At 72.3% G+C, this 52,530-nt stretch carries 21 protein-coding genes and 1 pseudogene (1 of these 22 running past the window's edge); 20 read left to right on the forward strand and 2 right to left on the reverse strand.

Translation table 11 applies throughout. The features are described from left to right. From ACZ6KY_RS26610 to ACZ6KY_RS26645, 8 genes are all read left to right on the forward strand, one after another. A protein-coding gene (locus ACZ6KY_RS26610) for an amino acid adenylation domain-containing protein (protein WP_469312804.1) crosses the window boundary here: on the forward strand, positions 1–3,789 show its final stretch. Its footprint begins 3,984 nt before the window's first position; the window shows 3,789 of its 7,773 coding nt (coding positions 3,985–7,773); the start codon falls outside the window, past its left edge; it ends in the stop codon at positions 3,787–3,789. 4 nt (positions 3,790–3,793) lie between these two features. Continuing rightward, positions 3,794–11,566 carry an amino acid adenylation domain-containing protein gene (locus ACZ6KY_RS26615; protein WP_469312805.1) on the forward strand — a complete coding sequence of 2,591 codons (7,773 nt, stop codon included), beginning with the start codon at positions 3,794–3,796 and terminating at the stop codon, positions 11,564–11,566. Positions 11,567–11,571: 5 nt separating this feature from the next. Further along, positions 11,572–16,557 carry a non-ribosomal peptide synthetase gene (locus ACZ6KY_RS26620; protein WP_469312806.1) on the forward strand — a complete coding sequence of 1,662 codons (4,986 nt, stop codon included), beginning with the start codon at positions 11,572–11,574 and terminating at the stop codon, positions 16,555–16,557. Positions 16,558–16,616: 59 nt separating this feature from the next. After that, positions 16,617–17,336 (forward strand): thioesterase II family protein, encoded by a 720-nt coding sequence (locus tag ACZ6KY_RS26625; RefSeq protein WP_469312807.1) that lies wholly within the window; start codon positions 16,617–16,619, stop codon positions 17,334–17,336. Positions 17,337–17,555: 219 nt separating this feature from the next. Then, positions 17,556–18,530 (forward strand): ATP-binding cassette domain-containing protein, encoded by a 975-nt coding sequence (locus ACZ6KY_RS26630; protein WP_469312808.1) that lies wholly within the window; start codon positions 17,556–17,558, stop codon positions 18,528–18,530. Further along, positions 18,527–19,288, forward strand: coding sequence for an ABC transporter permease (locus tag ACZ6KY_RS26635; protein ID WP_469312809.1), 762 nt, complete (start codon positions 18,527–18,529; stop codon positions 19,286–19,288). Before ACZ6KY_RS26630 ends, ACZ6KY_RS26635 begins: the two co-directional genes overlap by 4 nt. Positions 19,289–19,462: 174 nt before the next feature. Beyond that, on the forward strand, positions 19,463–20,044 hold the full coding sequence (locus ACZ6KY_RS26640; protein WP_469312810.1) for a DUF6817 domain-containing protein: 582 nt from the start codon (positions 19,463–19,465) through the stop codon (positions 20,042–20,044). 103 nt (positions 20,045–20,147) lie between these two features. Continuing rightward, positions 20,148–20,492: a pantetheine-phosphate adenylyltransferase gene (locus ACZ6KY_RS26645; protein ID WP_469312861.1), complete on the forward strand. Its 345-nt coding sequence runs from the start codon at positions 20,148–20,150 to the stop codon at positions 20,490–20,492. A 19-nt stretch (positions 20,493–20,511) separates the two neighbouring features. Here the strand turns inward: ACZ6KY_RS26645 and ACZ6KY_RS26650 are convergent, their stop codons facing one another. After that, on the reverse strand, positions 20,512–21,897 hold the full coding sequence (locus ACZ6KY_RS26650) for an aminotransferase-like domain-containing protein (RefSeq protein WP_469312811.1): 1,386 nt from the start codon (positions 21,895–21,897) through the stop codon (positions 20,512–20,514). A 585-nt stretch (positions 21,898–22,482) separates the two neighbouring features. Here ACZ6KY_RS26650 and ACZ6KY_RS26655 point away from each other — a divergent pair. Then, positions 22,483–23,409, forward strand: a complete 927-nt coding sequence (locus ACZ6KY_RS26655) for a phytanoyl-CoA dioxygenase family protein (RefSeq protein WP_469312812.1) — start codon at positions 22,483–22,485, stop codon at positions 23,407–23,409. 204 nt (positions 23,410–23,613) lie between these two features. Here the strand turns inward: ACZ6KY_RS26655 and ACZ6KY_RS26660 are convergent, their stop codons facing one another. Next, on the reverse strand, positions 23,614–24,450 hold the full coding sequence (locus tag ACZ6KY_RS26660) for a putative nonproteinogenic amino acid hydroxylase (RefSeq protein ID WP_469312813.1): 837 nt from the start codon (positions 24,448–24,450) through the stop codon (positions 23,614–23,616). A 333-nt stretch (positions 24,451–24,783) separates the two neighbouring features. On the opposite strand from ACZ6KY_RS26660, the gene ACZ6KY_RS26665 reads away from it, so the two are divergent. The 11 genes and pseudogenes from ACZ6KY_RS26665 to ACZ6KY_RS26715 all read left to right on the forward strand — a co-directional run bounded on the left by ACZ6KY_RS26665 (position 24,784) and on the right by ACZ6KY_RS26715 (position 52,434). Further along, positions 24,784–25,098 carry a phosphopantetheine-binding protein gene (locus tag ACZ6KY_RS26665; RefSeq protein WP_469312814.1) on the forward strand — a complete coding sequence of 105 codons (315 nt, stop codon included), beginning with the start codon at positions 24,784–24,786 and terminating at the stop codon, positions 25,096–25,098. Next, positions 25,095–26,345: a cytochrome P450 gene (locus ACZ6KY_RS26670; RefSeq protein ID WP_469312815.1), complete on the forward strand. Its 1,251-nt coding sequence runs from the start codon at positions 25,095–25,097 to the stop codon at positions 26,343–26,345. Before ACZ6KY_RS26665 ends, ACZ6KY_RS26670 begins: the two co-directional genes overlap by 4 nt. Further along, positions 26,342–27,076, forward strand: a complete 735-nt coding sequence (locus tag ACZ6KY_RS26675; protein WP_469312816.1) for a thioesterase II family protein — start codon at positions 26,342–26,344, stop codon at positions 27,074–27,076. The genes ACZ6KY_RS26670 and ACZ6KY_RS26675 overlap by 4 nt, the downstream gene beginning before the upstream one ends. A gap of 109 nt (positions 27,077–27,185) precedes the next feature. Then, a complete protein-coding gene (locus tag ACZ6KY_RS26680) occupies positions 27,186–30,287 on the forward strand; it encodes a type I polyketide synthase (RefSeq protein WP_469312817.1) in 3,102 nt (1,033 codons plus the stop codon). A gap of 59 nt (positions 30,288–30,346) precedes the next feature. Next, positions 30,347–35,914 (forward strand): annotated as a pseudogene (locus tag ACZ6KY_RS26685) (type I polyketide synthase); the annotation flags it as partial. 9 nt (positions 35,915–35,923) lie between these two features. Then, positions 35,924–42,481 carry a type I polyketide synthase gene (locus ACZ6KY_RS26690; protein WP_469312818.1) on the forward strand — a complete coding sequence of 2,186 codons (6,558 nt, stop codon included), beginning with the start codon at positions 35,924–35,926 and terminating at the stop codon, positions 42,479–42,481. Between the two features lie 9 nt (positions 42,482–42,490). Continuing rightward, complete coding sequence (locus ACZ6KY_RS26695) at positions 42,491–45,634, forward strand: type I polyketide synthase (protein WP_469312819.1); 3,144 nt, start codon at positions 42,491–42,493, stop codon at positions 45,632–45,634. A 233-nt stretch (positions 45,635–45,867) separates the two neighbouring features. Continuing rightward, complete coding sequence (locus tag ACZ6KY_RS26700) at positions 45,868–49,086, forward strand: non-ribosomal peptide synthetase (protein WP_469312820.1); 3,219 nt, start codon at positions 45,868–45,870, stop codon at positions 49,084–49,086. Positions 49,087–49,206: 120 nt separating this feature from the next. Further along, on the forward strand, positions 49,207–50,562 hold the full coding sequence (gene ccrA / locus ACZ6KY_RS26705) for a crotonyl-CoA carboxylase/reductase (protein ID WP_469312821.1): 1,356 nt from the start codon (positions 49,207–49,209) through the stop codon (positions 50,560–50,562). Position 50,563: 1 nt separating this feature from the next. Beyond that, the gene (locus ACZ6KY_RS26710; protein WP_469312822.1) at positions 50,564–51,553 is read left to right on the forward strand and encodes a 3-oxoacyl-ACP synthase III family protein; all 990 of its coding nucleotides are present in this window, start codon (positions 50,564–50,566) and stop codon (positions 51,551–51,553) included. Further along, complete coding sequence (locus tag ACZ6KY_RS26715) at positions 51,550–52,434, forward strand: 3-hydroxybutyryl-CoA dehydrogenase (protein WP_469312823.1); 885 nt, start codon at positions 51,550–51,552, stop codon at positions 52,432–52,434. The genes ACZ6KY_RS26710 and ACZ6KY_RS26715 overlap by 4 nt, the downstream gene beginning before the upstream one ends. The last annotated feature ends 96 nt before the right edge of the window (positions 52,435–52,530 follow it).

Below are 52,530 nucleotides of genomic sequence, written 5' to 3' on the forward strand. Positions count from 1 at the left end.
GCCGTCGACCGCTGGCGCACCACCGACGCCCCGACGCTGGTCCGCCTGGAGGGGCACGGCCGCGAGGAGGACGCCGTCCCCGGCGCCGACCTGTCCCGTACCGTCGGCTGGTTCACCACCATGTACCCCGCCCGCGTCGACGTCAGGACGGTGGACCTGGAGAGCGTGCTGGCCGGCGGCCCCGCCGCCGCGAAGGCGATCAAGCTGGTCAAGGAGCAGTTGCGCGAGGTCCCCGACAAGGGCCTGGGCTACGGGCTGCTGCGCCACCTCAACCCCGAGACCGCCGAACAGCTCGCCGGCCTCGCGGTGCCGCAGATCGGGTTCAACTACCTCGGCCGGATCTCCGAGGCGGACGTGCCCGAGCACCTGCGCAACCACGGGTGGGGGCCGACGTCCTGGTCCGCCGAGCTGATCGCCGAGCCCGACCCGGACCTGCCCGCGCTGTCCGCGCTGGAGGTCAACTCCGTCGCCACGGAAACCGCCGACGGCATCCGTCTGCAGGCCGCGTTCATGTTCCCCACCGGGGTGCTCTCCCGCGAGCAGACCTCGGAGCTGGCCGAGCTGTGGGTGCAGGTGCTGCACGGCATGGCCTCCTACGCCGCGACCGGGGACATCGGCGGGCTCACCCCCTCCGACGCCCCGCTGGTCACGGTCGGCCAGGGCGACATCGAGACATGGGAGCAGCGCTACGGCCGGCTGGTGGAGGTGTGGCCGCAGGCCCCGGGACAGTCCGGTATCCAGTTCCAGGCGGCGCTCGCCGACGGCGCCTTCGACGTCTACCACATGCAGTTCGTGCTGCACCTGTCCGGCCACGTCGACCCCGACCGCATGCGGGCCGCCGGACAGGCCCTGCTCGAGCGCTACCCCAACCTGCGCTCCGCGTTCCTGACCACCGCCGACGGCGAGCCGGTGCAGGTCGTCGCCGAGCACGTCGTCCTGCCGTGGCGGCACCTGGACCTGACCGGACACAGCGAGGCCGAGCGGAACGCGGCCCTGGACGCGGCCCTGGCCGCCGACCGCGCGGACCAGCTCGACCCCGCCCGGCCGCCGTTGCTGCGCCTGGCCCAGCTCACCTGCGGGCCCCGGCAGGCCAAGGTCGTCCTGACCGCGCACCACACCCTGTTCGACGGCTGGTCCTCACCGCTGGTGATCACCGACCTGGTCCGGCTGTACGCCGGGACCACGGACCTCGCGCCGGTCCGCTCCTACGGCGACTACCTGGCCTGGCTGACCCGGCAGGACAAGGAGGCGTCCGCCGCCCGCTGGAAGGCCGAGCTCGACCAGTTCGACGAGCCGACCCTGGTGGCCGCGGGCCTCACCTCGAAGGGGGAGGCGTCCTCCCTCGGGCGGGTCGAGGTGCCGCTGTCCATCGACAAGGGCCGCGAGCTGGCCCGGCGCGCCGCACAGCTCGGCGTCACCTTGAACACGCTGCTGCAGGGCGCGTGGGCGGTGCTGATCTCGAAGCTGACCGGGCAGCACGACGTGGTGTTCGGTGCCGCCGTCAACGGCCGCCCCGCCGATGTGACCGGCAGCGACGAGATGGTCGGCCTGTTCATCAACTCCCTTCCCACCAGGGCCCGTTGTGCGCCCGCGACCAGCCTGGGCGAGGTCATCACCGATCTGCAGAACCGGCAGGTCGCCCTGCTCGACCACCACTACTACGGCCTGGCCGACATCCAGCGCGGCACCGGCCTGCCCTCCCTGTTCGACACGATCGTGGTGTTCGAGAACTACCCCGTCGACCGCGAGGGCATCATCGACGCGAACGCCTCCGCCGGCTTCACGATCGACGCCATCCGCCCGTTCGCGGGCTCGCACTACCCCCTCACCCTCAACTCCTCCGACCCCTACCTGCGCCTGTCCCTCGACTACCAGAAGAACCTCTACGACCACCAGGCGGCCGAGACCATCGCCGCCCGGCTCGTGCGCGTGCTGGAGCAGGTGCTCGAGGACCCGTCGGTGCCCCTCGGCGCCGTGGAGGTGCTGGCCGACGACGAACGCGACCTGCTGGTGCGGCAGATCAACGACACCGCCCACCCCGTCGCCCCCGACACCCTGCCGGACGCGTTCGAGGCCCGGGCCGCCCGCGACCCCGACCGCCTCGCCCTGATCGGCGAGGACGAACGGCTGACCTACGCCGAGTTCAACCGGCGTGCCAACCGCCTCGCCCACTGGCTGATCGAACAGGGCGCCGGCCCCGAACAGCTCGTCGCGGTGAGGATCCCGCGCTCGGTGGACCTGATGGTGGCGATCTACGCCGTGGTCAAGGCCGGCGCCGCCTACGTGCCGATCGACACCGAACTGCCCGAGGACCGGGTACGGCACGTCCTGGACAGCGCGCGGCCGCTGCTGGTCCTCGACGAGACCCTCCCGGACGTCTCCGGCCGCCCCGAGACGAACCCCGAGCGCACCCTGTCGCCGGACAACGCCGCCTACGCCATCTTCACCTCCGGCTCCACCGGCGGCCCCAAGGGCGTGCCGGTGGCACACCGGGCGATCATGAACCGGCTCAAGTGGGGACTCGCGCACTTCGACGTCACGCCCGAGGACCGGGTGCTGCTGAGCACGACGGCCAGCTTCGACGTGTCGGTGCCGGAGCTGTTCGCACCGCTGCAGGCCGGCGCCGCCGTCGTCATCGCCCGCCCCGACGGACGCCGCGACCCCGCCTACCTGGCGGAGCTGATGCGCCGCGAACAGGTCACCGGCGCCGACTTCGTGCCCTCCCTGCTGGAGGCGTTCGTCGCCGAACCCGCCGCCAAGGACTGCACCAGCCTGCGCTGGATCGAGGTCGCCGGCGAGGCGTTTTTGCCCGCACTGGCCCAGCGGTTCACCGAACTGCTGCCGAACTGCACCGCCAACAACCTCTACGGGCCCACCGAGGCGGCCGTCGAGGTCACCGCCCACCAGTACGTGCCCGGCACCGACCGGCTGCCGATCGGCACACCGGTGTGGAACACCCAGGTGTACGTGCTGGACGCGGCACTGCGCCCGGTGGCGGCCGGGGTCACCGGGGAGCTGTACCTCGCCGGCGACCAGCTCGCCCGCGGCTACCTCGGGCAGACCGCTCTGACCGCGGGCCGCTTCGTGGCCTGCCCCTTCGGCGCACCGGGCACCCGCATGTACCGCACCGGGGACGTCGTGCGCTGGAGCGAGGACGGCCAGGTGGAGTACATCGGCCGCTCCGACTTCCAGGTCAAGCTCCGCGGCTTCCGCATCGAGCTCGGCGAGATCGAGCAGGCCCTCGCCTCGCACCCGGACATCGACGGCGCGGTCGCCCTGGTGCGCGAGGACCGCCCCGGCGACCAGCGGCTGGTCGCCTACGTGGCGGCGGCCGGCGGCACGGACCCGGCCGGCCTGGACCTGGCGGCCCTGACCGACCTGGCCAAGGAGCGGCTGCCGGAGTACATGGTCCCCACCGCGCTCGTGCCGCTCGCCGAGTTCCCCAAGACACCCAGCGGGAAGCTCGACCGGGGCGCCCTGCCCGCACCGGACCGCGCCGAGACCGCCACCGGGCGGGGGCCGCGCAACCACAACGAGGAAGTCCTGTGCCGCCTGTTCGCCGAACTCCTCGGAGCGGACGAGGTCGGCATCGACGTCGACTTCTTCGACAACGGCGGGCATTCGCTGCTGGCTACCCGGCTGGTCGGCCGCATACGCAACGAGCTCGGCGTCGACGTGAAGGTCACGACCGTCTTCCGCGGCCCCACCGTCGCCGAACTGGCGGCCCGGATCGAGAAGTCGGCCAAGTCGAACCGCCTCCAGCTTCGCCAGATGAACGTTGAGGAGTAGCTCGATGATCCCGTTGTCCTTCGCCCAGCGCCGGCTGTGGTTCCTCCACCGTCTCGAAGGGCCGTCCGCGACGTACAACATCCCGTTCGTGCTGCGCCTGGAGGGGCCGCTGGACACGGCGGCCCTGGCCGCGGCGGTGAGAGACGTCGCCACCCGGCACGAGAGCCTGCGCACCCTGCTCGTCGAGAACGAGGACGGCACCCCGGAGCAGCGCATCCTGGGCCCCGAGGAGGCCGACCTCGCCTTCCGGGTGGTCGACGTGGCCGCCGACGCGGTGGACGAGGCGATGCGCCGCTTCGTGGGCGAAGGCTTCGAACTGGATGCGGACCTGCCGCTGCGCACCCGCGTCTTCCGCCTCTCCGCGCACGAGCACGTGCTGGTGTTCGTCTTCCACCACGTCGCCGCGGACGGCGCGTCGATGGCCCCGTTCCTGCGCGACCTGCTGGCCGCGTACGCCGCCCGCGGGCGCGGCCAGGCCCCCGACTGGCAGCCGCTCGCGGTGCAGTACAAGGACTACACCGTGTGGCAGCGCCAGATGCTGGGCGACGAGGACGACCCCGACAGCGTCGCCTTCGAGCAACTCGACTACTGGCGTCGCGAGCTGTCCGGAGTACCGCAGCCGGTGCAGCTGCCGCTGGACCGCCCGCGGCCCACCTCGGCCGGCCACCGCGGCGGCCATGTCGACCTCGAACTCGAACCCGACGTGGTCACCGGGATCGGCCGCCTGGCCGCCGAGCACGGCGCCACCGCACCGATGGTCGCCCAGGCCGCGCTCGCGGTGCTGCTGCACCACCTCGGCGCCGGCAACGACCTCACCATCGGCAGCCCCATCGAAGGGCGCCCCGACGAGCAACTGGAAGACCTGATCGGGTTCTTCGCCAACACCTGGGTGCTGCGCGTCGACCTCTCCCGCAACCCGACGTTCGGCGATCTGCTGGACCAGGTCCGCGACCGGGCGCTCGGCGCCTACGACAACCAGGACGTCCCCTTCGAGCACCTGGTCGAGCTGCTCAACCCCGACCGCACCACCGCCTACCAGCCGCTGTTCCAGGTGATGCTGGCCTGGCAGTTCGCCTGGTCCCCCCTCGAGGTGCCCGGCATCGAGGCCACCCCCGTCCCGCTGGGCACCGACACCGCCAAGTTCGACCTGTTCTTCAACATCGTCCCCGACCCCTCGGGCCGCGCCTACGGGCGCCTGGAGTACGCGACGGAACTGTTCGACCACGCCACCGCCCGGAGTCTGGTCGACCGCTACGTCCGCGTGCTGCGCCAGGTCGTCGCCGACCCCGGCACGCGCCTGGGCCGGGTGGAGATCCTCAGCACGGCCGAACAGGACCGGCTGACCCGGCTGAACGACACGACCCTGCCCGTGCCGGACGCGACGGTGGCGGACCTGGTCGCCGCCCAGGCGGCACGGACACCGGACGCGACCGCGGTGGTCTGCGGACCGGCGCAACTGTCGTACCGCGAACTGGAGACCCGCGCCGGCCGGCTGGCCGCCGTGCTGCGCGAGCACGGTGTCGGGCCGGACGTCCTGGTCGCCGTGGCACTGCCCCGCTCCGCGGACCTGGCCGTAGCCCTCCTCGCCGTCCTCAAGGCCGGCGGCGCCTACCTGCCCGTCGACCCGAACTACCCGGCCGCGCGCGTCGGCCTGCTGCTCACCACCGCCGATCCGGCCCTGGTCGTGACCGACCACGCGACGGCGCCCACCCTCGCCGACACCGCGCGGCGCGTCCTGCACCTCGACGGCCTGAGCCTGGAGGGGCCCGCCGTCCAGGCACCGGACGCCGGCACCGGCCCGGACCATCTCGCCTACGTGATGTTCACGTCCGGCTCGACCGGCACCCCCAAGGGCGTCGCCGTCACCCACGCCGCCGTGGTCAACGGAGTGCGGGACCTGGCCCGGCGCACCCACGTCGAGGCCGGCTCACGGATGCTCGCCGCGACCTCGGTGAACTTCGACGTCTCCGTGTTCGAGATCTTCACCGCGCTGACCTGCGGCGCGAGCGTCGAGATCGTCCGCGACGTCCTCGAACTCGCCGAACGCGACGCCTGGTCGGGCACCACCATCAGCGCCGTGCCGACCGTGTTCGCCGCACTGCTCGACCAGGTCGCCACCGACAACGCCCCCGGCCTGCGCCTCGACGTCGAAACCGTGATCTTCGCCGGCGAGGCGCTCTCCGCGGACCTGGTCCGCACGGTGCGCCGGATCCTGCCCGGCACCCGCGTCATCAACGCCTACGGCCAGACCGAGAGCTTCTACGCCTCCACCCACACCGTCCCGCGGCAGGACAGCGACACCGGCGCGATACCGGTCGGCACCCCGCTGGCCAACATGCGCGCCCACGTCCTGGGACCCGGACTCGCCCCGGCCCCACAGGGCGTGACCGGCGAACTGTACGTCGCCGGCCCGGTCGCCCGCGGATACCACCACAACAGCGCCGCCACCGCGGAACGCTTCGTGGCCTGCCCCTTCGGTGCGCCCGGCACGCGGATGTACCGCACCGGCGACCTGGCCCGGTGGGACGCCGAGGGCCGGCTCAGGTACGCCGGACGCGCCGACGACCAGGTCAAGGTGAACGGCATCCGCGTCGAACCCACCGAGATCGAGACCGTCCTGGCCCAGCACCCCGCCGTCGCCCAGGCCGTCGTCACGGTATGCGCCGACCACACCGGCACCAAGCGGCTCATCGGCTACGTGGCCCAGGCCGGCGCCGGTGCCACAGGCGGCGACACGGACATCAACGCCAGTGTCTCGGTGGCCGAGCTGCGCCGGTTCGCGGCCAAGCGGCTGCCCGACTACATGGTCCCCGCCCAGCTGATGGTCCTCGAGAGGCTGCCGCTGACCGCCAACGGCAAACTGGACCGGGCGGCCCTGCCCGAGCCGCAGTTCACCGGCACCGAGTACCGCGCGCCACGCACCGAGGCCGAGCGGGTGCTGGCCGAGGTCTACGCCGACGTCCTGGGCGCCGGGCAGGTGGGCGTCGACGACGACTTCTTCACCGGCGGCGGCGACAGCATCCGCTCCATCCAGGTCGTGGCACGCGCCAAGACCCGCGGCGTCGTCGTCACCACACGGGAGATCTTCGAGCACCGCACCGTCGCCCGGCTCGCCGAGCTGGTCGAGGGCCGGGCCGACGAGGAGCGCGTGACCCTGGCCGAGCTGCCGGGCGGCGGCGTGGGCTGGGCCCCGCTGCCGCCGACCGCGGCCCACGTCCTCGCCCTGGGCGGCCCCGTCGGCCGGTTCTGCATGTCCGCGCTGCTGACCCTGCCCGAGGACATCGGCCGCACCGGCCTCACCGCGACCCTGCAGGCCCTCCTGGACCGGCACGACGTGCTGCGCTCCCACCTGGACCGGGCCGAGAAGGGCCTGCGCATGCGGGAGGCGGGCACCGTGGACGCCGCCGCGCTGGTGCGCGAGGTCCCCTACGACGCCGCCACCGTGCAGGCCGAGCTGGACGCGGCCGCGGACCGCCTGGACCCGGACGCCGGCGTGATGGCCCAGTTCGTGCGGTTCACCTGCGCCACCGAGGCCGACCGGCTGCTGATCGTGCTGCACCACCTGGTCGTCGACGGGGTGTCCTGGCGGATCCTGCTGCCCGACCTGGTGGCCGCCTGGCAGCGGGTCAAAACCGGCCTGGAACCCCTGCCGGCACCCGCGGGCACCTCACTGCGGCGCTGGACGCACGCGCTCGCCGAGCAGGCCGCCACCGCCGGGCGCATCGCCGAACTGCCGCTGTGGCAGGACATCCTCGCCGGTGACGAACCGGTCCTGGGCACCCGCCCGCTGGACCCCGCACGCGATGTCACCTCCACCGTCGACACCGTCCGCGTCCAGCTGCCGGCCGATGTCACCGCCACCCTCCTCGACACCGTGCCCGCCCTCTTCCGCGGCGGCGCCGACGACGGCCTCCTGGCCGGCCTCGCCCTGGCCCTGGCCCGCTGGCGCCGCACCCGCGGCGTGCCCGCCGCCCCGGCCCTCGTCCGGCTCGAGGGCCACGGCCGCGAGGACCACCTCGTGCCCGGCGCCGACCTGTCCGCCACCGTCGGCTGGTTCACCGCCATGTACCCGGTCGCCCTGGACGTGACCGGCATCGACCTGGCCGACGCGTTCGCCGGCGGCCCCGCCGCCGGCCGGGCCGTCAAGGCCCTCAAGGAACAGCTGCGGGCCGTCCCCGACCACGGCATGGGATACGGCCTGCTGCGCCACCTCAACGCGAAGACCGCGCCCGCGCTGGCCCGCCTGCGCCGCCCGCAGATCGGCTTCAACTACCTCGGCAGGGCCTCCGGCGCGGACATCCCCGAGGAACTGCGGGGCCTGGGCTGGGCACCCGACACCACCCACCGCGACCTGATCGCCGCACCGGACGCGGACATGCCGGTCCTGTCCGCGCTGGAGATCAACGCGGTGGCCACCGACACCGGCGACGGCGACGAACTGACCGCCTACTTCGGCTTCCCCACCGGCGTCCTGTCCCGCGAGGACGTCACCGAACTGGCCGCACTGTGGACCCAGGCGCTGACCGCGCTGGCCCGCCACGCCACCACCCCCGACGCGGGCGGCCTCACCCCCAGCGACGCACCCCTGGTCACGGTGGGCCAGGCGGAGATCGACGCCTGGGAGGCCCGCTTCGGCAAGCTCGCCAAGATCTGGCCGACGACCTCCGCCCAGTCCGGGATCCTCTTCCAGGCCAAGCTCGCCGGGGCGTCGTTCGACCCGTACCACATCCAGCTGGTGTTCCACCTGTCCGGCAAGGTCGACCCGCAGCGGATGCACCGCGCAGGTCAGGCACTCCTGGACCGCCACCCCGTCCTGCGCGCCGCGTTCGTCGACCGGGCCGACGGCGACCTCGTCCAGGTGATCCCGGAGTCGGTGACGCTGCCCTGGCAGCACCTCGACCTGACCGCCCTCGACGAGCCGCAACGCGACGAGACGTTCGAGCGGTTCCTCACCGAGGACCAGAAGGCCTACTTCGACCCGGACACCCCGCCGCTGATGCGCCTGGCCCTGGCCGTCCTCGACCCCGACCGGCCCGAACTCGTCCTGACCGCCCACCACACCCTCTACGACGGCTGGTCCACACCGCTGCTGATGCAGGACCTGCTGCTGCTGTACGCCGCCGACGGCGACGCCTCCGCACTGCCCGCCAGCCGCGACTACGGCGACTTCCTGTCCTGGCTCACCCGCCAGGACCCCGAAGAGGCGGCGCGGGCGTGGGCGGCCGAACTCGACGGGATCGGCGAGCCGGCCCTGCTCGCCCCCGACGCCGCCGACACGGACGACGGGGTCCGCGACCAGGTCGAGGTCGCGCTGCCGGTCGAGGAGGCACACGAACTGGTACGCCGCTCCTCCGAGCTGGGCATCACCGTCAACACCCTGGTGCAGGGCGCCTGGGCGCTGCTGCTGGGCCAGCTCACCGGCCGCCAGGACGTGGTGTTCGGCGCGACCGTCTCCGGACGCCCGCCCGCGGTGACGGACGTGGAGTCGATGGTCGGCATGTTCATCAACACCCTTCCCGTACGGGTGACCCACGCGCCCGGCGACACCGTCGGCGAGGTCCTGGACCGCCTCCAGCGCCGCCAGGCCGGCCTGGCGGAGCACCACCACCACGGGCTCGCCGAGATCCAGAAGTCCGCCGGGGTACGGTCCCTGTTCGACACGCTGGTCGTCTTCGAGTCCTACCCGGTCGACCGGGAGGGCCTGGAGGACGCCAGCGACGCCGCGGACGGGATCACCTTCACCGGCCTGCGCCCGTCCGCCGGCAACCACTACGCGCTGTGCCTGACGGCGGCGGCCGACCCGCATCTGCAGCTCGTCATCCAGTACGCGCCGGGCGTCTTCGACCGGGACACGGTGGAGACGTACGCGGCCCGCCTGGTGCGCCTTTTGCGGCAGCTGGCGGCCGACCCCGCGCTGAGGATCGCGCGGATCGACGCGCTCCAGGAGGGCGAACGCGAGCGGATGCTGGCCCCCTTCGACGCCGACGCCGCCCGCGCCCGCCACGTCACGCTCACCGAACTGGTCGAGGCGCAGACGGCCCGGATCCCGGACAAGGTCGCCGTGGCCGCCCGGGGCGAGTCGCTGACGTACGCCGAACTGGACGCCCGCGCCGAGGCGCTCGCGGCCGAACTGGCCCGGCACGGGGTGGGCCCGGAGACCGTCGTCGGCGTGGTCCTGCCGCGCACCGTGAACATGGTCGTGGCCCTGCTGGGCGTGCTCAAGGCGGGCGGCGCCTATCTGCCCGTCGACCCCGCCTACGCCGCCGCCCGCCTCCCGCACGTGCTGCCCACCGCCCGGCCCCACCTGGTCCTGACCGACACCGGCACCCGCGGCCTCGTCCCCGCCACCGACATCCCCGTCCTGATCCTCGACGACATCGACCTCTTGGCCCCGCCCGCGGACGCCCCGCGGGCCGGGACGCGGCCGAAGGCCGGTCCGGACAGCCTCGCCTACGTCATCTACACCTCCGGTTCCACCGGCGTGCCCAAGGGCGTGGGCGTCACCCAGTCCACCGTCGTCAACGCCGTGGACACGATGGTCGCGCAGGCCGGGGCCGAGGCCGGACGGCGCATCCTCGTCGCCGCCTCCTTCGGCTTCGACGTCGCCACCTTCGAGACCTTCGCCGCCCTCACCCGGGGCGGCACCGCCGAGATCGTGCGCGACGTGCTGGAGCTGGCCGAACGCGACAGCTGGGACGTCGACGTCATCTGCTCGGTGCCCTCCGCCTTCGCCGAACTCGTCGACCAGCTCGCCGACCGCATCGACCCCACGGCACTGAACATCTCCGGGGAGGTGCTGACCCCGGTCCTGGCGGAGCGGGTGCGCACCCGCTGGCCCAAGGCCCGCGTCATCAACAGCTACGGCCCCAGCGAGACGTTCTACGCCACCGGCTTCCTCCTGGACCCCGACGAGCCCTACACGCAGGGGGTGCCCATCGGGCGTCCCTTCCCCGGCGTACGGGCCTACATCCTCAGCCCCGGACTTGGCCTGCTGCCCGCGGGCACCCCGGGCGAGCTGTACCTGGCGGGAGCCGGCCGCGGCTACCACCGCCAGGCGGCCCTGACCGCGGACCGCTTCGTCCCCGACCCCTACGGGCCCGCCGGCTCGCGGATGTACCGCACCGGCGACCTGGCCCGCTTCACCCCGGGCGGCGAGCTGCAGCACCTGGGCCGCATCGACACCCAGGTCAAGATCCGCGGCTACCGCGTGGAACCCGCCGAGGTCGAGGCCGCCCTGACCACCCATCCGCGCATCGCCCAGGTCGCCGTCGTGACCCAGCAGCCCGGCGACACCACCCCCTACCTGGCCGCCTACCTCGTCCCCGTGGACGGCGCGAGCGTGCCGGACGCGGCCGAGATCCAGGAGCACCTGGCCGACCGGCTGCCCGAGTACATGGTGCCCGCCGCCTACGTGCCGCTGGAGCGACTGCCCCTGTCACCCAACGGCAAGCTCGACCTCAAGGCCCTGCCCGCCCCCGACCTCACCTCCCACACCCCCTTCAGGGCACCCACCACCCCACGCGAGGAGGCGCTGGCCAGGCTGTTCGCCGAGGTGCTCGGACTGGAGAAGGTCGGCGTCGACGACGGCTTCTTCGAACTCGGCGGGCACTCCCTGCTCGCCACCCGGCTGATCACCCGGGCCCGCTCCGAGATCGGGATGGAGATACCCATCCGGAAGATCTTCGACCTGCCGACGGTCGCGGCGCTCGCCGCATGGTCGGAGGAATCGGCCGTACCCCTTCGCCCCGCTCTGCGCAGGATGATCCCAGAGGAGTAGAACCCGTGATTCCGCTTTCTTTCGCACAGCGCCGCATGTGGCTCACGCACCAGCTGGAGGGCGGGGCGGAGACCTACAACATCTCCCCGGCCTTCCGGCTGAAGGGGCCGCTGGACGAGGCCGCCCTCGCCCAGGCGATCCAGGACGTGGTCGCCCGGCACGAGACCCTGCGCACCACCTACGTACTGGACGACAACGACGAACCCCACCAGCGGATCCTGCCGGCGGCGCAGGCACCGGTGGAGGTGCCGGTGGTCGAGGTGGCACCCGGGGGCCTGGACGCCGCGGTCGACACGTTCATCGCGCACCGCTTCGACCTGATGGCCGACATCCCCTTCCAGGTGCGCCTGTTCCGCTGCTCGCCCGAGGAACACGTCCTGGTCCTGCTCATCCACCACATCGCCTCCGACGGCGTCTCCGGCGGCCCGCTGGCCCGCGACCTGACCACCGCCTACACCGCCCGCCTGGCCGGCCGGGCGCCCGAGTACGAGCCGCTGGCCGTGACCTACAAGGACTACGCGCTGTGGCAGCGCGAACTCCTCGGCGACGTCACCGACCCCGGCTCGCTGGCCGCGGCCCAGGCCAACCACTGGCGCAAGGAACTGGCCTCAGTGCCCCAGCCGCTCAGCCTGCCGCTGGACCGCCCGCGGCCCGCCACCCGGGACTCCAAGGGCGACTCGCTCCCGCTCGTGGTGCGGCCACAGGCCGCGGCCAAACTGCAGAAACTCGCCGACGAGCGCGGCATGACCATGTCGATGGTCGTCCAGGCCGCGCTCGGCGTGCTGCTGGGCAAGCTCAGCGGCGGCGAGGACGTCACCATCGGCAACCCGATCGCCGGACGCACCGACGAGGGCCTGGCCGATCTGGTCGGCCTGTTCGTCAACACCCAGGTGCTGCGCGTCGACCTCTCGGGCAACCCCTCCTTCACCGACCTGCTCCCACAGGTGCGCGACAAGGCGCTGGCCGCCTACGAGCACCAGGACGTCCCCTTCGAGACCCTGGTCGAACTGCTCAACCCCGAGCGCTCCACCTCCTACCAGCCCCTGTTCCAGGTGATGTTCGCCTGGCAGAGCTTCGAGAAGGCCGACTTCGAACTGCCCGGACTCAAGGTCGAGTTCGAGCAGTACCTCACCAACACCTCCCTGGCCGACCTGTTCTTCAGCCTGGCCTACGACACCACCGGCGCACTGCGCGGCGACCTCATGTACGCCACCCAGCTCTTCGACCGCGACACCGCCGAGGCCCTCGCCGACCGGTTCGTACGCGTCCTGGAGCAGGTGGCCGCCGCGCCCAGGGCCCCGATCAGCTCGATCGAGGTGCTGGGCGAGGACGAACGCGACCGCCTGGTACGGCAGGTCAACGACACCGCGCACCCGGTCGCCCGGACCACCCTGCCCGACGCGTTCGAGGCCCAGGCCGCCCGCACCCCCGACCGCGTCGCGGTCATCGGCGAGCACGAAACCCTCACCTACGCCGAGTTCAACCGCCGCGCCAACCAGCTCGCACACTGGCTCATCGAACAGGGCGCCGGCCCCGAACAGCTCGTCGCCGTCAAGATCCCGCGCTCGGTGGACCTGCTCGTCGCGGTCTACGGCGTGGTCAAGGCCGGCGCCGCCTACGTACCCCTGGACACCGAGCTGCCCGCCGAGCGCGTACGGCACGTCCTGGCGAGCGCGAAGCCGCTGCTGCTGCTCGAGGACACCCTGCCCGACGTGTCGGGGCATCCGGAGTCGGACCCCGTACGGGACCTGTCGCCGGACAACGCCGCCTACGTCATCTTCACCTCCGGCTCCACCGGCGGCCCCAAGGGCGTCCCGGTGGCCCACCGTTCGATCACGAACCGGATCGAATGGGGCCTGGAACACTTCCGGGTCACGGTCGAGGACCGGATGCTGATGAGCACCTCCGCCAGCTTCGACGCCTCGGTGCCGGAGATGTTCTCCAACCTGCAGACGGGCGCCTCCGTCGTCGTGGCCAGCGCCGAAGGCCGCCGCGACCCCGCCTACCTCGCCGAGCTGATCCAGCGCGAGCACGTGACCGCCGCGTTCTTCGTGCCCTCCCTGCTCTCCGCCTTCGTCACCGAACCCTCCGCCGCGAACTGCACCAGCCTGCGCTGGATCGAGGTCGCCGCCGAAGCCTTCCCGCCCGCCCTCGCCAACCGCTTCACCGACCTGCTCCCCGGCTGCTCGGCCAACAACCTCTACGGCCCCACCGAAGCCACCGTCGAGATCACCGGCTGGCAGCACGTGCCCGGCGCGGACCGCGTCCCGATCGGCACCCCCATCTGGAACAACCAGGTCTACATCCTCGACGCGGCACTGCGCCCGGTCGCCCCCGGCGTCGCCGGCGAGCTCTACCTCGCCGGCACCTGCCTGGCCCGCGGCTACCTCGGCCAGAGCGCCCTGACCTCCGAGCGGTTCGTGGCCTGCCCGTTCGGCCCGGCCGGCGCGCGCATGTACCGCTCCGGGGACCTGGTGAAGTGGAACAAGGACGGCCAGGTCGAATACCTCGGCCGCACCGACTCCCAGGTCAAGGTCCGCGGCTTCCGCATCGAACTCGGCGAGATCGACCACGTCCTGAGCGGACACCCCTCGGTCGCGCAGGCCGCCGTCGTGGTCCGCGAGGACCAGAAGGGCGACCAGCGCCTGGTCGCCTACATCGAACCCGACCCCGACGCCGCCGTCGCCGACACCGCCACCCAGGTCGAGGAATGGCGCCGACTCCACGACGACGCCCACACCGACTTCGCGGACGAGACCTGGGGCGAGGACTTCCAGCCCTGGAAGAACGTCTACGGCGGCGAGCCGATCCCCGCGGAACAGCTGAGCCAGTGGCAGGACGCCGCGGCCGCCCACATCCTGCGGTACGCACCGCGCCGCATCCTGGAGATCGGCGCCGGCTCCGGCCTGCTCCTCGCCAGGATCGTCGGCGAGGTCGACTCGTACTGGGGCACCGACCTCTGCGCCGCCGCGATCGACCGGCTCCGCCACCAGGCCGAGGCGGCCGGCCACGGCGACCGGGTCCACCTCCGCACCCAGGCCGCCGACGACCTCTCCCAGCTGCCCCAGGGCACCTTCGACACCGTCGTCCTCGACTCCGTCATCCAGTACTTCCCGAGCGCCGAATACCTCGACCAGGTGCTCACCCAGGCCCTTGACCTGCTCGCACCCGGCGGCCGGATCATCGTCGGCGACATCCGCAACGCCGCCACCCAGCGGATCCTGGCGACGGCGGAGCAGCGCGCACAACAGCCCTACGCCTCCCACGAGGAGATCCGGGCGGCGGTGGAACAGGCACTGCTCGCCGAGCGGGAACTGCTCATCGCCCCCGAATGGTTCGCCGAGTGGGCGGCACGCCACAACGCAGGCACCGACATCCGGCTCAAGGCCGGGCAGGCGCACAACGCGCTGACCCGCCACCGCTACGAGACCGTCCTGCACAAGGAGAGGGCCGACGCCCTCGACCTGACCGATGTGCCCGCGCTGGTGTGGGGCGGCGAGGTGTCCGGCCTGGACGGACTGGCCACACAGGTGGAGCGGGCGGGCGGCCCGCTGCGGGTGACCGGCATACCCAACGCGCGCCTGGTGGAGGAGGCCGCCGCGGCCACCTTCGCCGGTGTCGTCGCCGAGGACGCCCCCACCGGCAGGCCGCTCGACCCCGAGGACGTCGCCGCCTGGGCGCGCCGGCAGGGCCTGGACGCCGTGCTCACCTGGTCGGGCGAGGCCGTCCACACCTTCGACGCGGTGCTGCTGCCTGGGCCGCGGACCGTCACCGGAGGGTTCGTGCCCAGCGCGGTGGCCGGACGCGTCCGCGCCAACGCACCCGCGCTGGCCAAGGCGATCGGCCCGCTGCTGGCCGAACTGCCCGCCTACCTGGGCGCGCGGCTGCCCGACTACATGGTCCCGGCCGCGATGGTGCCGCTGTCACGGCTTCCGCTGAACCCGGCCGGCAAGATCGACCGGGGGGCACTGCCCGCGGAACACACCACCACCGTGAGCAAGGGCGAGCCGCGCAACTCCCACGAGCAGGACCTGTGCTCCTTCTTCAGCGAGCTGCTCAAACTGGAGCGGGTCGGCATCGACGACGACTTCTTCGCACTCGGCGGGCACTCCCTGCTCGCCACCCGCCTCAGCGCCCGCATCCGCAAGCGCTTCGGCGTCGACATGCCCCTGCGGACGATCATCCAGTACCCGACCGTGGCCGAACTCGCGGCGCTGCTGCTCATCGGCGGCGTCCCCGGCGACCACGACGACTCCTTCAACGTCGTGCTGCCGCTGAACCGGGACCCCGGCACGGGCAAGGAGCCGGTGTGGTTCTTCCACGGCGGCGGCGGCCTCGGCTGGGCGTTCTTCACCTTCGCACCCCACGTGCCCGACCGGCCGGCCTACTCCCTGCAGTCCCGCGGCTCCAACGGCAAGGAACCGATGGCCCATTCGGTCGAGGAGATGGTCGAGGACTACCTGGACCAGATCCTCGCCGTCCAGCCACAAGGCCCCTACTACCTGATCGGCTGGTCCTTCGGCGGCCCCATCGCGCACGCCGTCGCCGAGGCGATGGACCGCCGCGGCCTCGAGGTCGGCCTCATCGCCGTCCTGGACTCCCAGCCGGCCAACTCCACCACGAACAACGGCTTCCGCGAGGTCGCCGGCCGGACCAAGGAGCTCTACCGCGCCGATATCGAGGAAGTCTTCGGCAAGTTCATGAACACCGCCAACATGGACGCCTTCCTCGACACCATGTCGCAGGTGGGCGCCAACAACCTGCAGAAGATGGGCGTCTTCGAATCGCCGGTCTACCGCGGCGATGTCCTCTACTTCAACGCCAGGCTCGACAAGGTCGACGGAGTGACCTCCTACGGCCCCGACTGGCGGCCGCACGTCCTTGGAACCATCGAGGAGTACGACGTGGACGCCACCCACCACGACCTGCACATGCCCAAGCCCGCGGGCCAGATCATGCGGGTCGTCGCCCGCAAGCTGGCCGAGCGGTGACCGGACAGAACCGACCCGAGGACGAGCGAGAGGAGTTGGCCGACGTGACAGCACCAGGCATGTCAGCGCAACCGGGGGAGCGGACCACACTGCTGTGCGTGCCGTTCGCCGGAGCGGGTCCCGCCTTCTACCACCCGTGGCAGGACCTGGCCGCCGGCCGGTGGCGGGTGACCTCGGTCGAACTGCCCGGCAGGGAACGGCGGATCCTGGACGAGCCGTACCGCAACGTCGTCGAGGCGGCCAAGAACGAGATCGACGCCGTCGTCGCCGACCTCGGCGAGGGCAGCCGGGCCGTGCTGTTCGGGCACAGCCTGGGCGCGGTCCTCGCCTACGAACTGGTGCACCTGCTCGGCACCCGCGGCGTGCACGTCGAACGGCTCGTCGTCAGCGGCTCACCGGGACCCTGGACCCAGCGCGAACGCCGCGCGGCAGGACTTGAGGGCGACGAATTCCTCGCCCGCGTCGAGGAGTTCGCCGGGTTCCGGCACGAAGCCCTCGACCACCCCGAGATGCGGGAGCTGATCCTGCCCACCCTCCAGGCCGACTGCGAGATGCACGAGGCCTACCTCCCCAGCACCGACGCCCCCGTGTCCGTGCCGATCACCTCGCTGCGCGGCGAGGTCGACGGCCTGGTCACCGCCGCCGAGGCCCGCCAGTGGCGGGACGCCACCACGGCCGCGTTCCGCTACACCGAGTTCCCCGGCGACCACATGTACCTGGTCGACCAGGGCCGCGCGATCCTGGACGTGATCGAGGCCGAGTGCGCCCGGGAGCACTGATGCGCTGACGGCACGGTCCGGCCGGCCCCGGGCCGTGTGTGCGAGAAGGGCGTCCGCTCCGGCGGACGCCCTTCTCGCATCCTCCTCCGCCCCGGATCGCCCCGGATCCCGCCCCGGATTCCGCTTCCGGCACGGACATGCGTGCCGTCGAGGAGGACTCCAGGATCGTGAAAGGGGTGTGACAGGGCCTTGTCAGCCCCCGGCCCGACAGTGGGGGGCATGAAGAGTTCCGCTATCGCAGTTTCAGGGCTGCGCAAGGCATATGGCGACAAGGTCGTGCTCGACGGCATCGACCTCGAAGTCGCCGCGGGATCGGTTTTCTCCCTGCTCGGTCCCAACGGAGCGGGCAAGACGACCACGGTGAACGTCCTCACGACGCTGCTCACCGCCGACGCCGGAACGGTGCACGTCGCCGGGCACGACGTGGCGACCGCGACCAAGGAGGTACGCGCCGCCATCGGTGTGACCGGCCAGTTCGCCGCAGTGGACGATCTGCTGTCGGGCCGCGAGAACCTGCAACTGATGGCGGACCTCAAGCGCGTGCGATCCGCCGACCAGGTGGTCGCCCGGCTGCTGGAGCGGTTCGACCTGGGGGAGTCGGCGGACAAGCTGGCATCGGCCTACTCCGGCGGTATGCGCCGCAAACTGGACCTGGCGATGACCCTCGTCGGCAGCCCGCAGATCATCTTCCTCGACGAGCCGACGACGGGTCTCGACCCGCGCAGCCGGCGCACGCTGTGGGGGATCGTCCGCGAGCTGGTGGCCGAGGGCACCACCATCTTCCTCACCACCCAGTACCTGGAGGAGGCCGACCAGCTCGCCGACCGCATCGCCGTCCTCAACCAGGGCCGCCTGGTCGCCCAGGGCACCGCCGACGAACTCAAGCGCCAGATCCCCGGCACCCACGTACGGCTCCGGTTCACCGACGTCTTCCAGCTCGACACCGCCGCGCGGATCTTCGCCGACTCCACGCGCGACGAGGAGGAACTGACCCTGCGGGTGCCCAGCGACGGCCAGTCCAGGTCGCTGCGGGCCCTGCTGGACCGCCTCGACGAACACACCCTCAACGCACAGGAATTCTCCGTGCACACCCCCGACCTCGACGACGTCTTCCTCGCCCTGACCGAGCACACCGGCAAGGACACCGGGGCGGCCGAGGACACGAGCAAGAAGAAGGAGGCGATCGCGCGATGAGCACGGTCGCGACGGCGTTCGCCGACTCGAGCATCATGTTGCGCCGCAACGTGAAGCACACCCTGCGCAACCCCACCACGATGTTCAACGCGGTCCTGTTCCCGATCGTCATCATGCTGATGTTCGTCAAGGTCTTCGGCGGCGCCTTCAGCGTCGGCCAGCACTACATCGACTACGCGACGCCGGGCCTGCTCGTGATGGCCGTCAGCTACGGCCTCGGGGCCACCGCGACGGCCGTCAACGACGACATGACCAAGGGCATCATCAACCGGTTCAAGACCATGGACGTCTCCCGCGGAGCCATGCTCACCGGACATGTCGTCGTCACCACGGTGCGCTGCCTGGTGGCCTGCGCCGCCATCGTCGGCGTGGCCTTCGCCATGGGATTCGACCCCAAGGCGAGCGCCCTGGACTGGCTCGGCGTGCTCGGCCTGTTCGTGCTCCTGGCCGTCGGCACCAGCTGGCTCACCGTCGCCATGGGCCTGGCCGCCAAGACCACCGAGTCGGCCGGCCTGGCCACCGTGCCGCTCATCATGCTGCCGTTCCTCAGCAGCGCGTTCGTGCCCGCGGACACGATGGGCGCCGGCGTCAAGCAGTTCGCCCAGTACCAGCCCTTCACCCCGATCATCGAGACACTGCGCGGACTGCTGGCCGGCCACGTCTCGAACGGTGACGCGATCGCCGCCGTCGCCTGGTGCGTCGGCTTCGCCGTCGTCGGATACGTATGGGCGCTGTCCACGTTCAAGAAGCGAGCCTGACCCCCACCGGCCGGCACCCACCGGCCGGCCCCCACCCCGAGCCGCCCCGGCGCACCCACGTCACCGGGGCGGCTTCGCGCTGCCGCACCTGCGTACCCCACGGGGCTTGCCGCCCGACCTGAGATCGTGGGTGCTTCAGCCCAGACGGCGACCGCACGGAGGGGTGAGGTTGAGATGACCGCAGAAGCACTGGCGCTCCTGCACGCGGCCGGAGCCGAAAGGATCGAACACCCCGGCGGGACACTGCTGGCGCACCTGCGGCGAGTCAGCGCCCTTCTCGCCTCGTGGGGTGCTCGCCCGGCGCTCGGGTCGGCCGGGCTGTGTCACGCGTTCTACGGGACCGACGGCTTCCCGGTCGCGCTCCTGGACCTGGGGCACCGGGCGGAACTGGTCGAGGCGATCGGCGCCGAGGCCGAAGCACTCGTCTACTTCTACGCCTCCTGCGACCGCGCGTCCTCCTACCGGGAACTGACCGACGTCCGGGGCGCGTTCGTGGACCGGTTCACCGGCACCCGGATGCACCCGAGTCCCGACGCGCGCCGGGACTTCGCCGAACTCACCGCCGCCAACGAGCTCGACATCGCCGCGATCAGCCCCGATGTCCGCATGCGTCACGGGGCGGACCTGCTCGAACTCTTCACCCGATGGCGGCCGCTGCTGTCCGAGCAGGCCTGGGCGCACTGCCGCGAGGTGCTGGACGGAGCCGGCCGCCGACCGCCCGGCACGGACAACCCCGCTGACATCGACCGGAATTGAGCAGGGCTCAGCCGCTCCTCTTTCCGATCATGCGAGCCCTCTTCCCAGGACCTTCGACCCGGTCACCCAAGGGCACCAGGACGTACTCCGGCGCGCGGCCCTCCTGTTCGACGAGGTCGTCGTGTGCGTGATGTTCAACGCGGACAAGACCGGTCGCTTGCCCGTCGAGGAGCGGCTGGACCGGCTCCGCGCGGCAGCGGCGGGCTTGAGCAACGTCACGGTCGGCTCCCACACCGGCGGCCTGCTGGCCGACTACTGCCGGCGCGCCGGAATCGACGTCGTCGTCCGCGGTGCCCGCGGCGTCCGTGACCTGGACTACGAACTGCCGATGGCCCGCATGAACCACGAACTGGCCGGAGTCGAGACGTTCTTCCTCGCTGCGGACCCCGCCCTGGCCCACATCTCCTCCACCCTCGTCACCGCGACGAGCCGCAAGGACCCGGTCTGAGCACCACGGCTTCCGGAGGTCAGGCGCTCTGCGGCTCCAGCAGCCGGCCGGACCGCGGGTGCCGGGCGCCGGGCAGGTGCCGTGCGCGCTGGTCCCGGACGAGTTCGCCCAGCCGCTCGACGCCCAGGGCGATCTCCTCGGGGGTGAGCACGCTGAAGGAGAGCCGGGCCTGGTGGAACCCGGACGTGCCGCCGTAGAAGTGGTCCATGGGCGTCCACAGGACACCGAACCGGGAGGCCGAGTGTTCCAGCATGGCGTCGTCCGCCCGGAACGGCAGGGTCAGGACGACGAACATCCCGCCCTCGGGTGTGTTCCACGAGACGTCCTGCCCGGTGCCCGGCAGCGGGGCGAAGACGCAGCGCAGACGCTCCAGCAGGGTCGCGAGGTTGCGGCGGTAGACCTCGGCCTCGCGGGCGGTGGCCCGCTTGAGACTGCATCCGTTCTCCAGGAGGTACCCGCCGATCACCGCCTGCGCCACCGTCGAGGTGTTGAGCGTGACCATGCTCTTGAGCCGGGCGAGCAGGTCGGCGAGCAGCACCGGCTCCTCCTGCGCGGCGCCCGTCGCCGTCACCGGCTGGTCCGCGATCACGTAGCCCACGCGGGCACCGGCGAAGGCGGACTTCGCGAACGACCCGAGGTGGATCACCTGATGCCGCTCGTCCAGGGCCTTGAGCGTGGGCAGCGGGGATCCGCCCGCGCGGAACAGGGAGTACGGGTTGTCCTCGACGACGAGGATCCCCTCCCGCCGCGCCAGCTCCAGCAGGGCGATCCGGTCCGCCAGGGACATGCTCGCGCCACTGGGGTTGGCGAAGTCGGGGACGACGTAACAGGCACGCGGCCGCAGGCCCTCGCGCCGCGCGGCCCGTATCTGCCGCTCCAGGTCGTCCAGATCGATGCCCCCGTCGTGTTCCCGCACCGCACGCACCGGCGCGCCGGCCACCCGGGCCGCGCCGATGAACCCGACGTAGTTGGGGGTGGCGGCGAGGACGACATCACGTGCGTCGCGGACGAGGGTGCGCAGCAGCAGCACCATCGCCTCCTGGCAGCCGGTGGTCACCACGATGCTCTCCGGGTCGACCGTCAGGCCCTCGTCGACCTCCAGCTGGCGCGCGATGAGTTCGTGGATGAACCCTTTCGTGCGGCCGTACTGGAAGAACGTGCGCCGCACCTGCTCCGCGGCAAGGCCCTTCTCGCCCTCCAGATAGCCGCGGAACGTCGCCAGATGACGGGCGAGGTCATCGACGTCGTAGAAGCCCTCGAACGGGCGTCCCGCGGAGAACGACACCGCGTCCGGATATCTTCCCGCGAGTTCGTTGAGCAGCGTCATGGAAGTGAGCGCGGGATCGTCGACCGACGCGTGCAGGTCGGTGACACTCAGCCGGAACGGCCCTGGTTGTTTGGACATAGTCACGTCATCCTCGTCCGCCGGACAACTCGGCCCGGAGCTGGTGTCGGTTGAATGCCGCCTCGTCGGGGTTCTCAAGAACATATGAGGCCTCCCTCGAACGGTGAAAGACGATGGCTGGAGAAGGGATCGATTCCCGCTGTTCCTGCACACCGGAAAAGCGGTCGCCGCGCACGCCGTCCCGTCAGCGGGACAGAGCGGACCGGCATCCGGACCGGCCCGGCGGGCCCTGCCCGAAACGCGGTACGTCATCGAGAAAGCCTTGAGTTCCGCGAGACGTTGACACCCTCTTGGGCGGCGGAGAGAGTATGGAACGGCTGGGCGAGCCGTGAGAAGGCCCGGGGGCCGCCGCCGCGACCGGCGGCCGTCACCCGGTGAACAGCCGGGCCGCGAAGCCCTTTTTCGCGGCCCGCCCGCCCGGATGATGAGCGGCCGCATATCAGGGCGATGCCGCGTCGACCCTCCATTCGACCACCTGCACACGGCCCGCGCCGAATGCACGGAGTCGGCGGACGGTACGCCGGGACGGCTCCCCGCCTTTTCCGCGCGGCAAGCGGTACCCGACACCCGAGAAGGAGTTGACGCATGACCACACTTGACGAAGGCGTACTGGAGAGGGCGGCGAAGGAATACGCCGAGCAGGGCTTCTCCATCATCCGCAATGTCATTCCCCCGGAACTCCTGGAGGAGGCGGCCGCCCATGTCGACTGGCTCACCCGGAAGTACCCGGATCTGCGTCCCGAGCACTTCCACCACCCGCTGATCCGCAACGACGCCTTCTGGGCCCGCCTGGTCTCCGACCCCCGCCTCGTGGACATCGCGGAGTTCTTCCTCGGCCCCGACCTGGCGTGCTTCACCGCCCACTACATCTGCAAGCCCCCCTACAACGGGCAGTCCGTGCTGTGGCACCAGGACGGCGCCTACTGGACGCTGAGCCCGATGGAGGCGCTGACGGTGTGGCTGGCCGTCGACGAGAGCAGCACGGAGAACGGCTGCCTGCGCATGATCCCCGGCAGTCACGAACTGCCGCTGCACAAGCCGTCGCTGCGCACGGACACGGACAACATGCTCTTCTCCGCCTCCGACGAGACCATCGTGCAGGAGTGGATCGACAAGCGCGGTGTCGTGGACATCGAGCTCCAGCCGGGCGACGTCTCCATCCACCACCCCCACCTGCTGCACTACTCGGAGGCGAACACCTCCGCCAAGCGGAGGTGCGGTCTGGACATCGGCTACATCTCGACGACCACACGCATCCACAGCGAGGGCATCTACCTCGACCCGCTGCTGGTGCGCGGGACCGACGCGGCCGGCCTGAACAACTACCGCCCGTTCCCCACCTACCAGGACGGCGAGACGGTTGCCTTCGCCGGCCAGGAGGACTGGAACGACCACGTGGCCAAGCTCAACGCGGCGCTGCCGTCGCGTACCCGGGACCTGCCCGAGGAGAGCCCCATCGAGACGACCCGGCACATGATCGAGCGTCTGCGCGCGGGCACCACGAAGGGATGACCCGGCCGCACCGGCCGAGGGCGCGCCGCCGCGTGCGGCCCGCCCTCGGCCACCGGCGCACGGCAGGGGTACGAGGGCGGACCGTCCCCTTCGACATGGACGGTCCGCCCCCGTACCCCTGCCCGTTGTACGGGTACGGCGGCGGGCCGGGTTCCAGGGCGCTGCCCCGGATCCCGGCCCGTCATCGGCGCGAGGCGTGCTCTCTCACCAGACGAACGCCTCGCCGTCGCCCCGCTTCTCGATGCAGTACGTGCGGAAGGCCTGGGCCTTGGCGACGATGTCCTCGTCGCCGGTGCGCCGGGCGGCCTCCAGATACCAGTCGAACGCCGCGGTGGCGTGCGCGCGCCGCTCGAAGTGGAGCGCGGCGAACGGACGGAAGGCCGCCCGCATGGTCTCGGGCGTGAAGTGGCGGCCGGAGTCGATGAGTTCCTCCAGCTCCGCCTCGCCGACCTCGGGCCGCTCGGGCAGCAGGACCGGCTCGGTGGCCCGGATGTCGCCGCGGATCGCCAGCGGCTCCTCGGACTCCGCGAAGTCGAGGCACAGGGAGAGCCGGGCCGTCCTGGCGGTGCTGCGCGCGGAGTGCGGGTCGGTCGAGTGGATCTTCCACACCTCGCCGCGGCGTATGTGGTAGACGGTGTCGTTCTCGGAGTGGAGGGACTCCTCGCTGGTGCGCAGCGGAACCTGCACCCGCAGGCCCGGCTTGGCCCACTCCAGGAAGTCCACGTGCGGGGCGATGATCCCGTCGCGCAGGGCGAAGATCCGCACCCACTGGAGGCGGTCCAGGGGGAAATGCGCGGTCACCAGGGACATGACGTTCGGCAGCCGCTTTCCCAGTTCCGTCAGGGAAAGGCTGCCTTCGTGCGGACGGAAGGCGACGTCGGATTCGGCGCCGCTGCCGTTGGCGAGCACATGGGACGACCAGGACCCGAAGGTGAACGTGTCGTATTCACCGCCGTATTCGTGCTCGTCCACGATGGACAGTTCCGGGCCCAGGTCATACGAATCGATGGGCAGTACCGCGAGCCGTTCCGACTTCAGCAAGGAAATCTCCTCCAGCACATGGTTGTCTGACGCGCCCGGAAACCGCTGGGCGTTCCACCCGATCGTCACCATATTTCTTCCGAGTTGTGCAAGGCAACGAAGCGGCGGCGCACCGGACTTGAGCTGATCCGGCCGGTCCGGATTCCGTCCGCCGTACGCTCCGGTCAGGGCCGCGAAGACACCGTGCTGTCCCGTCGGCGGGACAGCCGGATCCTGTCGGGGCGGCCCGCGCTGTCATCTCTTGCCCGGCGTTTCTCCGGCCATCTACCGTGGCAGCGCGGTGACTTCGGGCACCCGGGAATTCCCGTTCGACAGAGGAAGGAAAGGCTGGAAATGAAATCTTCGCCGAAGGTGATCGACCAGCGGGACGAACAGGACGGGACGCCGGAAGGAGAGGCCGCTTCCTCCGGTGCGCCGGCATCGCTCGTCGGGGAGGTCTCCGCACTGTGGGCGGCGCACTTCGGTGACCGTGAAGTCGGCCCGGAGGACGACTTCTTCGTGCTCGGCGGTAATTCGCTCACCGGAATCAAAATCATCGAGCAGGTGGCGATGGACTACGGCGTCCAGCTGTCCGTGCGCGACTTCTACCTGGCGCAGACCCCCACCCGGGTCGCCGAGCTGATCGAACAGGCAAGGACGGGGACGTGAGGCTGACGCCGGGTCCCGCGCGCGACGTCGACCTCGACGGCGTCGACCTGTTCGACCTGGACCTGTACACATCGGGCGATCCGCACCCGGTCTGGGACGTGATGCGGGCGAAGGCGCCGCTGCACCACCAAGTCCTGCCCGACGGGCGGGAGTTCTGGTCGGTGACCCGTCATGAGGACGTCTGCCGCGTGCTCGGCGACCACCGCGAGTTCACCTCCGAGCGCGGCACGACACCCACCCACGTCGGGATCGACGACCCCGCGGCGGGCAAGCTGCTGACCTCCACCGACCCGCCCCGGCACACCGAGGTCCGCCGGCCGCTCGGCTCCAAGCTCACCGCCCGGGCGGTGAAGTCCTGGGAGGACTCGATCCGCGGCACGATCCAGCGCTTCCTCGAACCGGCGCTCGACGGCGACACCTTCGACCTCGCCGAACGGGCGCTGCTCCTGCCGGCGATGGTCACCGGCCCGCTCCTGGGCATCCCCGCCAAGGACTGGGAGGAGCTCGTCCAGCTGACCGCGATGGTGACGGCCCCCTCGGACCCGCACTTCATGGTCGGACACGAGGCCGCCACGCTGGCCATCTCCCACCACGAGCTGGTCAACTACGTCACCGAATGGGTCAAGCGGCGACGCGCCGCCGGCGGCGAGGACGACACCCTGCTCGCCCACCTCATGAGCGTCAGCGCGGGCGGCGCACCCCTGAGCGACGAGGAGATCGCCCTCGACGGCTACAGCATCCTCCTGGGCGCCAACGTCACCACGCCGCACACCGTCTCGGGCACCGTGCAGGCCCTCATCGAGCGGCCCGAACAGTTCGACAAGGCACAGGCGGACCCGACGCTGATCCCGAACCTGGTCGAGGAAGGGCTGCGCTGGACCTCGGCCGCCTGCAACTTCATGCGCTACGCGGTGGACGACGTCCACATCGGCGGGGGCACGATCCCGGCCCGCGCGGCGGTCGTCGCGTGGATCGGCTCGGCCAACCGGGACGAGTCCCTCTTCCCCGATCCGCACACCTTCGACATCACCCGCCCCAATGCCAAACGGCAGGTCGCGTTCGGGTTCGGGCCGCACTTCTGCATCGGCGCGCCGCTGGCCCGCCTGACCCTGCGGATCTTCTTCGAGGAACTGCTGCAGCGGTTCGGACCGATCCAGCTCGCCGGTGAACCGCAGCACCTGCGGTCGTACTTCATCGCCGGGATGACCCACCTCCCCATCGTCGCGCAGAAACGAAAGACGCCATGACAACCGGCTCCGCCGTCGCCCTGTCGCCGTGGTTCGTCCGGCCGCCCACCGACCACCCGGCCCGGCTCTTCTGCTTCCCCTTCTCCGGATCGGGCGCCTCCGCCTTCAGCGCCTGGCCGGCCGCGCTCGACGACATCGAGGTCTGCCCGGTGCAGTTCCCCGGCCGCGAGAACCGGCTCGGCCACCCCCACTACGGCACCTACGAGAACCTCGCCGCCGACCTGGTCGACCCCCTGACGCCGCTGCTCGACCGGCCGTTCGCGTTCTTCGCGCACTGCGCGGGCGCACTGCCCGCCTACGAGACCGTGCTGAGGCTCGCCGAAGCCGGACTGCCCACACCGGACTGCCTGTTCGTCTCCGGCCAGCCGGCCCCGCACGACGCCTCACGCGACCGGATGCTCACCATGACCGAGTCCGAACTGCGCGACGAGGTCGAGGCGTTCGTCCGCGGCCGGGGCATCGAGCCGCGCCCCGACATGCTCGATCTGGGCCTCATGGTCCTGGCGCGCGACCACGCCGCCGCCAAGAAGTACCGGCGCCAGACGCCGGCCGCGGTGGACTGCCCCATCGTCGTCGTGCACTGGCGCGACGACCAGGACGTGACCCTGGCCGATCTCCAGGGCTGGCGCCGGTACGCCGACTCCGTCGAGTTCCGGGTGGTCGGCGGCGGCCACTACGACTTCATGAACGCGCCGGACGAGCTGTCGAAGCTGCTGACCCGCTGGCTGTGAGCGCCTCGCCCCCGCGCGCGGCCCCGAGCGCCCTGCCCGCGCCCCTGGCCCAAAGCGCCGTACCGCCGCGCGTGCCCGCCCGACACCGAAGGAACCGGAAGGAACACTCATGAGTGGCGCAGCCACCGGTATTGCCGTGATCGGGATGTCGTGCCGCTTCCCCGGTGTGCACGGCGTGGCCGAGTTCTGGGACCTGCTGCGCGAGGGGCGGTCGACCATCGGCACGTTCCCCGACGAGCGGGCCGCCGACGCACGGTCCGCCTACCGGTCCCACCCGGACGCCGCCACCTTGGACTCCGGCTCGTTCCTCGAGGCCGTCGACGGCTTCGACGCCGCCTTCTTCGGCATCGGGCCCCAGGAAGCCGCCGCCATGGATCCCGTGCAGCGGCTGGGCCTGGAACTCGCCTGGGAGGCCGTCGAGGACGCCCGCCTGCCGGCCGCCGCCCTGGCCGGCCGCGAGGTCGACGTCGTCGTCGGCTCCGGGCCCTCCGGCTACGAGCTGCTGCGCAAGCTGTCCGGCAGCGACCGGGACGACCGCTACAGCGCGCTCGGCTCCAGCGGCGCGCTGATCGCCAACCGGATCTCGCACCTGTTCGACGTGCGCGGCATGAGCCTGGCCGCGGACTCGGGCCAGTCCTCCTCCCTGGTGTCGCTGGCGCTGACCTGCGAGCGGATCGCCGGCGGCGCGGTGGACACGGCGATCGCCGGCGGCGTGCACCTGATCGTCGACCCCGAGACCGGAGCGGGCCTGGCGAACCTGGGCGCGCTCTCGCCCGACGGCCGCTGCTACCCCTTCGACGCGCGGGCCAACGGCTTCACCCGCGGCGAAGGCGGCGCGTTCGTCGTCCTGAAACGGCTCGACCTCGCCGTCGCCGACGGCGACCCCATCCACGCGGTGGTGCGCGGCTGGGGCGTGAACAGCGGCGGCGCCTCCTCCCGCATGCCGGACCCCAGCCCCACCGGGCAGGCCTCGGCCGTGCTGTCCGCCGTGCGCCGCGCGGGCGTCGCGTTCGAGGACGTCGACTACCTCGAGGCCCACGGCACCGGCACCCGGCTCGGCGACCCGGCCGAACTGTCGGGCCTGCGGGAGGTGTTCCGCACAAGCGGCCGCGCCCGCCGGCTCACCGTCGGCTCGGTGAAGGCCAACGTCGGCCACCTGGAGCCGGCCGCGGGCATCGTCGGCTTCGTGAAGGCCGCGCTGTGCGTGGAGCGCGCCCACCTGGTGCCCACCCCGAACTTCACCACCCCCAACCCCGCCGTCCCCGGCTTCCACGACGACTTCGAGGTGCTGCGCGCCGCGCGGCCCTGGCCGGACGAAGGCGGCCGGCCGCGCCGGGCCGGGGTGTCCTCGATCGGGATGGGCGGCACCAACGCCCACGTCATCCTCGAACAGCCCCCCGCACCGCGGGCCGAACCCCCCGCCGCCGGCAAGAACGCGCCTGCGGCGATCGTCACCCGGACGGTGCCCTGGGTGCTGTCGGCCCGCTCGGAGCAGGCCCTGCGGCAGCAGGCAGCGCGGCTGCACGACCTGGTGAGCGGCGACCCGGCGCTGCCGGCCGCCGGGATCGGGCACTCCCTGATCGCGACGCGGTCGCTCTTCGAGCACCGCGCCGTCGTCCTGGCCGACGACCGCGAGGAGGCTCTGGCCGGCCTGGAGACGGTGGCGGCCGGCAGCGCCGGGCCCCGGACCGTGCGCGGCACCGCCGGCCCGTCCGCGGGCCCGGTCGTCTTCGTCTTCCCCGGCCAGGGCTCGCAGTGGCTGGGCATGGGCAAGCAGCTGTACGCCGAGTCCGAGGTGTTCGCCCGCTCCATCGACGCCTGCGCGAAGGCGCTGGAGCCGTGGCTCGACTGGTCGCTGCTGGACCTGGTCACCGAGGCGGAGTCGGCGCCGTCACTGGAGCGCGGGGACGCCGTCGTCCAGCCCGCGCTCTTCGCGATGATGGTCTCCCTGGCCGCACTGTGGCGCTCCCTGGGAGTGGCCCCCGACGTGGTGGTGGGGCACTCCCAGGGAGAGATCGCCGCCGCCTGCGCGGCCGGCGCGCTCTCCCTCAAGGACGCGGCACGCATCGTCGCCCTGCGCAGCCGGGCGCTGACCGCGCTGGCCGGCCTGGGCGGCCTGCACGCGGTCGCCGCACCCCTGGCCCGGGTCGAGGAGTGGCTGGAGCGCTGGCCCGGGCGGCTGTCCGTGGCCGCCGTCAACGGACCGGCCTCCGTGGTGATCGCCGGAGACCTCCAGGCCCTGGAGGAGTTCACCGGCCGGGCCACCGAGGACGGCGTGCGGGTCCGCCCCATCAAGGTCAAGTACGCCTCCCACTCCCACCACGTCGAACGCATCCGCGACCAGGTCCTCGAGGCCGCCGCCGGCATCACCCCGCAGGAGACGCCGGTGGAGTTCCACTCCACCGTCACCGCAGCCCCCCTCGACACCCGCGGGCTCGACGCCTCCTACTGGTACGACAACCTGCGCTCGACCGTCCGCTTCGGCGAGGTCGTCGAGAACCTGATGCGCGAACGCGGCGGCGTGTACGTGGAGATCAGCCCGCACCCCGTGCTCCAGGTGGCGATGGAGGAGGCCGCCGACGCGCTGGCCGCCCCGCCCCCGGTGGTGGGCACCATCAGCAGGCACGACGGGAGCGCGGCCAAGGTGCTGGCGTCGCTGGCCGAACTGCACGTGCGCGGCGTGCCGGTGGACTGGACGGCGGTCTTCCCCCCCGGCCGGCCGCACCGGATCGGCCTGCCGTCCTACCCCTTCCAGCGCCGGCGCCACTGGCTGACCGCGCCCGACGACACGGACGTTCCCGCCGCACCGGCGGACGGCCACGGGGCGCGCACCGGCCCGGACTCGCCGGCGGCGGCCCGCACCCTCGTGTGCGCCCAGACGGCCCGCCTCCTCGCCGCCAAGGGTGTGGAGGTGACGCCCGCCGCTCTCGAGGCACGGGCGACGCAGACCTTCAAGGCCCTGGGCTTCGACTCCTCGATGGCGGTGGAGCTGCGCAACCGGCTCAACACGGCGGCCGCGGTGCGGCTCCCGGCCACCGTCGCGTTCAGCCATCCCACCCCGCAAGCGCTCGCCGACCACCTCTTCTCCCTCCTGGAGCCGCCGGCCCCCGCCGCGGCGGAGCCGGTGGCCGCGCAGCCGGCGCAGGAACCGGATCCCGACGGCCGCAGCGACGACGATCTCTACGCCCTGATCGACCGCGGATACCTGTAGCCGCACCCGTTCTTCCAATCAACCGTTGAGGGAGGCCCCTGGTGGAGGAAGTCGACAAGCTCCGCTCCTACTTGCGACGTGCCGTCGGTGACGCGCAGGAACTGCGCGAGCGGGTGCGCGAGCTGGAGGAGTCCGCCCGCGAGCCCATCGCCGTGGTGGGCGTGGGGTGTCGCTTCCCGGGCGGGGTGACATCCCCCGAAGAGCTGTGGGCACTCGTGTCCGGCGAAGTGGACGCCATGGGCGACTTCCCCCAGGACCGCGGCTGGGACCTGGAGGCCCTCTACGACCCCGACCCCGAGGCGCACGGGCGGACCTACACCCGCACCGGCGGCTTCCTGCCCCGGCTCGCCGACTTCGACGCGGAGTTCTTCGGCATCAGCCCGCGCGAGGCGCTGGCCATGGACCCGCAGCAGCGGCTGATGCTGGAGACCTCCTGGGAGGCCCTGGAACGGGCCGGCATCGACCCGGCGGCGCTGCGGGGTTCGGCGACCGGCGTGTTCACCGGCCTGTACGGCGTCGACTACGGCCCCAGGATCGGCGGCGGCGCGTCCGGCGAGGTGGAGGGCTTCCAGATCACCGGCACCTACCTCAGCGTGGCCTCGGGCCGCGTGGCCTACGTACTGGGCCTTCAGGGCCCGGCGGTGTCGACCGACACCGCCTGCTCCGCCTCGCTCGTCGCCGTCCACCAGGCCGTACGGTCCCTGCGCTCGGGGGAGTGCACCCTGGCGCTGGCCGGCGGGGTCTCGACCCTGCCGACCCCGGGGATGTTCGTGGAACTCGCCCGGCAGCGCGGCCTGTCGGCGGACGGCCGCTGCAAGGCCTTCGCCGACGCGGCCGACGGCACCGGCTTCTCCGAGGGCGCGGGCGTCCTGGTCCTGGAGCGGCTCTCCGACGCGCGCCGCAACAAACGCCGGATCTGGGCGGTGATCCGCGGCTCGGCGATCAACCAGGACGGCGCCTCCAACGGCCTGACCGCCCCCAACACCCTGGCCCAGCGGCGCGTCATCCGGGCGGCCCTGGCCGATGCCGGGCTGTCGTCCCGCGACGTGGACGCGGTGGAGGCGCACGGCACCGGCACCCGGCTCGGCGACCCCATGGAGGCGGAGGCCCTGCTGGCCACCTACGGCCAGGACCGCGACACCCGGCAGCCCCTGTGGCTGGGGTCGTTGAAGTCGAACATCGGCCACACCCAGGCGGCCGCCGGGGTCGGCGGCACCATCAAGATGATCATGGCGATGCGGCACGGACTGCTGCCCCCGACCCTGCACGTCGACCGCCCCTCGACCCACGTCGACTGGTCGACGGGCGCGGTGGAACTGCTGACCGAGGCCCGGGACTGGACCACACCGGAGGACCGGCCCCGGCGCGCGGGCGTGTCGTCCTTCGGCATCAGCGGCACCAACGCCCACCTGATCCTCGAACAGGCCCCCACCGAAACCGAGTCGGGCCGGGGCCCGGCCGGTGACGCCGCCAAGCCCGCCACCGGCGCGCCGCGTGCGCTGCCGTGGGTGCTGTCGGCGCGGTCGGAGCAGGCGCTGCGCGCACAGGCGGCGCGGCTTTGCGAGAGCGTGGCCGCGAACGCCGGCGCTTCGGCCGCGGGAGTGGGACAGGCGCTGGTGACGACCCGGTCGCTGTTCGACCACCGCCAGGTCGTGATCGGAGCCGGCCGCGAGGAACTCCTCGCCCGCCTCGCCGCCGTCGCCGCGGGGGAGGAGCCCGCCTCCGACGGCGCGGTCCGCGGAGCCGCCGGGCCGGTCGGCAAGACGGTCTTCGTCTTCCCCGGCCAGGGCGCCCAGTGGATCGCGATGGGCCGCGAACTCATGGAGACCTCCCCGGTCTTCGCCGACGAACTGCGCGCCTGCGCCAAGGCGTTGGAGCCGTGGGTGTCCTGGTCACTGATCGACACCGTGTGCGGCGGCCCGGACGCGGCGGACCTGGAGGACATCGACGTCGTCCAGCCGGTGCTCTTCGCGGTGATGGTGGCACTCGCGCAGGTGTGGCGCTCGCTGGGGGTGAGCCCGGACGTGGTCATCGGCCACTCCCAGGGCGAGATCGCCGCCGCCTACGTCGCCGGCGCGCTGACCCTGCACGACGCCGCCAAGATCGTCGCCCTGCGCTCCCGCCTCCTGGCCACCGTCACCGGCCAGGGCAGCATGGCAGGCATCCTGCTGCCCGAGGACCGCGTGCGCCAGCTCCTTGCCGGCCAGGAGTCCCGCATCGGCATCGCCGCCGTGAACGGACCCAGCTCCACGACGGTCTCCGGCGAGAGCGAGGCGGTCGAGAAACTGGTCGCGGCCTGCCAGGCCGAGGGCGCCCGCGCCCGGCTGATCAAGTCCAGCGTCCCCGGCCACTCACCGCTCATGGACCGCTTCGACGGCCGGCTCCAGCAGGAACTCGGCCCCATCACCCCCCAGCCCACACCGGTGACGATCTACTCCACCGTCACCGGCGACCTGATCGACCCCCTCCGGCTCGACGCCGGCTACTGGTACCGCAACCTGCGCCGGCCCGTGCAGTTCGCCGCCGCCATGGGCCGCCTGGTCGAGCAGGAACCCAACAGCGCCGTCATCGAACTCAGCCCGCACCCGCTGCTCGTGATGACCATCCAGGAGATGATCGACGCCACCCCCGGCGCCACCGCCTTCGTGGTGGGCTCGCTGCGCCGCGACGAGGGCGGCCTCGCCCGGCTCTACCGGTCGGCCGCCGAAGCCTTCGTCCGCGGCCTCGCCATCTCGTGGCAGAGAGCCTTCGACGGCACGGACGGCCCGGGGCCCGAGCTGCCCACGTACGCCTTCCAGCGCCGGCGCTACTGGCTGAACACCCCTGCCGAGACCACCGCCGCGAGCACCTGCGACCACCCGCTGCTCGACGCCGTGATCGATCTGCCCGACGACGGCGGCCGCGGGGGAGTGGCGGGCGGCGGACGTCTGTCGCTGGAGCGCCACCCCTGGCTCGCCGACCACCTCGTCCACGGCGCCGTCCTGGTGCCCTGGGCGGCGCTGGCGGAACTGGCCGCCTGGGCGGCGCACCGGACGGGCCACGACACCGTCGACGAACTCACCCTCCACACCCCGCTCGTGCTCTCGCGCACCGCCGAACGCGAGATCCGCGTCGTCGTCGACCCCGCGGGCGCCATCGGCGTGCACTCGCGCGCCGACGGCGAGAACACCTGGACGCGCAACGCCACCGGGACCGCCGGATCCGGCACCGCACCGGCCCCCGCCCAGGACGCCCTCACCGCCTGGCCGCCCCCGGGCGCGACCGCCGTCCCCTTCGACGACGCCTGCACCAGGCTCGCCGCCCTCGGCATCGGCCCCGGCCCCCTGCTGCGCGGCACCCGCGCGGTGTGGCACACGGGCGACACCCTGTTCGCCGAGGTCGAACTGCCCGCGTCCGACGGCCCCGAGCAGGGCCGCTACCGCATCCACCCAGCGCTGCTGACCGCCGCGCTGCTCCCGGCCGGCCTGGGCCCCTTCACCGGCACCTCCCGGCCCGAGGCCCGGCTGCCCCACCACTGCACCGGACTGCGCCTCGACGCCGCCCGGCCCGCCGCCCTGCGCGTACGGCTCGCCCCGGCGGGACCGGACACGCTGTCGGTGACCCTCGCGGACGGCCACGGGACCCCGCTCGGCTCCGTCGCCTCGCTGAGCCTGCGCCCGGTGGACGCCGAGGAACTGACCGCGCTGAGCTTCGACCACCAGGACGCGCTGTTCCAGGTGGACTGGGCCCCCCTCGCCGTTGCCTCCGGACAGCCGGCAAGCCCGTACGCGGTGCTGGGAGCAGCCCCCGGCGCGCGCGAAGCGGACGGGCCGGCCTTCGCCGGACCCGCCGAACTCGCCGCGTCCGGCGCGGAGATACCCCCCCTCGTCATCGCCCGCCTCGACGAGCAGGGCGACGGCGACGACAGGAGCGACACCCCCGCCCGGGCCGAACAGCGCCTGCACCGGGTGCTGCGCTGGACAAAGGACTGGCTCGCCGACGAACGGTTCTCCGCCTCCCGCCTGGCCCTCGTGACACGGGACGCCGTCCACGACGACCACACCGCCCACCCCGACCCCGCCGCGGCCGCAGTCTGGGGCTTCGTCCGCACCGCGCAGACCGAGAACCCGCAGCGCTTCACGCTCGTGGACACCGACGGCCGGCCCGAGTCCATCGCCCTGGTCGCGGCGGCCGCCGCGACCGGCGAGGCCCAGCTCAAGATCCGGGCCGGCCACGCGAGCACCCCCTACCTGGCCCACGCGGCCCCCGCACCACGCGACGCGGCACCGCGGACGGCTCCGCTCGGCTCCGGCACGGTGCTGATCACCGGCGGCACCAGCGGCCTCGGCGCGATCCTGGCCCGGCACCTGGTCGAGCGGCACGGGGTGCGCCGGCTGCTGCTGACCAGCAGGCGCGGCCCGGCGGCCCCCGCGGCGACAGCCCTGCGCGAGGAACTGACCGCGGCCGGCGCCCACGTCCAGGTCGCGGCCTGCGACGTCACCAGCCGCGACGCCGTCGCCGAACTGATCGCCGCCGTGCCGTGCGAGCACCCGCTGACAGCGGTGATCCACTGCGCGGGCGTCCTGGACGACGGCGTCGTCCAGGCCCTGACCGAGAACCGCCTCGACACGGTCCTCGCCCCGAAGACACGCGGCGCCTGGCACCTGCACGAACTCACCGAGCACCTGGACCTGTCCGCCTTCGTGCTCTTCTCCTCCATCGCCGGCGTGCTCGGCACACCCGGACAGGCCAACTACGCGGCGGCCAACGCCTTCCTCGACGGCCTTGCCGCGGCCCGCCGCGGCCGCGGACTGCCCGCGAGCTCCCTGTGCTGGGGCTTTTGGGCTGAACGCAGCGACATGAGCGCCGGCATCAGCGAAGCCGACGTCCAGCGCCTGCGGCGCCGCGGCGTACGGCCGCTGTCCTCGCAGGAAGGACTCGCGCTCTTCGACGCGACCCTCAGCCTCGAAGAACCCGTGCTCGTGCCGGCACTGCTGAACCTGCAGACCGCGGGCACCGCACAGGACGGACGGACGGCCTCCCCGCTGCTGCGTACCCTCGCCCGGACCTCCGCCGGCCCCGGTGGATCCACGGGCCCGCAGACCACCGCCGTGCCGCTCGAAGAGCAACTGAGGTCGCTGCCGGCGGACGAGGCGCAGACGCTCCTGCTGGACGCCGTACGGACACAGACCGCGCTCGTCCTGGGGCACGCCGACACCGGACGGGTCGCACCCGCGGTGACGTTCAAAACCTTCGGCATCGACTCGCTGACCGCGCTGGAACTGCGGAACAAGCTCGCGGCGGTGACCGGCCTGAAACTGCCCGCCACCCTCGTGTTCGACCACCCGACCCCCACCGCCGTCGCCCGGTTCCTGGGCACGCGCATCACCCCGGACCCCGGCGCCGCACAACAGTCCCCGGCCGATCACCTGGTGAGCGAGATCGAGCGACTGGGCGCCCGGCTCGAGGACGCGTTCCGCACGCTCGCGGGGCAGGACCGGGCCACGATTTCCACTCTGCTCGGCGAGCTGCAGGGCCGGGTGCGTTCGATGGCGGGCGACGACGGGTCACCGGTCGCCATCGCCGACCAGATCGGTGCGGCCTCGGCGGGAGAACTCCTCGCGCTGCTGGACAAGGAACTCGGCTAGGGGAAAGCGATGACACACGACAACAACGCCGAGGTTCTCGACTACCTCAAGCGCACATCGATCGAGCTGATCGAGACACGCAAGCGCCTTCAGGAACTCGGCGACGCCGCCACCGAACCCGTCGCCGTCGTCGGCGTCGCCTGCCGCTACCCGGGCGCGGTGGCCTCCCCCGAAGACCTGTGGGACCTGGTACGCCAGGGCGCGGACGCCGTGGACGACTTCCCCGACGACCGCAACTGGGACCTGGACACCCTCTACGACCCCGACCCCGGCCACCCCGGCACCTGCTACACCCGCAAGGGCGGATTCCTCTACGACGCCGGCGACTTCGACGCCGACTTCTTCGGCATCAACCCGCGCGAGGCGCTGTCCGCCGACCCCCAGCAGCGCCTGCTGCTGGAGACGTCCTGGGAGAGCGTGGAGCGGGCCGGCATCGACCCCGAGTCCCTGCGCGGCAGCGACACCGGTGTGTTCGCCGGACTCGCCTACTTCGGCTACGGCAACCACTTCACCACCCCCGAGTCCATCGCGGGCTACGCGCAGATCGGCTCCCTGCTCAGCGTGGCCTCCGGCCGGGTCGCCTACGCACTGGGCCTTCAGGGCCCGGCCATCTCCACCGACACCGCCTGCTCCTCCTCGCTGGTGGCGGTGCACCAGGCGGTGCAGTCACTGCGCCAGGGCGAATGCACACTGGCCCTGGCCGGCGGGGTCACCGTCATGGGAATGCCGCAGGTGTTCCGCGAGATGTCCAAACAGCGGGGCCTGGCGGTGGACGGCCGCTGCAAGGCCTTCGCGGACGCGGCGGACGGCACCGGCTTCGCCGAGGGCGTCGGCATGCTCGTCCTGGAGCGGCTCTCCGACGCGCGCCGCAACAAACGCCGGATCTGGGCGGTGATCCGCGGCTCGGCGATCAACCAGGACGGCGCCTCCAACGGCCTGACCGCGCCCAGCGGCCCGGCCCAGCAGCGCGTGATCCGCGCCGCGCTGGCCAACGCCCGCCTGAAGAGCGGCGACATCGACGCGGTCGAGGCCCACGGCACCGGCACCACACTCGGCGACCCCATCGAGGCGGGCGCCCTGCTGGCCACCTACGGCCAGGACCGCGACACCCGGCAGCCCCTGTGGCTGGGGTCGTTGAAGTCGAACATCGGCCACACCCAGGCGGCCGCCGGGGTCGGCGGCATCATCAAGATGATCATGGCGATGCGGCACGGCACACTGCCCCCGACCCTGCACGTCGACCGCCCCTCGACCCACGTCGACTGGTCGGCGGGCGCGGTGGAGCTGCTGACCGAGGCCCGGGACTGGACCACACCGGAGGACCGGCCCCGGCGCGCGGGCGTCTCCGCCTTCGGAGTCAGCGGCACCAACGCGCACGTGATCCTGGAGCAGGCGCCGCCCGAGGACGACGAGGACGACGAGGACCGTCTGCCCTACTGCCAGGGCGCCTTGGTGCCCTGGGCGCTGTCCGCGCGCTCGGAACAGGCACTGCGCGCACAGGCCCGCAGCCTGCACGACTTCGCCGCCGCCCGCCCGGACCTGGACCTCCTCGACGCCGGCTGGTCGCTGGTGTCCGGCCGCGCCGCCTTCGAGCACCGGGCGGTGGTCCTCGGCCACGACCGGGACGAACTGCTGGGCGCACTCGACGCACTGAGCCAGGGCAAGGACTCCGCCGCCCTCGTAGGCGGCACGGCCGACGGCGAAGCCGGCGGCCCCGTCTACCTGTTCCCCGGCCAGGGCTCCCCCTGGGCAGGCGTGGGGCGCCAGTTGTACGACACCTATCCCGTCTTCGCGCAGAGCCTCGACGAGATCTGCGCCCGCTTCGACACCCACCTGCCCCACCCGCTCAAGCCCGTCCTGCTCGCCGACGAACCCGCCGGCCGCGACCGCACGGACATCGCCCAGCCCGCCCTGTTCACTCTCCAGGTCAGCCTCTACCGCCTCCTCACCCAGTACGCCCCCGCACCCGCCCGGCTCATCGGCCACTCCGTCGGCGAGATCGCCGCCGCCCACGTCTCCGGCGTCCTCGACCTGGACACCGCGACCCGGCTCGTCGCCGCCCGCGGACGCACCATGCAGAGCGTCACCGAACCCGGCGCCATGCTCGCCGTCCGCACCTCCCACACCCACGTGAGCACCCTGCTGGGCGCCTACGACCGCGTCGGCGTCGCCGCCGTCAACGGCCCCGAGTCCGTCGTCGTCTCCGGCCTGCGCGAACAGGTCCACGCCCTGCGCGACCACCTCGCCGCCGACGGGGTCTCGGCCAAGCTCCTCCCGGTCGACCACGCCTTCCACTCCCCGCTCATGGACCCGATCCTCGACGCGTTCGCGGCGGCCCTCGGCGACCTGCCCGCGGGCGAGATGGCGATCCCCGTCGTCTCCACCCGGCTGGGCCGCGAGGCCACGCTCCAGGAGCTGACGTCCGCCCGCCACTGGGTCGACCACGTCCGCGACCCCGTCCGCTTCTGGGACGCGGTGCAAAGCGCCCGCGCCGCCGGCGCGGGCGTCTTCGTGGAGGTGGGGCCAGGGGCGACACTCACGAGCATCACCAAGGAGGCCCTCGCCGCCGAGGGCATCGACGACACGCTGGCCGTCTCGGCCTCGCGCCGCGACCGCACCGCCTCCCAGGCGCTGCTCGGCGCACTGGCCCACCTGCACGTGAGCGGCGCCCCGGTGGACTTCGCCGCCCTGTTCGGCCCGCGCCGAAGCGTGGACCTGCCCACGTACGCCTTCCAGCGCCGGCACTACTGGATGGACTTCCTCGCCGGGACCCGGACCGCCGATGTCACCTCCGCCGGCCTCCTGGCCCCCGAACACCCCCTGCTCGGCGCCGTGGTCGACCACCCCGGCACCGACGAGCACGTCTTCACCGGCCTGTGGTCCCTGCGCACCCACGGCTGGCTGGGCGACCACGCCGTGTTCGGCGCCGTCGTCGTCCCCGCGACGGCCCATCTGGACCTGGCCCTGTCGGCCGGCCACCACGTGGGCTGCGGCAGGGTCGAGGAACTCACCCTGGCCGTCCCCCTGATCCTGCCCGAGAGCGGCGACGTGCGGATACGCGTCGTCGTCGGCGCCGCCGACGACACCGGACGCCGCACCCTGGACGTGTACGCGCACAGCGGCGACGACATCCCCGACCAGGGCACCTGGACCCGCCACGCGAGCGGCAACCTGGCACCGGGCACCCCACCGGCTCCCGCCCCCGTGCTCACCGTCTGGCCGCCGGCCGGAGCCGAGCGGCTCGACATCAGCAGCCTCTACGACACGTTCGCCGACGCCGGATTCGACTACGGCCCGCTCTTCCGAGGACTGCGCGAGGTCTGGCGGAACGGCGAGGACCTCTTCGCGCTGGCCACCCTCCCCGACACCACCGAACCCACCGCCGCCGGTGCCTTCGCCCTGCACCCGGCCCTCCTCGACACCGTCCTGCACGCCTCCATCGCCGCAGGCGTCATCGAGGTGAGCGGCGAGCAGGGCCGCATGCCCTTCGCCTGGTCCGGCGTGGACCTGAGCGGCCCCTGCCCGCCGACCGTCAGGGTCCGCCTCACCCCGGCCGGCGAGGACGCCGTGTCGCTGACGATCGCCGACGAGCACGGCCGCCCGATCGCCTCCGTCGCCACCCTCGCCTTCCGCCCGGCCGGCGCCGAACAGGTCCACGCCGCACGCGGCCGGCAGCGGCAGCCGCTGTACGAGGTGCGGTGGCGCCCGCTCAAGGAGACCCGGCGGGAGACCCGCCAAGGGCCCTTCGCCGTCCTCGGCACCCCCGGCGGCCTGGCCGCCCGCCTCACCGCCGCGAGCGACGGCCACGCCGTGTGCCACACGTCGATGGACGAGGTCCTCGCGGGGGAGACACCTCGCCATATCGCCCTGGCCCTGGACGACTTCGCCGCCGACGGCGCCGGCCTGCTCGACACGATCGCCGACGCCGGCAAACGGGTACTGGAGCAGATCCAGCGCTTCCTCGCCGAAGAAGCCCTCGCCGCCTCCACCCTGGTGGTCCTCACCCGCCTGGCCGTCGACACCGGCCGGGGCGAGAGCGTCGAGAGCCTTTCCGGCGCGTCCGTGTGGGGCCTGATCCGCTCCGCCGGGACCGAACACCCCGGCAGGTTCAAGCTGATCGACCTCGACGACACGGACACCTCCTTCGCCCGCCTGCCGGAGGTGATCGCCCTGGACGAGGGCCAACTGGCCCTGCGTGACGGCACGTCGCTTGTCCCGCGGCTGGCAGAAGCCCAGCCGGCCGAGCACCGCATCGAGACACCGCCGGCTGGCGCCCACCGCCTCGGCATCCCCGTCAAGGGCACCCTCCAGAACCTGACCTGGGTCCCCTGCCCCGAGGTGGAAGCACCCCTGACCCCGGGTCAGGTCCGTATCGCCGTGCAGGCCGCCGGCCTCAACTTCCGCGACATCACCATCGCGCTGGGCCTGGTGGAGCGCACCGCCATCGACGCCGGACTCGGCAGCGAGGGCGCCGGCATCGTCCTCGACGTCGCCGACGACGTCACCGAGTTCACGCCCGGCGACCGGGTCACCGGCATCTTCAGCGGCGCCTTCGGCCGCACCGCCGTCGCCGACCACCGCATGCTCGTCCCCGTCCCCGACGGCTGGAGCCACGCCCAGGCAGCGTCCGTGCCGTGCACCTTCCTCACCGCCCACCACGGCCTCTTCGAGGTGGCGAACCTCAAGAAGGGCCAGCGCGTCCTCATCCACGCCGCGGCGGGCGGCGTCGGCATGGCCGCCGTCCAACTGGCCCGCCACGCAGGCGCCGAGATCTACGCCACCGCCAGCCCCGCCAAGTGGCCCGCCCTCAAGGCCCTCGGAATCGACGAGGCGCACCTGGCGTCCTCCCGCGACCTTCAGTTCGCCGAGAAGTTCCGCCGCACCTCCGGCGGCCGCGGCGTCGACATCGTCCTCAACTCCCTCACGCACACCTTCGTCGACGCCTCACTGACCCTGCTCCCGCACGGCGGGCACTTCGTCGAGATGGGCAAGACCGACATCCGCGACCCGCAGCAGATCGCGGCCGGCCACCCCGGAGTCGACTACCAGCCCTTCGACCTCTACGAGGCGGGCCCCGACGTCCTCCAGGAGACGTTCCGCGCCGTCATGGACCTGTTCGCCGACGGCCGGGTACAACTGCCCCCGCTCTCCCTGCGCGACATCCGCGACGCGCGCGCGGTGTTCCGCGAGATGAGCCAGGGCCGCCACATCGGCAAACTGGTCCTGGACGTGGGCGAGGGCCTCGGCGGCGGCACCGTCCTGGTCACCGGCGGCACCGGAGGAGCGGGCTCGCTCCTGGCCCGCCACCTCGTCACCGAACACGGCGTCCGCAGCCTGCTGCTGGCCAGCCGCAGCGGCCCCGCAGCCGACGGCGTCGCCGACCTGGTCGCCGAACTCGAAGGCGCCGGAGCGGCCGTCCAGGTCGCAGCCGTGGACGTCGGGGACCGGGCCGCCGTGGCGGACCTGCTCACGACCCTGCCCGGCCGCCACCCGCTGACCGCCGTCGTGCACGCGGCGGGCGTCCTCGCGGACGGCACCGTCGAATCGCTGACCGCGCAGAGCCTCGACCACGTCCTCGCCGCCAAGGCCGGCGGCGCGATCAACCTCCACGAACTCACCCGCGAACACCACCTGTCGGCGTTCATCACGTTCTCCGCCCTCGCCGGCACCCTCGGCAACGCGGGACAGGCCAACTACGCCGCCGCCAACGCCTTCCTGGACGCCCTCGCCACCCACCGCGCCGCCTCCGGCCTGCCCGGCACCTCACTGGCCTGGGGCTGGTGGGAGCAGAGCAGCGGCATGACCGGCGAACTCGACGCCGCCGACCTCTCCCGGCTGCGCCGCACCGGCATCACCGCCATGCCCACCTCCGAGGCCCTGGCCCTGTTCGACGCGGCCCGCGCCGACGGCAAGCCGGCCCTCGTCCCAGCCCACCTTGACCTGTCCGTACTGCGTGAGAGGGACGCCGGCGAGGTGCCGCAACTGCTGCGCGACCTCGTCGAGGGCGGCCGCCCGCGCCGCACCAGGGCGAGCACCGCCGACGACAGCGGCCCGGCCCAGTGGAGCGCCCGGCTGGCCGGAATGCCGGCCGCCAAGGCCCGCGCGACCGTCCTGGAATGGGTCCGCGAACAGGTCGCCGTCGTCTTCGGACACCCCTCCGGCGCGAGCGTCGACGTCGACGAGGCGTTCACCCGGCTCGGATCCGACTCGCTGATCGCCGTCGAACTCTGCAACCGCCTGAACGCCTCCACCGGTCTTCGACTGCCGTCCACCATCGTCTTCAGTTACCCGACACCACGCGAACTGAGCGACCACATCAGCGACCTGCTGCGACCCGAAGCCGACACCGAACCGGCCCGGCCGGACGACGACGCGGCGATCCGCGAAGTGCTGCGCACCCTCTCCATCGACAACCTGCGCAGCGCGGGCGTCCTCGAACTGGTCCTGGCCTGCGCCGCCACCCCCGCGACGGCCGCCACCCCGGCGGCCGACGAGACGGCCGGCGCGGAGGAACTGTCGGACCTGGACCTCGAAGCACTGGTCGACCTGGCCCTGGAAGAGAATTAGGAGAGTGGCATGACCGATTCCGCGGAACGCACGGCGGACGGCGCGGACCGGGTCCAGCGGGCGCTCCGTACGCTCCTGGAGGAACGCGACCGGCTCCGGCAGGAGAACGACGCCCTCAAGACCGGCCGCGGCGAACCCATCGCCGTGGTGGCCATGGCATGCCGCTACCCGGGAGGCGTGACGAGTCCCGAGGAACTGTGGGACGTGGTCCGCGAGGGCCGCGACGTCATCGGCGACTTCCCCGCCGACCGCGGATGGCGCGACGTGTACGACCCGGACCGCGACGCCACCGGCCACGCCTACACCAACCAGGGCGGCTTCCTGGACGACGTCGCCGGCTGGGACGCCGACTTCTTCGGCACCAGCCCGCGCGAGGCACTGGCCATCGACCCGCACCACCGCCTGCTGCTGGAGACCTCCTGGGAGGCCTTCGAACGCGCCGGCATCGTCCCCGCCGACGTCCGCGGCCGCGAGGTCGGCGTCTTCTCCGGGGTCAGCTCCTCCGAGTACGGCTGGCGCTTCCTGGAAGGCGGCCAGAAGGACCTGGAGGGCTACCTGCTGTACGGCAGCGCCCTGAGCGTCGCCTCCGGCCGGGTGGCCTACGAACTCGGCCTGACGGGACCCGCGGTGTCGGTGGACACGGCGTGCTCCTCGTCGCTGGTGGCCCTCCACATGGCGGTGCAGTCCCTGCGCTCGGGCGAATGCTCCCTGGCACTGGCCGGCGGGGCACTGGTGATGGCGACACCCGCGATGTTCGTGGAGTTCTCCCGGCAGGCCGCCCTCTCGCCCGACGGCCGCTGCAAGGCCTTCGCGGACGGCGCCGACGGCACCGGCTGGGCCGAGGGCGTGGGCGTGCTGCTCCTGGAGCGGCTGTCCGACGCCCGCCGCAACAACCACCCGGTACTGGCCGTCGTGCGCGGCAGCGCGGTCAACCAGGACGGCGCCAGCAACGGCCTGACCGCCCCCAACGGCCGCGCCCAGGAGAAGGTGATGCGCAAGGCCCTGGCGAACGCCGGCGTCACCCCCGCCGAGGTCGACCTCGTCGAGGCCCACGGCACCGGAACCGTCCTCGGGGACCCCATCGAGGCCGGCGCGCTGCTGGCCACCTACGGCCAGAACCGGGACAAGGACCGGCCGCTGTGGCTGGGATCCCTGAAGTCGAACCTCGGACATGCCCAGGCCGCCGCCGGGGTCGGCGGGGTCATCAAGACCGTGATGGCCCTGCGCCACGCCCACCTGCCCAAGACCCTGCACGTCACCGAGCCCTCGCACCACGTGGACTGGTCCGCCGGCGCGGTGGAGATCCTCGCCGAGGGACGCGAGTGGACCAAGGGGAGCGGCCTGCGGCGGGCCGGAGTGTCCTCCTTCGGCGTCAGCGGCACCAACGCGCACATCGTCCTGGAAGAGGCCCCGCCCCAGGAACAGCAGGAACAGGAGCACCAGGACGGCGGGCGCGGCGCGACGGCGGGCGTCGTCGGCGGCCTGATCCCGTGGACGGTGTCGGGCAAGACCGCCAAAGCCCTACGCCAACAGGCGGCCAGACTGCGCGACTTCACCGCCGCCGACACCGGCCTGGACCTCGCCGGCGCCGGCTGGTCGCTGCTCTCCAACCGCTCACGGTTCGAGCACCGCGCGGTGGTGCTCGGCCGCACCAAGGACGAACTCCTCGACGCCCTCACGGCGTTGAGCCAGGGCACGGAGTCCGCCGCGGTGGTCGGCGGCACGGCGGGCGACCTCGGCGGCGTCGCCTTCATGTTCCCCGGCCAGGGCTCCCAGTGGGTCGGCATGGGCCGCGAACTGTACGCCGCCTTCCCGGTCTTCGCGCAGAGCCTCGACGCGTGCGCGGCCGCCCTGGCCGAGTGGACCGACTGGTCGCTGCTCGACGTCATCCAAGGAGCCGAGGGCGCGCCGGGCCTGGACCGGGTGGACGTGGTGCAGCCCGCGCTGTTCTCGGTGATGGTGTCCATGGCCGCCCTGTGGCGGTCCTGGGGCGCCCGGCCGTCCGCTGTGGTGGGCCACAGCCAGGGCGAGATCGCCGCCGCCCACGTGTGCGGCGCACTGTCCCTGCGGGACGCCACCAAGATCGTGGCGCTGCGCAGCAAGGCCCTGGTGGAACTGATCGGACACGGCGGGATGGCGTTCGTCGCCGAGTCCGAAACGGTGGTGCAGCAGCACCTGGCACCCTGGAGCGACCGGATCGGTGTCGCCGTGGTCAACGGACCCCGCGCGGTCGTCGTGTCCGGAGAACCCGACGCGCTCGACGAATTCATCGAGAAGATGAAGGCCGACGGCTGCCAGGCCCAGCGCATCAAGGTCGATTACGCCTCGCATTCACATCAGGTGACCCGGGTACGGGACGAGGTGATCCGCAGCCTGTCCGACGTGAGCCCGAAATCGTCGGAACTGCCTTTCTATTCGACCCTGTACGGCGAAATCATCGACACCGCACGGCTGGACGCCGACTATTGGTACGACAACCTGCGCGAGAAGGTCCGCTTCGAATCCTCGGTACGGCAGATGGCCGCGGACGGTTCCCGGGTGTTCGTCGAGATGAGCCCGCACCCCGTACTGACCGTCCCCGTGCAGGAGATGGTCGAGGACCTGGACGACGCGCTGGTGCTGTCGTCCTCGCGGCGCGGCCGCGGCGAGGTGGAGGCTGTCCTCGGCTCGCTGGCCGCGCTCCACGTCCGGGGCGGAAGCGTCGACTGGTCCGCCCTGTTCACCACCCGTCGGCAGGTCGATCTGCCGACCTACGCCTTCCAGCGCCGACGGTACTGGCTCAGCTCCGCACCCACCGCCGCCGTGACCGCACAAGCATCCCCCACGGAACCTCAGCAGGCGGCCGACGACCAGCAAGTTCCGCTGCCGCAGCTGCTTGTGGCGCTCGTCCCCGACGACGCCCAGGCCCTCGTCCTCGACCATGTCCTCGAACGGGTCGCCGTCGTCCTCGGCCACCCCTCCACCGAATCCGTCGACCCCGACGGCGAGTTCACGAAGATCGGCTTCGACTCGATGCTGTCGGCGGACCTGAGTAAACGCCTGACCGCCTCCACCGGCCTGAAGCTGCGCCCGAACGTGGTGCTGCGCCACCCCTCCCCACGGCTGATCGCCCGGCACATCGTCTCCTCGCTGGCCAAGCCCGGCGCACGCTGACCGGTCAGGCGATCCGACCGAGTTACGGGCGCGGTCGCGCCCTCACGGAAATGCGCCACCCGGGGAATGTCCCGCCGGCCCCATGTCCCGCCGGCGGGACACCGCAAGCCCTCACAAGGCTTGTCCCGCCCCCGTACCAAGTTGTCTTGACCTGCTGATTCACCTTCCGTGAAGGTGGGGTGATCTGCGAATTCCCTTGATTCCCGGACCTGTTTGCTGAGGGGTTGATCCGTGTGCGTGCATTCGCTGCTTCGTCCGCGCATAAAGGACTGTGGCTCGCGGAGGAAATGTCTGCCGACACACTGAACCATGCGCTGACCATGTGGGATGTGGACGGTGAACTGGACGCGGCCGTCATGGAGTCCGCGTTCCTGCACGTGCTGGACGAGGCCGAGGTCCTGCGCGTCACCTTCGCCGACGCCGGCGACGGACTGCGCCTCGCGCCGCGCGAGCTGGGGGACTGGCGGCCCTTCCTCCTCGACCTGTCCACCGAGGCCGACCCCGAGCAGGCGGCACGCGACGCGCTGGCCGACCTGATCCGCAAGCCGTTCGACCTCGGCCACGACCTGCTGTTCCGGATGGGCGTCATCACCCTCACGCCGGCCCGCTCCCTCGTCGTGATCGCCTACCACCACCTCATATCGGACGGGTTCGGCACCGGCGGCCTGCTCTCCAGGCGCCTCGCCGAGGTCTACACGGCACTGGCACACGGCGAGCAGGTCCCCGCCCTGCCGCACCCGTGGGACGCCGCCTCCTTCGCGACCGAGGCGGCCGACTACCTCGCCTCACAGCAGTTCACCGACGACACCGCGTTCTGGCGCGACTACCTCGCCGACGCGCCCGCCCCCGCGCAGGTCCCGCACGTAGCCCTCTCCGACGCCGAGCGCGCCGCGCTGTCCGAACCGATGAGCGACGCCGACCGTTGGGGCGAACTGACCGAGCCCATCGGCATGGTCAGCCGCACCCTGACCGTCCCGCGCGCCGAGGCCGACGCCTGGACCGAGGCGGCGAAGTCCATGGGCGTGTGGATGTCCACGCTGCTGACCGCCTCCGCGGCCGTGTTCTTCCGCCACCGCTGCGACCGCCCCGAGTTCCTGCTCTCCCTCGCCGTCGGCAACCGGGTCGGCGTCGCGAGCCGCACCCCCGGCCTCGCCGTGAACGTCGTCCCCGTACGCGTGAAGATCCCACTGAACACGACCTTCACCGACCTCGCCGACGCGATCGTCGACGAGACGTACGAGATCTCCGGCCACACCGCCTGCCACTACTCCGACATCCAGCGCGCGAGCCAGACCGCCCTGAGCGAGCGCGGCAGCTTCGGCGCCGTCATGAACGTCGTCGAGTTCGTCGACCAGCTCCGCTTCGGCGACCACCCGGCCCGCTACCTCGGCGGAACCACCGGCTCCTTCGACGAACTGTCCATCGGCGTCTACAGCGACGGCAGCGCCGAGAGCGACCTCCACATCCGCCTCGACGCCCCCGCACGCCTCTACGACCGCGCGGAACTGCGGTTCATCGGCGAGGAGTTGATCGACCACATCCGCGCGGTGGTGGCCGACGGGGAGCAACCGGTCGGCGCGCTGGACGCACTCGCCGGCGCCGGACGGGAGCGGGTGCTGACCCGGCCGAACGACACCGGCACGCCTCTTCCCGGACTGACGGCCCCTCAACTGTTCGCCCGGCAGGTGGAGTCTGCCCCCGACGCCGTAGCCCTCCAGTTGGGCGACCTCACCCTCTCCTACCGGGAGCTGGACGAGCGCTCCAGCCGTCTGGCCGGCGCACTGCGCGGCTGCGGCGTCGGGCCCGACACGGTCGTGGCGGTGGCGCTGGAGAGGTCGGTGGACCTGGCCGTCGCCCTGCTGGCCGTCGTGAAGGCGGGCGGAGCCTACCTGCCCCTCGACCCGGCGCTGCCCGCCGCGCAGGCCAAACTCGTGACCGGCGACGCCGCCGCACACACCCTGCTCACCGACGCCGCGACCGCCCAGGCACTCTCGGCCGGCCTGGAGATCCCGGCCCTCGTACTCGCCGACCTCACCTCCACCACGGCCGAAGGCGCACCGGCCACCACCACCGCCACCCCGTTCCCGCACCCCGACAACCTCGCCGCCGTAAGCCCCACGTCGACGACCGGCGCCGCCACCGCGGCCGGCATCACCCACCGCAACCTGGAGCGGCTCGTCCTGGACCGCACCTGGCAGGGCGCCGCCCGCGGCACCGTGCTGTGGCACACCCCGGCCACCTCCGACACCCTCGCCCTCGAACTGTGGGCGCCCCTGCTGAGCGGCGGCCGCGTGGTCGTGGCTCCCCCCGGCGAACTCGACGCCGACACACTGACCCGGGCACACGCGGAGCACGGCATCACCGCCGTGTGGCTGCCCGCCGGCCGGTTCACGGCGATCGCCGCCCAGCACCCCGCCTCCCTGGCCGGACTGCGCGAGGTGTTCACCGGCGGCGACCGCGTCCCCGCGGCCGCGCTGCGCCGCATCCGCCAGGCCTGCCCCGAGACGACGATCGTCACCGGCCACGGCCCCACGGAAGCCGCCGGATTCGCCGCCACCGACCACCTGACCCCGGACGAGGCGGAACACCGCCCGGGCACCCTCGGCCGCCCCACCGACAACACCCGCCTCTACGTCCTGGGCCCGGGCCTCGCACCCGTCCCCGCAGGCGTCACCGGCGAGCTGTACGTGGCCGGCTCCGGCGTGGCGCGCGGATACCTCGGACGCCCCGGACCGACCGCGGAACGCTTCGTGCCCTGCCCCTTCGGCCCGCCCGGCACCCTGATGCACCGCACCGGCGAGAGGGTGCGCTGGGGCGCCGACGGCCGGATCGAGCATGTCGCCGACGCAGGCGCCCAGACCGACGTACGCGGCGTCAGCGTCGAGTTGGCCGAGGTCGAGGAGGTACTGGCCGAACACCCCCACCTCGCCCGATCGGTCGTCGCCGTCAAACCGGACGCGGCCGGGCAGCAACGCCTGGTGGCCTACGTCGTCCCGGTGAACGGCCGGGCCGTATCCGCCGACGAACTGCGCGGCTTCGCCGCGAAACGACTCCCGGAGTCCGTGGTCCCGACCCTGTTCACCGTGCTGGAGGCCCTGCCGGTGACGGCGGGCGGCAGGACCGACCGGGCAGCCCTGCCCGACCCCGCCACCGAGCCGGACACCTACCGCGCACCGCGCAACGACACCGAACGGATCCTCGCCAAGGCGTTCGCCGAGGTGCTCGAAATGGACCGGGTCGGCATCGACGAGGACTTCTTCGACCTCGGCGGCAACTCGCTGCGCGCGATCCGGCTGGTCGGCCTGATCCGGGCGGAGCTCAAGCAGGAGGTGTCCATCCGCCGCCTGTTCGCGGCGCGCACCATCACCGGCCTGTCGGACATGTGGAAGGACCTCGGCCAGTCCAGCAGGCCGAGCCTGCGCAGGCGGACGAAGGAGGGCGCGGTCCTCTGACGCCGGGGGTCCTTCGGCCCAGAGGGTCCTTCGACCCCAGAGGTCCTTTGATGCCGGGCCCGGCCCGGCCCGGCCAGGTCAGGTCAGCAGCGGTTCGGCACGGCAAAGGCGAAGGAAGCCATGGACTCTTTGACACAGGCCCTGCTGTCCGGGGCCGGCCCGGACGAACTCGGGCGGCACGAACTCCCCTCGACTTACGAGGCGGCGCACCTCCTGGCCGCGGACCTCGGCATGTTCGACGGCGTCGCGGACAACGACGTCCGCAAGTCGCTGCACGTCGGACAGGTCCCCATGCCGGACATCGCGCCGGACGAGGTGGTCGTCGCCGTCATGGCGAGCTCCATCAACTACAACACCGTATGGTCGGCGACGTTCGCGCCGGTGCCCACCTTCGAGTTCCTCAAGCGCGGCGCCCGCCAAGGGGGTTGGGCAGCCCGGCACGACCTGCCGTACCACCAGGTCGGCTCGGACGCCTCCGGTGTCGTCGTACGCGCCGGGGCCGGGGTGCGGCACTGGAAGGCCGGCGACCACGTCGTCGTGAGCTGTGTCCAGGTCGACGAGCAGGAACCGGCCACGCACGCCGACGCGATGCTCGGGCAGGGGCAGAAGATCTGGGGCTACGAGACCAACTTCGGCGGCCTCGCCCACTACGCGGTGGTCCGTGCCAGCCAGCTCCTGCCCAAGCCGGCACATCTGACCTGGGAGGAGTCGGCCGGGGTGCTGCTGACCGCGGCGACCTCCTACCGGATGCTGGTCGGCGACAACGGCGCCCGGATCAAGCAGGGCGACATCGTCCTCATCTGGGGCGCCACCGGCGGCCTCGGCGCGTTCGCGGTGCAGATGGTCAAGAACGCGGGCGGCATCCCCATCGGCGTGGTCGGCTCCGAGCACAAGGCCGAGGTGCTGCGCCGCCTGGGCTGCGACGTGGTCGTCAACCGCAACGACATCGGCATGGGCGGCGACGACGCGCTCACCCCCGAACGCACCATCGAGCTGGCCAAACGGCTCGGACGGGAGATCCGCCGGCAGGTCGGCGAGGACCCGCACGTCGTGTTCGACTACGTCGGCCGGGCGACGTTCGGGATCTCTGTCTTCGTCGTGCGCAAGGGCGGCACCGTCGTCACCTGCGGCTCCAGCACCGGCTACGACCACCACTTCGACAACCGCTACCTGTGGATGAACCTCAAGCGGATCATCGGCAGTCACGCCGCCAACCTCCAGGAACAGGCCGAGTGCAACCGGCTCTTCCGGCTCGGGCACCTCTCCCCGATCCTGTCCGAGGTCTTCCCGCTGGCAGAGGTGGGCGAGGCCGCACGGCTGGTCCAGCAGAACAAGCACATCGGCAAGGTCGGCGTGCTCTGCCTCGCCCCCGGGGAAGGGCTCGGCGTCACCGACCCCGCACTGCGCGAGAAGATCGGCACCCGGCGCCTCAACCCGCTGCGCCAGAGCGCACCCGACCGGGCCGAGGTGTCCTGACATGGGGATCGGCATACTCTCCACCGGCTCCTACCTGCCCAAGCACGAGGTCGGCAACGAGGAGGTCGCCGAACGCGTCGGCGTCACCGCGGAGTGGATCGAACGCAAGACGCAGATCAGATCCCGGCGCTACGCCGCCGACCACGAGGCGACCTCCGACCTGGCCATCAAGGCCGCCGAACGTGCCCTGGAGCAGGCAGGGCTCGGCCCCGGGCAGATCGACCACATCATCGTCTCGACCTCCACCGGGGACTTCCCGCAGCCGCCCACCTCCTACCTGGTGCAGCACGGCCTGGGGGCCTACGGCGCGGCCTGCTTCGACGTCAACGTCGTGTGCAGCGGCTTCGTCTACGCCCTGGCGCTGGCCCACAGCCTGGTGACCGTGAACCCGGCCGCTCGGATACTGGTGATCGGCGCGGACGTCTACTCCCGGATCCTGGACTTCACCGACCGCCGCACGGCGATCCTGTTCGCCGACGGCGCCGGAGCCGCGGTCGTCGGCGCGGCCCCCGACCCGTACGGGATCATCGCCACCGACCTGTCCAGCCGCGGCGACGCGCACCATCTGATCCGCGTCGAGGCGGGCGGCAGCCGCAAGCCGGCGTCGGCGGAGACCGTCGCTGAGGGCGGCCACTTCTTCAAGATGGACGGCCGCGGGGTACGGGACTTCGTCGCCGAGCACGTGCCGCCCGCGCTCCTCGCGCTGGCTCGCCGGGCCGGCGTCGACATCGGCGCCGTCGACCACTTCGTACCGCACCAGGCCAACGGCGTGATGCTCGGCGAGGTCGTCGAGCGCACCGGACTCGGCGCCGCGCACACCCACCGCACGCTGATCAGGTACGGCAACGTCGGCAGCGCCTCCGTGCCGGTCGCCCTGGACGAGGCCCACCGCACGGGCGCGCTGAAGCAGGGGGACCTGGTGCTGCTCGCCGGGTTCGGCGGCGGCATGTCGATCGGAGCGACACTTCTGAACTGGGGGACCCAGCAATGAACTTGTCCACACACCAGGCCGGCGCCGGCATCGAGCGGGTGGGCGTCGCCGGCAGCGGCATCATGGGCACTGGCATCGCCGAACTGTGCGCGAAGACCGGGCTGGACGTGAGGGTCGCGGTGTTCTCCGAGGCGTCGCTCGCGAGCGCGCCGCGGCGGCTGGCCGCATCACTGGAGCGGGGCGTGGCCAAGGGCAGACTGACCGCGCAGGAACGCGACGCGGCCCTGGGCCGGGTGTCCTTCACGCGTGACCTCGCCGACCTCGCGGACCGCCAGTTGGTGATCGAGGCGGTCAAGGAGGACGAGCAGCTCAAGCTGGAGCTGTTCGCCACCCTCGACAAGACCGTCGAGGACCCGGACGCGATCCTGGCGACCAACACCTCCTCCATCCCGGTCGTCCGGCTCGCCGCCGCGACCCGCCGCCCCGGCCAGGTCCTCGGCATCCACTTCTTCAACCCGGTGCCCGCACTGCCCCTCGTCGAGCTCGTCTCCTCGGTCCTGACCGACGAGACGGTCAGGACGCGCGCGCTGGTCTTCGTCCGTGACGTCCTGGGCAAGAAGCCGATCGCCTCCCCGGACCGGGCCGGCTTCCTCGTCAACGCCCTGCTCTTCCCCTACCTGCTGTCCGCGATCCGGATGGTCGAGTCGGGACTCGCGACGGCCGAGGTCGTCGACCAGGGCATGGAACAGGGCTGCGCGCACCCGATGGGCCCGCTGCGGCTCGCCGACCTCATCGGCCTGGACACCACCGTCTCCATCGCGCAGGCCATGTACGAGGAGTTCAAGGAGCCCCTGTACGCGCCGCCGCCGCTGCTGCTGCGCATGGTCGAGGGCGGCCTGCTGGGCAAGAAGTCCGGCCGCGGCTTTCACACCTACGCCTGAAGCCGCGGGGGGGGAGAAAGGGGGGGGGGGGGGGGGGGGGGGGGAGGTTACCTTTTTTTTGGGGGAGTGCTAGCAGGAGGGGAGGATGGGGGGCGG

The sequence above is a fragment of the Streptomyces sp. NPDC042002 genome (assembly GCF_055588305.1).

Coding starts and splice junctions, on each gene's coding strand:
- ACZ6KY_RS26615 (WP_469312805.1), top strand. CDS start 3,794: ATGATCCCGTTGTCCTTCGCCCAGCGCCGGCTGTGGTTCCTCCACCGT.
- ACZ6KY_RS26690 (WP_469312818.1), top strand. CDS start 35,924: ATGACACACGACAACAACGCCGAGGTTCTCGACTACCTCAAGCGCACA.
- ACZ6KY_RS26625 (WP_469312807.1), top strand. CDS start 16,617: ATGTCAGCGCAACCGGGGGAGCGGACCACACTGCTGTGCGTGCCGTTC.
- ACZ6KY_RS26680 (WP_469312817.1), top strand. CDS start 27,186: ATGAGTGGCGCAGCCACCGGTATTGCCGTGATCGGGATGTCGTGCCGC.
- ccrA (WP_469312821.1), top strand. CDS start 49,207: ATGGACTCTTTGACACAGGCCCTGCTGTCCGGGGCCGGCCCGGACGAA.
- ACZ6KY_RS26695 (WP_469312819.1), top strand. CDS start 42,491: ATGACCGATTCCGCGGAACGCACGGCGGACGGCGCGGACCGGGTCCAG.
- ACZ6KY_RS26655 (WP_469312812.1), top strand. CDS start 22,483: ATGACCACACTTGACGAAGGCGTACTGGAGAGGGCGGCGAAGGAATAC.
- ACZ6KY_RS26630 (WP_469312808.1), top strand. CDS start 17,556: ATGAAGAGTTCCGCTATCGCAGTTTCAGGGCTGCGCAAGGCATATGGC.
- ACZ6KY_RS26675 (WP_469312816.1), top strand. CDS start 26,342: ATGACAACCGGCTCCGCCGTCGCCCTGTCGCCGTGGTTCGTCCGGCCG.
- ACZ6KY_RS26710 (WP_469312822.1), top strand. CDS start 50,564: ATGGGGATCGGCATACTCTCCACCGGCTCCTACCTGCCCAAGCACGAG.
- ACZ6KY_RS26715 (WP_469312823.1), top strand. CDS start 51,550: ATGAACTTGTCCACACACCAGGCCGGCGCCGGCATCGAGCGGGTGGGC.
- ACZ6KY_RS26640 (WP_469312810.1), top strand. CDS start 19,463: ATGACCGCAGAAGCACTGGCGCTCCTGCACGCGGCCGGAGCCGAAAGG.
- ACZ6KY_RS26665 (WP_469312814.1), top strand. CDS start 24,784: ATGAAATCTTCGCCGAAGGTGATCGACCAGCGGGACGAACAGGACGGG.
- ACZ6KY_RS26635 (WP_469312809.1), top strand. CDS start 18,527: ATGAGCACGGTCGCGACGGCGTTCGCCGACTCGAGCATCATGTTGCGC.
- ACZ6KY_RS26650 (WP_469312811.1), bottom strand. CDS start 21,897: ATGTCCAAACAACCAGGGCCGTTCCGGCTGAGTGTCACCGACCTGCAC.